The organism is Bacillus sp. AFS040349 (assembly GCF_002577655.1).
Classification (GTDB): domain Bacteria; phylum Bacillota; class Bacilli; order Bacillales; family Bacillaceae; genus Metabacillus.
In genome coordinates this window covers 1-57,671 of sequence record NZ_NUMC01000049.1, presented here as the reverse complement: position 1 = coordinate 57,671, position 57,671 = coordinate 1, and the positions used below count along the sequence as shown (strand labels likewise).

At 36.8% G+C, this 57,671-nt stretch carries 62 protein-coding genes (1 of these 62 running past the window's edge); 14 read left to right on the top strand and 48 right to left on the bottom strand.

What is annotated here, in order from left to right:
- Positions 1 to 426, top strand: the final stretch of a protein-coding gene (locus COD11_RS11960; protein WP_483296291.1) for a methyl-accepting chemotaxis protein. 1,254 nt of this gene lie to the left of the window's left edge; 426 of the gene's 1,680 nt are visible here — the last part of the coding sequence; the start codon falls outside the window, past its left edge; it ends in the stop codon at positions 424 to 426.
- 58 nt (positions 427 to 484) lie between these two features.
- Here the strand turns inward: COD11_RS11960 and COD11_RS11955 are convergent, their stop codons facing one another.
- From COD11_RS11955 to COD11_RS11905, 11 genes are all read right to left on the bottom strand, one after another.
- Positions 485 to 697, bottom strand: a complete 213-nt coding sequence (locus tag COD11_RS11955; RefSeq protein WP_098797148.1) for a hypothetical protein — start codon at positions 695 to 697, stop codon at positions 485 to 487.
- 170 nt (positions 698 to 867) lie between these two features.
- The gene (locus COD11_RS11950; RefSeq protein ID WP_098797147.1) at positions 868 to 1,350 is read right to left on the bottom strand and encodes a carbonic anhydrase; all 483 of its coding nucleotides are present in this window, start codon (positions 1,348 to 1,350) and stop codon (positions 868 to 870) included.
- Positions 1,351 to 1,362: 12 nt separating this feature from the next.
- On the bottom strand, positions 1,363 to 2,373 hold the full coding sequence (locus COD11_RS11945; RefSeq protein WP_098797146.1) for a sodium-dependent bicarbonate transport family permease: 1,011 nt from the start codon (positions 2,371 to 2,373) through the stop codon (positions 1,363 to 1,365).
- Between the two features lie 133 nt (positions 2,374 to 2,506).
- Entirely contained in the window at positions 2,507 to 2,872 is a 366-nt protein-coding gene (locus COD11_RS11940; protein ID WP_098797145.1) for a Na-translocating system protein MpsC family protein, read from the bottom strand.
- 302 nt (positions 2,873 to 3,174) lie between these two features.
- Positions 3,175 to 3,345, bottom strand: a complete 171-nt coding sequence (locus tag COD11_RS11935) for a YezD family protein (RefSeq protein ID WP_098797144.1) — start codon at positions 3,343 to 3,345, stop codon at positions 3,175 to 3,177.
- 406 nt (positions 3,346 to 3,751) lie between these two features.
- Complete coding sequence (locus COD11_RS11930; protein WP_098797143.1) at positions 3,752 to 4,642, bottom strand: sulfite exporter TauE/SafE family protein; 891 nt, start codon at positions 4,640 to 4,642, stop codon at positions 3,752 to 3,754.
- A 517-nt stretch (positions 4,643 to 5,159) separates the two neighbouring features.
- Positions 5,160 to 6,029, bottom strand: coding sequence for a cation diffusion facilitator family transporter (locus COD11_RS11925; RefSeq protein WP_098797142.1), 870 nt, complete (start codon positions 6,027 to 6,029; stop codon positions 5,160 to 5,162).
- 277 nt (positions 6,030 to 6,306) lie between these two features.
- Positions 6,307 to 6,846: a magnesium transporter CorA family protein gene (locus COD11_RS11920; protein ID WP_098797141.1), complete on the bottom strand. Its 540-nt coding sequence runs from the start codon at positions 6,844 to 6,846 to the stop codon at positions 6,307 to 6,309.
- Complete coding sequence (locus COD11_RS11915; protein WP_098797140.1) at positions 6,846 to 7,397, bottom strand: GNAT family N-acetyltransferase; 552 nt, start codon at positions 7,395 to 7,397, stop codon at positions 6,846 to 6,848. Before COD11_RS11915 ends, COD11_RS11920 begins: the two co-directional genes overlap by 1 nt.
- 234 nt (positions 7,398 to 7,631) lie before the next feature.
- Entirely contained in the window at positions 7,632 to 7,985 is a 354-nt protein-coding gene (locus COD11_RS11910; RefSeq protein WP_098797139.1) for a hypothetical protein, read from the bottom strand.
- Between the two features lie 42 nt (positions 7,986 to 8,027).
- A complete protein-coding gene (locus COD11_RS11905) occupies positions 8,028 to 8,573 on the bottom strand; it encodes a cupin domain-containing protein (RefSeq protein WP_098797138.1) in 546 nt (181 codons plus the stop codon).
- A 142-nt stretch (positions 8,574 to 8,715) separates the two neighbouring features.
- Between COD11_RS11905 and COD11_RS11900 the strand changes: the two genes are divergently transcribed.
- Complete coding sequence (locus tag COD11_RS11900) at positions 8,716 to 9,333, top strand: LysE family translocator (RefSeq protein ID WP_098797137.1); 618 nt, start codon at positions 8,716 to 8,718, stop codon at positions 9,331 to 9,333.
- 99 nt (positions 9,334 to 9,432) lie between these two features.
- On the opposite strand, the gene COD11_RS11895 is transcribed toward COD11_RS11900, so the two are convergent.
- From COD11_RS11895 to COD11_RS11870, 6 genes are all read right to left on the bottom strand, one after another.
- A complete protein-coding gene (locus tag COD11_RS11895) occupies positions 9,433 to 10,086 on the bottom strand; it encodes a FusB/FusC family EF-G-binding protein (protein WP_098797136.1) in 654 nt (217 codons plus the stop codon).
- 33 nt (positions 10,087 to 10,119) lie between these two features.
- Complete coding sequence (locus COD11_RS11890; RefSeq protein WP_098797135.1) at positions 10,120 to 10,719, bottom strand: short chain dehydrogenase; 600 nt, start codon at positions 10,717 to 10,719, stop codon at positions 10,120 to 10,122.
- A 29-nt stretch (positions 10,720 to 10,748) separates the two neighbouring features.
- Complete coding sequence (locus COD11_RS11885; RefSeq protein ID WP_098797134.1) at positions 10,749 to 11,024, bottom strand: glutaredoxin family protein; 276 nt, start codon at positions 11,022 to 11,024, stop codon at positions 10,749 to 10,751.
- A gap of 12 nt (positions 11,025 to 11,036) precedes the next feature.
- Positions 11,037 to 12,359 carry an MFS transporter gene (locus tag COD11_RS11880; RefSeq protein ID WP_098797133.1) on the bottom strand — a complete coding sequence of 441 codons (1,323 nt, stop codon included), beginning with the start codon at positions 12,357 to 12,359 and terminating at the stop codon, positions 11,037 to 11,039.
- Between the two features lie 154 nt (positions 12,360 to 12,513).
- Entirely contained in the window at positions 12,514 to 13,497 is a 984-nt protein-coding gene (locus COD11_RS11875; RefSeq protein WP_098797132.1) for an alpha/beta fold hydrolase, read from the bottom strand.
- A 250-nt stretch (positions 13,498 to 13,747) separates the two neighbouring features.
- On the bottom strand, positions 13,748 to 14,473 hold the full coding sequence (locus COD11_RS11870; protein WP_176551058.1) for a YwmB family TATA-box binding protein: 726 nt from the start codon (positions 14,471 to 14,473) through the stop codon (positions 13,748 to 13,750).
- A 146-nt stretch (positions 14,474 to 14,619) separates the two neighbouring features.
- Here COD11_RS11870 and COD11_RS11865 point away from each other — a divergent pair, with 146 nt between their 5' ends.
- The 3 genes from COD11_RS11865 (at position 14,620) to COD11_RS27500 (ending at position 15,626) form a co-directional block, all read left to right on the top strand.
- Positions 14,620 to 14,829: a hypothetical protein gene (locus COD11_RS11865; RefSeq protein WP_098797130.1), complete on the top strand. Its 210-nt coding sequence runs from the start codon at positions 14,620 to 14,622 to the stop codon at positions 14,827 to 14,829.
- 45 nt (positions 14,830 to 14,874) lie between these two features.
- Positions 14,875 to 15,108 (top strand): hypothetical protein, encoded by a 234-nt coding sequence (locus tag COD11_RS11860; protein WP_098797129.1) that lies wholly within the window; start codon positions 14,875 to 14,877, stop codon positions 15,106 to 15,108.
- A gap of 392 nt (positions 15,109 to 15,500) precedes the next feature.
- Complete coding sequence (locus COD11_RS27500) at positions 15,501 to 15,626, top strand: hypothetical protein (protein WP_255301611.1); 126 nt, start codon at positions 15,501 to 15,503, stop codon at positions 15,624 to 15,626.
- A gap of 73 nt (positions 15,627 to 15,699) precedes the next feature.
- On the opposite strand, the gene COD11_RS11855 is transcribed toward COD11_RS27500, so the two are convergent.
- The 8 genes from COD11_RS11855 to COD11_RS11820 form a co-directional block, all read right to left on the bottom strand.
- The gene (locus tag COD11_RS11855; RefSeq protein ID WP_098797128.1) at positions 15,700 to 16,533 is read right to left on the bottom strand and encodes a sugar phosphate isomerase/epimerase family protein; all 834 of its coding nucleotides are present in this window, start codon (positions 16,531 to 16,533) and stop codon (positions 15,700 to 15,702) included.
- On the bottom strand, positions 16,530 to 17,513 hold the full coding sequence (locus tag COD11_RS11850) for a DUF6005 family protein (protein ID WP_098797127.1): 984 nt from the start codon (positions 17,511 to 17,513) through the stop codon (positions 16,530 to 16,532). Before COD11_RS11850 ends, COD11_RS11855 begins: the two co-directional genes overlap by 4 nt.
- Positions 17,506 to 17,784, bottom strand: coding sequence for a petrobactin biosynthesis protein AsbD (asbD, locus tag COD11_RS11845; RefSeq protein WP_098797126.1), 279 nt, complete (start codon positions 17,782 to 17,784; stop codon positions 17,506 to 17,508). The genes COD11_RS11850 and asbD overlap by 8 nt, the downstream gene beginning before the upstream one ends.
- The gene (locus COD11_RS11840) at positions 17,781 to 19,013 is read right to left on the bottom strand and encodes an AMP-binding protein (RefSeq protein WP_098797125.1); all 1,233 of its coding nucleotides are present in this window, start codon (positions 19,011 to 19,013) and stop codon (positions 17,781 to 17,783) included. Before COD11_RS11840 ends, asbD begins: the two co-directional genes overlap by 4 nt.
- Entirely contained in the window at positions 19,010 to 20,704 is a 1,695-nt protein-coding gene (locus COD11_RS11835) for an IucA/IucC family protein (RefSeq protein ID WP_098797124.1), read from the bottom strand. Before COD11_RS11835 ends, COD11_RS11840 begins: the two co-directional genes overlap by 4 nt.
- On the bottom strand, positions 20,676 to 22,502 hold the full coding sequence (locus COD11_RS11830; protein WP_098797123.1) for an IucA/IucC family protein: 1,827 nt from the start codon (positions 22,500 to 22,502) through the stop codon (positions 20,676 to 20,678). Before COD11_RS11830 ends, COD11_RS11835 begins: the two co-directional genes overlap by 29 nt.
- 109 nt (positions 22,503 to 22,611) lie before the next feature.
- Positions 22,612 to 23,586 carry an ABC transporter substrate-binding protein gene (locus COD11_RS11825; protein WP_098797122.1) on the bottom strand — a complete coding sequence of 325 codons (975 nt, stop codon included), beginning with the start codon at positions 23,584 to 23,586 and terminating at the stop codon, positions 22,612 to 22,614.
- A gap of 113 nt (positions 23,587 to 23,699) precedes the next feature.
- The gene (locus COD11_RS11820) at positions 23,700 to 25,253 is read right to left on the bottom strand and encodes a helix-turn-helix domain-containing protein (protein ID WP_255301610.1); all 1,554 of its coding nucleotides are present in this window, start codon (positions 25,251 to 25,253) and stop codon (positions 23,700 to 23,702) included.
- Between the two features lie 127 nt (positions 25,254 to 25,380).
- Here COD11_RS11820 and COD11_RS11815 point away from each other — a divergent pair, with 127 nt between their 5' ends.
- The 3 genes from COD11_RS11815 to COD11_RS11805 all read left to right on the top strand — a co-directional run bounded on the left by COD11_RS11815 (position 25,381) and on the right by COD11_RS11805 (position 28,797).
- Complete coding sequence (locus COD11_RS11815) at positions 25,381 to 26,427, top strand: FecCD family ABC transporter permease (protein ID WP_255301609.1); 1,047 nt, start codon at positions 25,381 to 25,383, stop codon at positions 26,425 to 26,427.
- Entirely contained in the window at positions 26,427 to 27,458 is a 1,032-nt protein-coding gene (locus COD11_RS11810; protein ID WP_098797121.1) for a FecCD family ABC transporter permease, read from the top strand. The genes COD11_RS11815 and COD11_RS11810 overlap by 1 nt, the downstream gene beginning before the upstream one ends.
- A 127-nt stretch (positions 27,459 to 27,585) precedes the next feature.
- Complete coding sequence (locus tag COD11_RS11805) at positions 27,586 to 28,797, top strand: MFS transporter (protein ID WP_098797120.1); 1,212 nt, start codon at positions 27,586 to 27,588, stop codon at positions 28,795 to 28,797.
- A 130-nt stretch (positions 28,798 to 28,927) separates the two neighbouring features.
- Here the strand turns inward: COD11_RS11805 and COD11_RS11800 are convergent, their stop codons facing one another.
- The gene (locus COD11_RS11800) at positions 28,928 to 29,524 is read right to left on the bottom strand and encodes a class I SAM-dependent methyltransferase (RefSeq protein ID WP_098797119.1); all 597 of its coding nucleotides are present in this window, start codon (positions 29,522 to 29,524) and stop codon (positions 28,928 to 28,930) included.
- A 10-nt stretch (positions 29,525 to 29,534) separates the two neighbouring features.
- The gene (locus COD11_RS11795) at positions 29,535 to 29,945 is read right to left on the bottom strand and encodes an Lrp/AsnC family transcriptional regulator (protein ID WP_098797118.1); all 411 of its coding nucleotides are present in this window, start codon (positions 29,943 to 29,945) and stop codon (positions 29,535 to 29,537) included.
- A 130-nt stretch (positions 29,946 to 30,075) separates the two neighbouring features.
- On the opposite strand from COD11_RS11795, the gene COD11_RS11790 reads away from it, so the two are divergent.
- Positions 30,076 to 30,837, top strand: coding sequence for an MBL fold metallo-hydrolase (locus tag COD11_RS11790; protein ID WP_098797117.1), 762 nt, complete (start codon positions 30,076 to 30,078; stop codon positions 30,835 to 30,837).
- 473 nt (positions 30,838 to 31,310) lie between these two features.
- Here COD11_RS11790 and COD11_RS11785 read toward each other — a convergent pair whose 3' ends face one another.
- Positions 31,311 to 31,613 carry a hypothetical protein gene (locus COD11_RS11785; protein ID WP_231308329.1) on the bottom strand — a complete coding sequence of 101 codons (303 nt, stop codon included), beginning with the start codon at positions 31,611 to 31,613 and terminating at the stop codon, positions 31,311 to 31,313.
- Positions 31,614 to 31,874: 261 nt separating this feature from the next.
- Here COD11_RS11785 and COD11_RS11780 point away from each other — a divergent pair, with 261 nt between their 5' ends.
- From COD11_RS11780 to COD11_RS11770, 3 genes are all read left to right on the top strand, one after another.
- On the top strand, positions 31,875 to 32,183 hold the full coding sequence (locus tag COD11_RS11780; protein ID WP_098797116.1) for a PadR family transcriptional regulator: 309 nt from the start codon (positions 31,875 to 31,877) through the stop codon (positions 32,181 to 32,183).
- Between the two features lie 18 nt (positions 32,184 to 32,201).
- Positions 32,202 to 33,389 (top strand): chromate transporter, encoded by a 1,188-nt coding sequence (locus COD11_RS11775; RefSeq protein ID WP_098797115.1) that lies wholly within the window; start codon positions 32,202 to 32,204, stop codon positions 33,387 to 33,389.
- Between the two features lie 194 nt (positions 33,390 to 33,583).
- Positions 33,584 to 34,405, top strand: a complete 822-nt coding sequence (locus COD11_RS11770) for an STAS domain-containing protein (RefSeq protein ID WP_255301608.1) — start codon at positions 33,584 to 33,586, stop codon at positions 34,403 to 34,405.
- A 125-nt stretch (positions 34,406 to 34,530) separates the two neighbouring features.
- On the opposite strand, the gene COD11_RS11765 is transcribed toward COD11_RS11770, so the two are convergent.
- The 3 genes from COD11_RS11765 to COD11_RS11755 all read right to left on the bottom strand — a co-directional run bounded on the left by COD11_RS11765 (position 34,531) and on the right by COD11_RS11755 (position 36,912).
- Positions 34,531 to 34,869: a DUF1048 domain-containing protein gene (locus COD11_RS11765; protein WP_098797114.1), complete on the bottom strand. Its 339-nt coding sequence runs from the start codon at positions 34,867 to 34,869 to the stop codon at positions 34,531 to 34,533.
- Positions 34,870 to 34,882: 13 nt separating this feature from the next.
- On the bottom strand, positions 34,883 to 35,209 hold the full coding sequence (locus tag COD11_RS11760) for a PadR family transcriptional regulator (protein ID WP_098797113.1): 327 nt from the start codon (positions 35,207 to 35,209) through the stop codon (positions 34,883 to 34,885).
- Between the two features lie 233 nt (positions 35,210 to 35,442).
- Positions 35,443 to 36,912 (bottom strand): SulP family inorganic anion transporter, encoded by a 1,470-nt coding sequence (locus COD11_RS11755; RefSeq protein ID WP_483296290.1) that lies wholly within the window; start codon positions 36,910 to 36,912, stop codon positions 35,443 to 35,445.
- Positions 36,913 to 37,166: 254 nt separating this feature from the next.
- Between COD11_RS11755 and COD11_RS11750 the strand changes: the two genes are divergently transcribed.
- On the top strand, positions 37,167 to 37,586 hold the full coding sequence (locus COD11_RS11750; RefSeq protein WP_098797111.1) for a universal stress protein: 420 nt from the start codon (positions 37,167 to 37,169) through the stop codon (positions 37,584 to 37,586).
- 124 nt (positions 37,587 to 37,710) lie between these two features.
- Positions 37,711 to 38,187: a hypothetical protein gene (locus COD11_RS11745; RefSeq protein WP_098797110.1), complete on the top strand. Its 477-nt coding sequence runs from the start codon at positions 37,711 to 37,713 to the stop codon at positions 38,185 to 38,187.
- A 150-nt stretch (positions 38,188 to 38,337) separates the two neighbouring features.
- Here the strand turns inward: COD11_RS11745 and COD11_RS11740 are convergent, their stop codons facing one another.
- From COD11_RS11740 to COD11_RS11660, 17 genes are all read right to left on the bottom strand, one after another.
- Positions 38,338 to 39,549, bottom strand: coding sequence for a PDZ domain-containing protein (locus COD11_RS11740; protein ID WP_483296289.1), 1,212 nt, complete (start codon positions 39,547 to 39,549; stop codon positions 38,338 to 38,340).
- Positions 39,550 to 39,581: 32 nt separating this feature from the next.
- Positions 39,582 to 39,929: a swarming motility protein SwrAA gene (locus COD11_RS11735; protein ID WP_098797108.1), complete on the bottom strand. Its 348-nt coding sequence runs from the start codon at positions 39,927 to 39,929 to the stop codon at positions 39,582 to 39,584.
- A gap of 139 nt (positions 39,930 to 40,068) precedes the next feature.
- On the bottom strand, positions 40,069 to 41,529 hold the full coding sequence (locus COD11_RS11730; RefSeq protein ID WP_098797107.1) for a S41 family peptidase: 1,461 nt from the start codon (positions 41,527 to 41,529) through the stop codon (positions 40,069 to 40,071).
- Positions 41,530 to 41,714: 185 nt separating this feature from the next.
- Positions 41,715 to 43,001, bottom strand: a complete 1,287-nt coding sequence (locus tag COD11_RS11725; protein WP_098797106.1) for a murein hydrolase activator EnvC family protein — start codon at positions 42,999 to 43,001, stop codon at positions 41,715 to 41,717.
- A 60-nt stretch (positions 43,002 to 43,061) separates the two neighbouring features.
- Positions 43,062 to 43,952, bottom strand: coding sequence for a permease-like cell division protein FtsX (gene ftsX / locus COD11_RS11720; protein ID WP_098797161.1), 891 nt, complete (start codon positions 43,950 to 43,952; stop codon positions 43,062 to 43,064).
- A complete protein-coding gene (gene ftsE, locus COD11_RS11715) occupies positions 43,945 to 44,631 on the bottom strand; it encodes a cell division ATP-binding protein FtsE (RefSeq protein WP_098797105.1) in 687 nt (228 codons plus the stop codon). The genes ftsX and ftsE overlap by 8 nt, the downstream gene beginning before the upstream one ends.
- 268 nt (positions 44,632 to 44,899) lie before the next feature.
- Positions 44,900 to 45,238 carry a cytochrome c551 gene (gene cccB / locus COD11_RS11710; protein ID WP_098797104.1) on the bottom strand — a complete coding sequence of 113 codons (339 nt, stop codon included), beginning with the start codon at positions 45,236 to 45,238 and terminating at the stop codon, positions 44,900 to 44,902.
- Positions 45,239 to 45,305: 67 nt separating this feature from the next.
- Positions 45,306 to 46,166, bottom strand: a complete 861-nt coding sequence (locus COD11_RS11705) for a YitT family protein (RefSeq protein WP_098797160.1) — start codon at positions 46,164 to 46,166, stop codon at positions 45,306 to 45,308.
- A 936-nt stretch (positions 46,167 to 47,102) separates the two neighbouring features.
- Positions 47,103 to 48,204, bottom strand: a protein-coding gene (gene prfB, locus COD11_RS11700; protein ID WP_098797103.1) for a peptide chain release factor 2 whose coding sequence is annotated in 2 segments (ribosomal slippage) — positions 47,103 to 48,131 and positions 48,133 to 48,204 — 1,101 coding nt in all. Because the reading frame shifts where the segments join, the coding sequence is not laid out codon by codon here.
- 129 nt (positions 48,205 to 48,333) lie between these two features.
- Entirely contained in the window at positions 48,334 to 50,844 is a 2,511-nt protein-coding gene (gene secA, locus COD11_RS11695; RefSeq protein ID WP_098797102.1) for a preprotein translocase subunit SecA, read from the bottom strand.
- A gap of 352 nt (positions 50,845 to 51,196) precedes the next feature.
- Positions 51,197 to 51,481, bottom strand: coding sequence for a hypothetical protein (locus tag COD11_RS11690; RefSeq protein WP_098797101.1), 285 nt, complete (start codon positions 51,479 to 51,481; stop codon positions 51,197 to 51,199).
- Positions 51,482 to 51,692: 211 nt separating this feature from the next.
- Positions 51,693 to 52,631, bottom strand: coding sequence for a ribose ABC transporter substrate-binding protein RbsB (gene rbsB / locus COD11_RS11685; protein WP_435367763.1), 939 nt, complete (start codon positions 52,629 to 52,631; stop codon positions 51,693 to 51,695).
- 31 nt (positions 52,632 to 52,662) lie between these two features.
- The gene (locus COD11_RS11680) at positions 52,663 to 53,604 is read right to left on the bottom strand and encodes an ABC transporter permease subunit (protein WP_098797100.1); all 942 of its coding nucleotides are present in this window, start codon (positions 53,602 to 53,604) and stop codon (positions 52,663 to 52,665) included.
- On the bottom strand, positions 53,601 to 55,103 hold the full coding sequence (locus tag COD11_RS11675) for a sugar ABC transporter ATP-binding protein (RefSeq protein ID WP_098797099.1): 1,503 nt from the start codon (positions 55,101 to 55,103) through the stop codon (positions 53,601 to 53,603). The genes COD11_RS11680 and COD11_RS11675 overlap by 4 nt, the downstream gene beginning before the upstream one ends.
- Positions 55,100 to 55,501 carry a D-ribose pyranase gene (gene rbsD, locus COD11_RS11670; RefSeq protein WP_098797098.1) on the bottom strand — a complete coding sequence of 134 codons (402 nt, stop codon included), beginning with the start codon at positions 55,499 to 55,501 and terminating at the stop codon, positions 55,100 to 55,102. The genes COD11_RS11675 and rbsD overlap by 4 nt, the downstream gene beginning before the upstream one ends.
- Positions 55,498 to 56,406, bottom strand: a complete 909-nt coding sequence (gene rbsK / locus COD11_RS11665; RefSeq protein ID WP_098797097.1) for a ribokinase — start codon at positions 56,404 to 56,406, stop codon at positions 55,498 to 55,500. The genes rbsD and rbsK overlap by 4 nt, the downstream gene beginning before the upstream one ends.
- A gap of 10 nt (positions 56,407 to 56,416) precedes the next feature.
- Positions 56,417 to 57,397, bottom strand: coding sequence for a LacI family DNA-binding transcriptional regulator (locus tag COD11_RS11660; RefSeq protein WP_098797096.1), 981 nt, complete (start codon positions 57,395 to 57,397; stop codon positions 56,417 to 56,419).
- Positions 57,398 to 57,671 lie beyond the last annotated feature (274 nt).

The following is a 57,671-nucleotide window of genomic DNA, read 5'->3' as shown; positions in this document are numbered from 1 at the left end:
AAGTTGGCTGTGCAATCCGCAGATGCAGCAGGTCAAATTCGTCAACTCATAGAAGAAATACAAGAAGAATCCGAAAAAGCGGTAAGATCTATGAATAATGGAACAGATGTTGTAAATGAAGGGTTAAAGCTAGTAAGTCAAACCGGTGACTCATTCAAAAACATTCTTGGAGCGATCCAACAGGTAGCAGCTGAATCACATGAAGTGGCTGCTATTGTAAATCAAATTCACTCAAATACACAAATAGTTACAGAAGGAATGAAAGAAGCCAGAGATATAGTCGAACAATCCTCAGTAAGTATCCAAAACGTTGCTGCCTCTACTGAGGAACAAAACGCCACAATGGAAGAAGTCTCTTCATCAGCTGAAGGATTAAGTGAAATGGCACAAAATTTAAATAAAGTGATTAAGAAGTTTAAAGCATAAATATTAAAGAGATCATCTCTCTACTGACGATGATCTCTTTTTACTCTTAAAATTCGTATTACAACACTTTTTGCTTCTTCTTAATCTCTTTATGATTCATGCCGCGGTTTTTCATTTCCCATTTCACTAAAGATAGGAATTTTTTAATTTCAATCACTCTATTCAGATCATAAAAAGATCCTCTACTCTTATGTACTTTTAATTGTTTTTTATATTTTAAATAAATACAAGATAATTCGTTATTATTAATTGAACTTAGTTCTGGTCCCATCCACTTCACCCTATAGAAAAAATTCCTTTCTCATTATGAGCGAAGAATGGTGTTAATTCAAGAGATTTATTTTTTATTTTAAAACCTTTATGAAATGAGCTTTTATGAGTAATGAAAAGGTAAAGGGCAATGACCTCGCAACGGTTTATCACCCTTTACCTTTTCCTAGTCTAAGAAACCATTTCAATATGATTTGTCTTCGTATCCACAACAATGCCATGAACTGCGATTGATTTTGGAATAAGGGGATGCATTTGAACCAGATTCATATTTTTCTTAATGATCGTTTCCATATTGTTCTCCCCTGTTAACCACTTTATAACATTCCCGCCCCCAACTTGAAGATAATTTAGAGTAGAAAGAATGTTTGTATTCACTCCTTTTTCCCTCATTCGAGCTAGAAGCTCTTCTTCATTAAGAAGTAGATCATTGTTGCTTCTTTCTCCAATGAAATAAATTTCATCTATCTGCTCGGATAAAACCAGCATGATGATTGATCGAATCATGCAGCTATATGTTTGAGATAATTCAGCGTTATAACTAGAAAGTACAATCATATCTTCTTGTTCTCTCTTTGTAATGCTTTGATAGATAGCATGCAACGAACTGTTAAACCCAGTTATAATTAACACCTTTTCCTTCTTGTTCATCATCATGAAAACCTCCTAAATTTGTATCATCTGTGATAATTGATAATAAAACGGAATACCAACTATTAAATTTAATGGAAACGTTACACCTAAAGATAAGCCTAAATAAATAGAAGGATTCGCTTCCGGAACTGATGCTTTCAATGCCGCAGGTGCTGCAATATAAGAGGCACTTCCCGCTAAAACTCCCATTAAGGTTGTTCCGCCTAACGAAAGTCCTATCATGCTACCAAGCAAAACACCTAACATTCCAAAACATAATGGAGTGATTAATCCGAAAAGCAATAACTTAATGCCATGTTTTTTTACTTCTGGTAATCGCTGACCTGCAACTATTCCCATATTTAATAGGAAAAGTACAAGAACACTGTTATATAAATCCATAAATAATGGCTTAACAGCTGGAACTGCCTGTTCACCAAGTACTACACCGATGCCCAAGCTTCCAATTAAAAGAAAGATACTTTTCCCAAAAATACTTTCTCTTATCACTTCCTTATCGATCATTCTGACAGATAGAGGCACAATCCCAATTCCCTGTGACGATAAGCTCGGTAATGAGTTATTTTTCTCTATCATTTTTAATAGGAAAATTGACACTAAGATTGCCGGACTTTCCATAATCACTACCATTGCATTCATAAATCCCTCATAAGACGTTCCATTTTTCTCAAGAAAAGAAATGGCAGCCCCATATGTCACAATACTAATTGACCCATATGTAGCAGCTAACCCTATTGTGTTTTTTAAGTCTAATTTCATAAGCCTACCAATCATCATCGTGATAATTGGAATTAGGATACCTAGAAATAAGGTTGCCATAATCGGTTTAATAACCGACCCAATCGGATAATGAGATAATTCAATTCCTCCCTTTATTCCAATGGCAATTAATAAATAAATATTCAACCCTTCACTTAATCCACTCGGAAATTTCAAATCTGATTTTACGATCGCTGCTAAAATTCCCAGTACAAAAAATAGCACAACCGGTGAAAGTAAATTTTGTATGATAATATCTATCATCTTCTTCCCCCTCTTTTCGTCATTCCAATAAAAAAACCGACAACTTAAGAAGTAATGGTATGACCCATTTCATCTTAAATTTGCCGGTTTACTTTCAACTAAGCTACAAGCTTTTTTGGTTGTCTCCCTCTATTTATTTCTCAAACGTTTCCTCAAGATTGCGATTTAGCTTAAACAGCATCACTCGTTCACCTGTTACTGTGCTAATATCTGTGTGGAAGCTTCTTATTTTTTCTCCAGTAATAGTAAAAATGATTTCTCCTAATGTTTCAATTCCTGACTCCACTAAATCGGAACGGGTTCTCTTAATCGATTGCATTCCTTCCTTTGTTTTACAAAGGATGAGCTCGGCCGGTGCCAACACTCCTCTTAAATTCACAATAATCATGTCCCGTAAGATATCTGTTTTCACAGAAACGGAACCACGTCCTAGAAAATCCTTTTCCCACTGTGTTAACGCCTTACTTATTTCAGACTCGATTATTCCCTTTGACTTCATGTTCCCACCTTCTCCCTAATAAAAAAATCGGTATACTTCCTAACATCGTCATCTTGTTAAGAAATATACCGATTTATCTTCACCTCGTATCTAAATTAATTATCTTCGTCTTTTTCAGATTATCAATAAAACGTATTAATAATGTGCTAAAAACTATTTATCATTTAGATCAAGTAAAATCTATCGGTTATTAAATTTAATCTAAATTTACCGATTCTTATTTGGAATGTCAACATTTATTTTAAAAACTGATTTTAAATTAATACTCCACTAACGATTACATGCTTAGCCTCCTTTTATTTTCAGTCCTTTTCTTCATTTTTTTTTAAAGCAAATCTGTATTTTTCCCCTTTTTCAATTTGAGTCACTTGAGAGTCATGTACTGTAATTTGAACAGTACCATATTCCATACTTTCCAAGAAGCTGACAATTTTATCGATTACCTCTTTATCAATTTTATTTTTTGTAGACAACAAGATCCTCTCCATTCAGTAAACTAAATCCACCCACCAAAAACCTAGTAATTCGATGTGTTTTATCTATTTTTTTTATAATATATTATGTTTCTTTCATTAAATCAACTACATTTTTGGAAGGATTTTCACTAAATTTTTTCACACTTTCTAAGAATAAGTTTTATTATAAGACGAGTCCGTTTTTAATCATACCGAACTATTTTGAAAAAGATTTAGCTTACTCCACCTCAACTAAAACTACTTTTTCTTAAAAAGGAAAAGGCTTCCAAATCTTAATAATCAAAGGATGAATATTAAGAATAGAAGCCTTTGTTAACGAGTCATCATCAAAACATCTATAGCTAGAAAAACTTTTTTCTCTGAAATTACTGTTTCGAGAGCCTACAGTTTACTAGTCAGCTTTTTATGAATTGATTTCTGCTTGATTGACATTTTTATAAATTCTTATTTTAGAAATTGTATAGAAAATAGCTACCACCCAGACAAGGGCAATCCCAACATAGATATAAGGATAAAAACCTGTATTTTCAACCCAGGAATTTAGTAGTGTTCTGGAGTTCACAAGAATAATAAATCCGCCAACTAAAACGCCCATTAATTGTGCATGAACTTTTTGGACTAACCATGCCGCAATCGGAGCAGCGATAATACCACCAATCATTAGAGCACCTACCCATAGCCAGTTAACCTCTTCCCACCCAAGAGAAATTAGAAATCCTAGTGTAGCAGATACTGCAATTGCAAACTCACTTGTATCAACCGTTCCCACAACTTTACGTGGACTCATTCCTTTTTTTGATAATAAGACAGGCGTCGCAATAGGACCCCAGCCACCTCCACCCGTTGCGTCGGCAAAACCTGCGATTAAGCCTAAAGGAATGGATTGTTTTCGACTAAGCTCAATACCCTTTTTCTCTTCTGTTTGACGAAACTTAAATAGAAATCGGATAAGAACATAAACCCCTAACAAAAGAAGAAATAAAGAGATATAAGGTTTTGCTAGATCACCAGGTAAATTACTTAAGAAGGTAGCACCTAAAAAAGCGCCAATCGAACCTGGAATAATCAGTCGATACACCGTCTGCTTATCCACATTACCAAACTTGATATGTGATGCCCCGGAGGCTGCTGTTGTCACAACTTCAGCCAGATGAACAGATGCTGAAGCAACTGCTGGTGCAATCCCGAATGTTAGTAAAAGCGTTGTGGATGTGACACCATAGGCCATTCCTAAGGCACCATCAATCAATTGTGCAAGAAAACCAATAATTGCGAAAACAAGTAACTTTTTCATCAATAAACACCTCTTTCATGATAAAAAATGATAATAAAAAAGGCATAACTCCTCTACATGAAACAGCAGAATAAGAGTTATGCCTTCGGTGGTCCGATCGGCTTTTTTATTTCATTTTTTGATTAAGCTGATTATAATTCATATTATTCCTACCCGTCAACTAGTAATTAAAATCTTTTTGTCATTTTTTTATCTCAAACAAATATGCTGCTGTAACTATAGCACCGCTATTTGTTCATATGTCATAAGAAGATGAAAGGAGCTTTTGAGAGAACATGTAGTGCAGATGTTATTCGTACTATCATTTGGTGAAAGTGCTATGCTGACAGTCTTCATCGCAGCATGTAAACAATCGAGCGAGTGTATCCAAATACACTCCTTTTTATGTTCAATTAAGGTTTATTTACTCATTTCATTTGATCATTTCCATCTTATATTTGACGATTCCAAATATTTATCCGCTAAATCCCAACTTACATAAAAAAAGCCACTCTTCCACTCGAAGAACAGCTTCCCATTAATTCGGTTCAACATGTATATGAACATCATGCACACCATATTCAATAGTCATCATTTTTTCAACCATTGTCGCAATATCATGAGCCTTTGTGATATTTAATGAAGAATTTACAAGAATCACAACATCAATCACTTCATTGTTTCCGTAATTTCTCCCCTTAATTTGCTTAATACCCTTAACACCATCTACCTTTAAAATAACTTCCTGATACAAGCGTAATTTATCTTGATCAAATCCGTCTGAAAGTTCATGTGAAGATTGCCTGAAAATGTCCCAGGCTGTTTTACATATTATTATGCCAACAATAATGGCAGTGACTGTGTCTAACCACGGCATATTGAGTTGAGAACCAATGATTCCAATGGCCGCCCCGATACTAACCCAGGCATCTGATAAATTGTCCTTTGCTGCAGCCATCACAGCACTACTCTTAATGTTTTCAGCTAATTTTTTGTTATAACGATACACAAAATACATCACGAGTGCAGAAAACACCCCTACATATGCAGCAATAATATCTGGTGATTCTTTTTCCCCATCAAATATTGATACAATTCCATCAAACAATACTTGCAATCCTACTGCCATCATAATAAAGGAAGCCAGCAGCGATGCAATTGTCTCACTTTTCCAGTGCCCATAACCATGATCCTCATCAGGAGGTCGTTGTGAAAGCTTTAGACCAATGAGTACAGCAATGGATGCAATTACATCCGTTGAATTGTTTAATCCATCTGCTTTCAGTGCATCCGAGTTACTTATGTAGCCAACAACAAGCTTTAAAAGTGATAAACATATATATGCAACGATGCTAATAATAGCACCACGTTCGCCAAGTTTTAGGTTCCGATACTTTTCTTCTTCCATCACAAACCTCCTTATCGCCTTTCATATCATAGCAACAACAAGTCGGGTGGGTCTAGAGCAACCTTTTTGCATGCTTTTATATAAATATGAAGGGTGAAAGAATGTTGAGTGGAGGAAATTTAGGTGGATTGAGAAAACACTATTTTAAGGTTGAATGAAGGTTCGTCTATCATATTAAATCTTGTAAATCAAAAATTTTAAAATAAAAATTAGCAAGGTACTTATTAGAGTGTATACCTAATAAGTACCTTGCTAAGAATTACATAGCTAATCTTAGTCATTTATTTCTTTTATCTTGTGATGGCCGCTTCCCCCACCATCCCTTACTCCTAAAAAATAAAGCAATACTAATGCCTATCCCAAACATAACAACAAGGGCTAATCCATAACCAAAATTCCATGTTAATTCAGGCATATTTTCAAAATTCATTCCATATAAACCAGCAATGAATGTCATGGGAATAAAAATAACACTAACTAATGTTAGAGTTTTCATAATAGAATTCATATGATCGGATTTAAGAGACATTTGCAAATCAAAGATACCTGTTAGAGTTTCAATAAACGTATCAAATGCACTAACCACTCGCTCAAAGTTTTTGCCTAGAGTCTTTAAGTATATGGATGAATCTTCATTAATAAATTTGGAATCAGATTCTCCAATATCGTTAATAACTGCTTCTTGAGCTTCAACAATTTGTCTTAAAGAATGAATTTTCCCTTTCCAATTATACACTTGATGACCAATTTCATTAGCAAACGGATTTTTTACAGAAACTTGTATTATATTCTTAGCTGAAGTTGGTTCTTTCTCCATTAAATTAAATGGCTCTCCCACTCATTCCTTAAAATTCCCATCACTAAAACGTCGTATCTTTTACCATCTCTATAAACAGCCGATCTTTTTCTTCCTTCTAATTGAAACCCTACTCGTTCATAAGCTTTTAATCCACCAATATTATATTCAATTACCTCAAGACCAACACGATCTAAATTGGCTTCATGAAAAGCATAGCGAAGAATTAATCGTAGTGCCTCTGTTCCATATCCTTGCCCTCTATTAGTTGAGTCTCCGATGCCTATTGCTAAAAGTCCGGTTCTGTTATTCCATTCAATTGAGTGAATACAAATCAACCCTATTAATTTATTATCTTGAATCGTTTTTAAAGTGAAGAATATTTCAGTGTGGCTCGATTTTCCTTCTTCTGCTAACTGCTCCTTATTTTTAGGAAGTGCGATTTCAGTATCAACATTGCGAAGATACTCAGCATCTTCTCCCCACTTCTCCATTGTTTCAAAGTCTTCTTCTAATGGCAGAGCCAGCTTTAGTTTTTCTCCACGAAACAGGTTTAATTTTATTGTATTCATTCTATTAATCTCCTTTTTTTTATTGGTACTTACTTACAAGGGCTGCTTGAATCAGTTTATCTTCGATTTTAGGCAGTTTATCTTCGATTCTCAGTATTTTATCTTCGATTTTAGGCATCTTATCTTCGATTCTCAGTATTTCATCTTCGATTTTAGGCATCTTATCTTCGATTCTACAAAACTCTACAATTTTCTCACCGCTAACAAGTAGTAAATCTCCTCATAGAATTAAAATTAGTAGTCTTTCAAAAATTCGAGCATACTTTGCTTATCCTTTGCCATATATAAAGGAGTTGAATAATCCAACTTGCCACTTCTATAATCGTAAACAAAGAAGCAAGGAAACTCTGTTAGATAATATAAGGGAATTCCTTCTTCAAGAGCAATGTCTCTTGAGAACGCTTGAGACTCTCCGACATTGTTGAACTGCCATAAATCATCTTCATACTCATAATGCTTGTTTAACGCGTCATGATCTTCATCATCAAACTCTCTGTAAACCGTGACTAACGTTAAATCTTCCTTAGCATCACTTTTAGGTGTTGATTTAGCTTCTTCTATACCAAATAACTTTTTAAACAATCCCATGTTCTTCCTCCTCTTTGTTCACTGTTCTTTTTTATATAAAAATTAAAAAGCCGGTGGTGTTAATGAAAATAGAATAACAGCTTTTTCAGTAAAGCTATTTTCCCATTTATGCTTCATATATGCTGGAATTTTGACGCTATCACCAGTTGCTAATCTGTATTCTTCACGATCTAAAAACACTTTTATTTTCCCTTCTATTACAATAGCCACTTCTTCTCCTTTATGCTCTAAAAGCTTTTCAGACGAAGAGGTGTTAGGCGGGACTGTCATAATGGCCGTTGCCAATGTGCCTGTAAAATCAGGTGACACTAGCTCATACGATAGGTTTTCAACAACCATTTTTTTACGTGAATGGGATCTTACAACTAAATCCTCTGTTTTTGTTTCTTCAAGTAAAAAGCTAAATGTCGGAACATCAAGAGCCTTTGCTAACACCTTTAATGTCTGGATTGATGGATTAGCTAATCCTCTTTCAATTTGACTTAACATGGAGGGTGTTATTTCAGCTATTTTTGCTAACTCTCTGCTGCTAAACCCTTTTGCTTTTCTAAACTTCTCAACTTTTTTTCCAATATCTATATTTTCCATCATCATCCCCCTTAGCAAAATAATTAAATATAATTTAACTATTTTAAATCAAATTGAATATATTGTGTTAAACTGAATTGAACAATTGTTAAATTCTATTTTACATTACTGAATTTTACAGGTCGAGTTAGGAGTGGAGAAAATGAGTGATTTCTTAACGTTTTTGGTTCTTTCTTTATTTGTTGTAATGAGTCCAGGTATTGACACAGCCCTTATTACAAAAAGAACGATTTCAGACGGTAGAAAAGATGGATTTAGCATGGCTTTAGGAATTACAACTGGATCTTTCGTTCACACATTTGCAGCTGCCTTTGGTCTTTCAGCTATTTTGCTTCAGTCTGCTGTTGCCTTTGAAATTGTAAAATATGTGGGTGCCTTTTACCTGATATATCTCGGGATTTCTTCTTTTATTTCAAGAAAGAAAAAAGATCCTGCTGCTGAACAACAAAATGCACAAATGAAAAAGTCCGCTTTTAAGCAAGGCCTCATATCAAATGTAATCAATCCTAAGGTTGCTATGTTTTTTCTAACATTTTTACCACAATTTATTCAAACAGGTGAAAACGCCACACAGCAACTAATCATTATGGGTGTTATTTATACACTGCTATCCATTTCTTGGTTTTTCATTTATGTATTTTTCATTAACTATATACGTGAATGGCTGTTGTCTCCGAAAGTACAAATAATCATGGATAGGGCTACAGGTCTTGTTTTAATCGGATTTGGTTTAAAGCTTGCGTTGGATAAAAATCACTAAAAGGGCCTTACAAATACGTAAGCCCCTCAAAATTTAAGGATTAGATTGATCTTTTTCCCCTTAGGTATTACACGAACTAACTGTTTCTTTTGATGATGTTTAAAATTTCACGAGAGTCATAGTGGTTTTTTTCTCATCAGTGTGTGAAGTGATTATTCTGTGAAGTGAATCTAAAGAAGTCAAATTTTGATTACATTTCATGTTATCTTGGCACATATAATGACTTTGCTTAGTTAACGTATCTGTTTCAATTGTAAAAACACCTATTTGTTCATAACGATTGCAAACTTCACAAATTCCTTTATTCGCCCATGTAAATATTCCTTTTATACCTACTAACTCATTATCCATTGTAGCAATGATAAATTGCTTGTTTACAGCAGGATCTTGCCACTTAAAATAACTAATGTCTCTCAAATCTATTGTTTCTATGGAAGGAAGTTTGACACTTTTTTCGTTATCAAACAACGTGCTAAATAATTGCTCAGAAATCTTCCCAAATGGAATAACATAAATCTTTAATCTAAGCAAATAAACCAATGCCTCCTTTTTATCATTAAGATAAAAAATTGGATCAAATAAAGCTTTCTTATTTTGTTCTAAGTTAGGAAATAAACGATAAATTCTTTCCCTCATCATTTGCTTAATACTATCTAAAACATCCATGCTGCAACCAGATTCATGAACATTAACTAACCCTATTACATCTGACTTAATAACATTATATTGGTAGCTTTTTATAAAAGGCTTCATTTAATCCTCCACACCTTTTTTTGACTAGTACAATTAGTAAACCCGATACGTTTTTCCGGTTTGTGCTCCTTCAACACTTTTTACATAGGCTTTTGCGACTTTACTTCCTGGAACAGGATCAAATCCCTGAAAATATGGGCCATACTTATCCATTGACTCCACTAACACATTGGGACTAACATTATTAATTCTAATTCCCCTTGGTAATTCGATTGCAGCTGACTCTACGAAACTTTTTATAGCTCCCCCAACCATTGCGGCCGAAGTACCTCCAATAATAGGATCTTCCATGATAATTCCAGTGGTTAACGTAAAGCTACCACCATCCTTAATAAAATGCTGTCCTATTAGAACGAGATTCACTTGACCTTTTAATTTACTATTAATAGATAAATCATTGGTCTGTGGTGTTAATTCCTTAAAGGGGCCAAAATAGGTTTCACCCGTGGCACTAATAACTGCGTCAACCTCCCCTACAGATAGATACATGTCCCTTATACTATCTGGAGAAGTGATATCCACAAAGATATCTGATTCTCTTCTTCCTGCTATCACTACTTCATGACGTTGTTCTAACTCTTGCCGGACTGCACGACCAATTGTTCCATTGGCACCAATTAATACTATTTTCATAGGGTTACCTCCTAAAGCATTTTTAGTCATTAGTCTAAATAGGTATAAATCTCTTGTTTATTCATCTCAAATCCAATGATATTTTTAACCAACTTTTTAGATCCTAGAAATCCCTTCTTATAGAAAGCAAAAGACGGTACAATCCTTGTTCCCGATAATTGTATAAGCTCTTTTTCCAAACTAGAATTCTTACTTACATCTTTATCGATATAGGGTATTTCATTTTCTTGAAGATACTTCTTCGCTTCTTGGCAGTCAGAGCAGGTTGGTCGAGTATACAGCTCAAGAATGTATCGTTGTTTCAATGTAAACACCCCTCACTTTTTTAAATTTATAAACAACAGCAATGCTATGCTTGAAACAATCATCAACACAGCAAATACATAGGAGAAGCCGCTAGCAATTGATGACAAAATGATCCCTGCAATTGTTGGTCCAACTGTTGAGCCTAATGATCTAAATAAACTTAACAATCCAACTGCTGAACCTGCTTCTTGCATTGATGTGCCCTGTATAATAAGAATATTTAATGGTGCACCAATAATAATTCCAATTCCAAACCCTGCTATAGCAGCAGACATAAGGAGTAAGAGATAATTAACAGGAAAGATAAAAGAAAGTGAGCCGATTAATGTAATCGCAAATCCTAAAAACAATACATTTTTAGCCCCCCATTTTGAAACCAAATACCCGCCTATCAGTGAGGCAATCATAGAAGCTACAGCAAGTGGAGCCACCCCATAGGATGATTGTGCCTTCGTTACCTCAAAGTTTGTTTCTATATATAGTGGTAATAAATTCATTGTTGATGCCATGATGAAGCCGGACATTAGTGATAAGAATAAAACCACTAACACATATCTTGATTTGAAATAACCTAGTTTAATAATAGGATCCTGTGATTGCTTTTCTGTTTTAATGAACAATGGAACGATTAGTAATCCGATCATTAGCATTGTGATATTTTTTAATGTAATCCCCAGCATAAGGGAAAGAATCATACCTGTTAGTAAGATAATACCTAGATAATCAATTGGTTTTTTACTAATTGTTTGCGGTAATTTCATCGTACTCATTAATAAAATTACTAGAATAGAAATTGGAACATTGATGAAGAAAATCCATTGCCATGCGAAATGTTGAATAATATATCCTCCAACAATAGGACCCATAATACTGCCAAAACCAAATACTACCCCAATCCATCCCATTGCTTTTGCACGCTCTTCTGCTGGATAACTTACAGTAATGTAAGCAGCAGTGATTGGAAAGATACCCCCTGTACCTATCGCCTGAATACTCCTTCCTATTAAAAAGGTTAAGAAGTTAGGAGCAACGGCTGAAAATAAAGAACCTAATCCAAATAACAAAATACCAGTCATGAAAACTTGCTTTCTGCCGAATCGGTCCGAAAATTTACCCATTAGGGGTATACTAACAGCAAACAGTAAAGTATAAATGGTGAAACTCCATACCCCCCATGAAGTATTAATACCAAAAGTACGAACAATTGAGCTTAACGCGGGTCCGACAATTCCATGATCTAAAGCCCCCATAAAGATACCTGTAAGAAAAATACTTAACACAAGAGATTTTTGTTTACTTTGTGTTTGTAATTTGTTTTCCAATAATGCTTCCATAACTTTTAACCTCCAATATCTAACAAGGAAATAATTTCTATATTTATTTTATACCATACCCCCCTACTGTATGTAAAGTAACGATTTACTATTTTTTCTAATTTTATTATTTCACTTAATGAAACCCTAACTAAGAACGGTTTTTGAACAACCTCTATTCACCTTCCAATTGACTCTCAATAAACTCATTAATTTGTTTACTCATTTCCTGAGATTTTGTCCAATGCAAATAATGATGTCCATCTAAGGTGATAAGTTCACTTGTACTTTGATTTTGCAATTGATCTTGATAAAAGGTCACATTTGATTTTCCTTCTTCATTCACCTTGTCTTCTTTCGTCGTGAACATCATAATAGGCATATTTGGAGGAAATACCAAATTCTTTGTTTTCTTAATATTATTGCTTAACTCTTGTGCTTCTTCGATCACATTCGAATTGTAAGCCTTCCAAGCAGAAAGCTTCTTCGTCATCATTAAATTCTGTTCAGAATAAGTTCCTTCATCTGCGATAGGTAGAAAGTTATTTGAAATCACATTTACAGCAGCTCTTGCGATTCCCGTCGGAGCAACAAATTTCAGATATCCTGGCAAATCTGGTGTAGATTCTTGAAAGTATTCTGTTGCCATTGGTAAGGTGCTATCAATACCAATAATGGCTTCCACTTCATCTGGATATTGATTAACGTAATACATACTATAAATTCCTGAAACAGAATGAGGCATGAAGATATAAGGTCCATCAATATTGCTTTCCTTAAGAGCTGTTCTCATTTCCTCTGTTATGTTCTCTACTGTTCGTTCCTTCTTTGTAAACTCACTCCAGCCATAACCAAAGGGCTCAATGACAACAACTTTATGATGTTTTGCTAATTCATTCATCAACGGTTCGAAATCTAAGGCAGGGGCTGTCGTACCTAACCCACTTAAAAGAACAACAGTATGTTCACCTTTTCCCTTTGAATATACATGCATTTTCTTTCCATCTACCTCAACGTATTGCCCAATTGCAGGGTATTTTTTTTGCTCAAATTTCGTCATAGTTTGATGATATGCAATCCATATCAAAAAGAATGATAGTAAGACGATCAAAATATTTCTCGTTCTTTTCCAAAATGTAGACTTTTTCTTCACTTTCATAGCTTCACATCTCCTAGTAATCTAGTTCCACACATTTCTTTATAATAACGAGTCATTTACCTAATTAAGCAATTCAAAGTAAGTTTAACAACAACTAACGAACGTTAGTACATTGATTATTATAATACTTCTTTTGTAAAAATCAACAAAAATATTCCAGTAACTAGAAAAACCACAATAATGTCTAGACCTGTAAAAAAGGCCAAGCAGCTTAGTCAGATACAAACTAAGTGCTTGGCCTTTTTCACTATTAATATTCCGTAATAATAATCGGTGTCCCAATTGTCACATTTGTCCGCTCTTGATCGGGGCTATAGCGTAATCCCATTTGCAAATTCACTTTCTTGTTATTCTTGGCTGGGATGCTTTCTTCCCATTTTGACGTGAAACCGGATATTGATTGAAACCCTTCTTCTTTAACACCCTCAATATAATCTGCTCCAAAACCATCCATAAGGTTTGTTGTTATTTTCTCCAAGTCGGGTTTCCCCTCAAGATATCCATTAATTGTATAATACTCTTTGTCCATCTTCAGATTCATATTATCCAAGAGTTGATGAAGTTCCTCACCATCTAAAGATTTATCTTTGAATTGTAATGTTAAAAACATTTGAAAACCTTCATTGCTTTCAGTGATATAAATTTGTATTTTATAAAGTTGGCTAGTTACCTGTTTATCTATTTTTGCCTCAACAGTAACATGATGGTTTTCCGGTTCATGTGTAATCCATTCGTGTATAAAAGGAAACTTGGCTTTTGTATTTCTCACTATTTTATTTACTTCTTTATCGCTATTCGCAGTACCTAGATCTGCTTTCAAGTATCCTTGCCATGAAGTGATGCTTATCTGATTTTTTTCTGCGATTTCGATCATTTCTTCTAATTTATATTCTCTATTACTTCCTTCTACAGAATGAATAGAATAAAAAATAATAGTAATAAGACAACTTAATATTAGTCCAATTTGTTTGATCATTGCTCTCTCTCCCCTCATGAGAAAGCATTGACCCTTTTTTATAGATATATACCTATTAAAATACTAATTGAGGAAAAATAAAAAAGGCTGGAACTAAATATCACGATGGTCATACCATATAAAAAAGCTTAATAAGGGGATGTTGAGTGTCAATGCTGCTAAAAAACCTAATACCGATCTTTGTCATTTTTTTGCTTTCAGCTGGAGCATGGTTAATCCCATCTGAGCAACTTCACTCCGAAATTCCAGCATTAGAGGTCTTTGGTAAGATTGGCACCACAATATCAGTTGTGATGATTATGTCTTTTCTACTTCTGTATGTAATCTATCGATTAATAAGAAAAAGGTCGTGTTAAAGGAAACAATAGATTACTAATATGTATAAATAGGGTGAATATTAAATGTTTGTAACACTATTACTACCGGCTGTCATTCCCTACGGCAACCCGGTCACATTTTTTAATCCAACAGCAGGCTATCATCGTAAAAGAGAATTTTTTAATTGGGTTCATATGGTTCAAATAAAATATAGTCCATATCAGTCTGTACCTTTATTACAAACCGATACAAACGATACAATGATTGAAGGAGAATTAAGTCCTCAAACAAATTTTGTCCCAAATAATCCTTCATAGAAGGAGTTGCCCCAGTAGGCAGCTTCTTCTTTCTTTTTCACTTCTTTTCCACAGCCTGTCCACCATACTCATTTCTTAACGCAGCAACAACCTTCCCAATGACCGATTAGTAGTGAAAGAACAATCACAGGGGTGTAATGCTTCGGATTGTCGAAATCTAGCGAATCGAAGATAAGTAGGGCAAAATCGAAGATAAATTTAAATAATCGAAGATAAACAAATCCTACCAGCTAATTTGTAAGCACATTTAGCTAAAAACATATGATCATCTCCTCTAATAATGAGTCTTTCTTAGTAAAAATCATTTTCCTCCTACTACTTAAGCTCTATATTTAGTAAATCTGGAACTTTTCTCCCCCAAAAAAATCTTATTATTAGAAGTCGATAAACAAATGGCCATGCTTCAACGCTTAAAGGCAAGAACCCAGGAAAAAAATCAGTCCGGCTTTTATGAAGCTGTACCTGCAGTTGAAAAGGAATTAAGGAAGTATGAACAAACACTACAAGCAGCTGAATAAAGTAAAGAAAAAAATAGCCAATCAATTCATGTCAATTGATTGGCTATTTTCTTTGCAACCTTATTCAAAATAACTACTCTTTCCTCACCTTCATAGACTCCATCATCTCACTAATCTGCTTCCCATCATTCTCAAGCACTTTCTTCACATTTGGACCAAACCATTCTAACGAAGCATATACGTCCATTGTTGGAATCAATTCTTCAAGAAAATCCTGATAATTAACAGCCCCTTCAAATAATGGAACCATTCCTTTCCTGGAGCCAGCTGCTGCATAAACATTATTAGGAGAGAAAACATCTAATTGTGAACGCGAGGCAATATTTTTAAAGTGAAAATGAGACACATACGGTCCAAGCTGATTCATCGCTTCAATTGGATTTATACCAGATTCCCATACATGTAACACATCAAAGTTTATTCGAAGAGCTGGGTGATTTGTTTCTTCTAGTAGCTGAATCGTTGAAGCAAGGTTATCTGCTAATGTATTCGGATGTGTTTCAACAAGGACAGACTGACCTTCTGCGTATAGAAATTCACAAATTAAATGAAGTTTTTCAACCAACTCATCTCGTTCCCTTTTAGTTGTCTGCGCACTACCTTTTTTCCCGACAAATGTACGAATCTTCTTTGTTCCCCAATGCTTTGCTAATTGAGAAAGCTTCTTCGTCTCTGTGAGAAGATCACATTCACTCACTTCTAACGGTAGATAATCGCTAAGCATACTTGTTTCTAAACCATAAGCATTCAGCCAATCAGCTCCATAATGAGGTTCATCTGCTAAGTTTTTTGCATGAATTCCCCAAAGCTCAATTCCTTGAAAAGAATGGGCTTGAGCCCAGTGTGCAATTTGATCTAGGGAATGGAGATGATGTCGAAAAGAGATTGTACAGATCGAGAGTTTCATTTAAGCATCACCTTCTTTGTCTTGTTGGTTTGTTCTTTTGACCACTGCTCGAAGCATTGCAATAATCCCCTTTTAATCTTACATTCTCGTTCATTTTGTTCGGATAATTTTGAATTAATATCATTAACGAGTGATATGTCCTTTGTTAGCGCAAGCTTCATCGCCCGGTATTGTATTGTTGTATATCCCTTTACAAGAAGCTCGATTTCATCACACCAACTTTCAAAGCCTTCCTCCTCCAGCTCAAGAAGCTCCCAAAAATAAGCAAAGGCATGCTCATACGCATATTTTCGTATGGCTAGTACGGGTAATTGTTTTAATGCTGAAGAAAGCTGCGACAGGTTTTCCTTCTGTTCTCCAATCGTATAGACTTTAACAATGTCGGATATCGCCTCAGTAATAGGATTAATATCAAGCTTAAGGCAAGTATGAAAATAAGCTTGAATGGTCTCAGCACTTGGTGGCTGAATTCTTTCCGCTTGAAAAACATACCCTCCTTCTACTGCTGGTTCCGCGATGGCGTTCAAAATTCTATGCTTCGGCAATACGCCCTCCCACCTAAAATCAGGATCATACATAAACCATTCATCCTCATTTTCTGTTTTTTCAAGCATCACATAATGAGGAAATGGCTTTGAATGAAATTTATTTTCTCGTTCTGGAAGCAGTGATAAATCGAGCATAACCATTACATATTGATGCTGATCTTTGGCTTCCAAAAATCTTAACATCTTTTCGATATTTTCCTGCTTTGATTTTGATTCGTCATACCATTTTTGCAGCTTAATACCGTAAAGCAGTTCATACCATTTTTGAAAAAATTCATGGTCAATTCTGTCTGAATGGTAGGTTAATGTTCCATCTTCAAGAACATCAAAATCTGCATCCCATACACCAAAATAGTAAGGCCTGTGGTCAACCCCACTTGTTTTTTTTATCACTTCACAAACACAGCTAACAAAGCAATGAACTTTAATCATGAGTTTCCACCACCACCCCTTGCACATGTTGACGCTCTAAGAAGGCAGCCAAGTGGCCTACTGTTTTGAAATCATTTGGAGAAAGTGCCTCATCTGGCATTTTGATACCTAAATCTAACTCAATAAATAAAATCAGCTCTAAAATCATGACTGAATCCATATAAAGATCTTCGTTTAATTGTGCTTCTTCATGAAAAGAAGAAATCGTCGGAAGCTCTATTTTATTTTTCAATATGTGATAGATTGCTTGAATAATTTCTTCTCTTGTCATATGTACGTCTCCGCTAATTTTTTTCGACTTACCTTGCCATTTGGTAATTTTTCAATATGAGAAACACGTTCGAACTCGATCGGTATTTGATGTGGAGCCAGATATTTACTGCACCATTCTCTAAGCTCTATTTCTTCAATAGTTTCCTCTGAAACATATTGAGCACATACCCGTTCTCCTGTGAAATTGTTTTGCTTTCGAAATACAATTGCTTCGATAACTCTAGGTTCATTCATAAAAACATTTTCCACTTCTTGAGGGTAAACATTTAACCCAGCAACATTAATTGTGTCATCCATCCTTGCTAAAAACGAAAGAATTCCATCTTTAACATAACCTAAATCCTTTGTAGAAACAGAGTTTGTTTTTGTGTGTACAATAATTTCACTCGGAGCATCCATTTCACCAGCTTCCACTCTTAAATGAGGTAGAGGATATCCCATTTCCCAAGCTTGTTGCAAGTTTGTGTGAACGGCAACACATCCAGCTTCAGAGCATCCATACTGCTGAAACACTTTTGTTGAAATGCTTTTTAATGACTCTAACCAAATAGCTGGGATCACTGTTCCTGAAGTCATCACATAGTGAAACCGGTGATTCGCGCCCATTAACCTGCTCAATGTATGTAAAAGTGTTGGTGCTGCATAAAAGATATGATTGCGATGCTCATTAAGCTTTTTTAATAGATAGCTTGGATTCATTTTTGTAATGATAACAGGCTCTGCCCCTCTTTTTAAGCAAGAAAGCACGCCGCTAATTAATCCATAAGAATGAGAAACAGGACACGCGACAATTGAGGTGGTGAAACGATCAAGAGATAGTGTGGAAACATAGCTAGTCAGCTCTTCTTCAATTGAACTCCATGATCGTTCAATGCATTTTGGGGTACCTGTTGTGCCTGAACTCATTTGGATAAGACCACCTTCACCTTCCCATTCATTACTTGATAATTCAGTCATAGAATGTAATGATTGATAAAATAGAAAATGGCAAGAAGCAGCTGTTGCCATTCGTAGCGCTCCTTGTTGTGGTGTTGAAGGATGGATTGGAAACACCATCCCGCCTTTTTGACGAATATATAAGCATAGTGTGATCCACTGAAACATATCAGATAAACAAACAGCTAATCTTTTATTTTGACATTCTCTAATCTGCTCTATTGAATCAAAGAACTCATATTGTTTTTCCACATCATGCAATGTATAGTAATGGTCATCCACATAAATCATCGCGAATTCTCCTTTTGTCCTAACGTATTTTTCACAAGGTGACGAAATTCACCTTCACTCTTTTTGCTAAGCTTTTTCTTTAAAAGAGATTCAGCATATATAAACGGTTTATTTATTTCTACCTGTTTGTGTCGATGAATCAACTCGGGGAATTTATCCAGGTAGAGTGAGAGAGCTGTATCCACTGCATGCCAAAATTTTTCCTCTTTGTAGCCATATTGTTTTTCAAGTAGTGCTGATAGCTCTGTTAAATGGAAGACAAATAAGGTATCCATAACAAGCTCTCTTAAAGCCTCCACAGATGACATCCAATAATATTGATTAGGGGGTGCATCTTTAAAAGTAGGATGTATGTTTTCGAAATTCGGTACAAAATCTTTATTTAGTAAAAACTCCTCAACATACTCCAAGCTATCATGGAAATCTCGTAAAACCACTTTTGTTGGCCAGCCATTTCTGTGTAAAAGAATCATATTTTGCGCATGAGCTTCAATCGCAATTCCGTGTGCGATGAAAAGATGCCAAACAGGCACAACACTTACTTGGATGAATTGGTTTAGCCAGGTTTCAATTCCATATTGAGTAAGCCAATCATCTATAAAAGTTCGACCATCCTGCTCGATCATGGCTAGAGCAGTAAACGGTACAGCCTCCTCTCCATTTCTCGTATATAACCTTATGCTTTCTCTCCAAATGGCTCCTAACTGTCCTTCTAACTCCTGCTCTGGTGATTCAAAAGTGATACCAGCATATTCCTTTAATATAACGAGAGCTGCCTCATTTTTTAGATAGAAGTCTTTTTGAATGACGTTTTCAAGCCAATCTGAAATATAAGCTGCTGCACAAACAGCATGAGGCTGTAACGTTCTTTTAGAAGACGTGTTGACCATATTCATAGATAGCTTCATATTTGCTTTTTCAGGATTAAATTCGTTCCATAAGGTGCGAACAGATTGTGTTGCTCTGTAATAATCTCCTTTCACCCTTAATAAAAGAATCTCTTTGGCATTAATAAGTTTTTCTAGATGTTCTTGCATCGACTTCCATTGGTAAGGATGAATCGGTAAAAACGTATACGTATCAAAGTTCTCTCCCATTGAATGAAGCTGCTGTAACATGTATTCCCACATTAATGTGCCAAGCTCTTTTCTCCAAAATGCTTCTTCGTCTCCGGGAATCGATATTCTTACTTTGTTTCTTTTTACCGCCGTCCAAATTAATGGGAACGATCGTTTAGCTTCTGGACCATACTGTTCATGGTCTTGAATTGAAAACCCCATACGCGACTTAAAACATGGATGATACGGATGGCCTTCACTGATTTCTGATTCTAATTCTTCGTAGCTGGAGTCCCTCCTCGACATCGGATGGAAAAGATGAGCTTCATTCCACTCACATAGGGTGATCGTTTGAGTTAGCTCAGCAACTAATCTACGTTTTGCCTCACCATCTGCTATACATGCTTCTACTAGCTCTTCTAAAGTTGCCTCGATCCTTTCTTCGTCTAGTCGCACCCTATCAAAGGCCATTCTTTTTCCTCTAAAACGATAGGTATGTGATTTTCCGAGTTGATGAAAGGTACCCTTGTCTTCTTCAAATGGAATTAGATTTTCATAAAGCAATGCTTCAACTAATTGTTTTTTCACTCGGTTTTCTGCTGTTTTAGTAGGTATAAGAGATAACTTTTGCACATTGTTCCTCCTTTTGAAGGTTTAAGAAAGGATTGTTTACTTTTGTGTAAATCGCCTGCTCTAGCTTTGCTGTTAGTTCATCTACATCATGAAGACGGGTTAATAAATTCGCTTTGTATGATAGTTCGTCTTCATGTAATAAGGAGTGAACAAGTTGTTTGCCTTGTCCTTTTAGCTCTTTTTCTAACGAGTATAATTTATCTGTTGACCATTGAAGTAGAGTATCTTCTGAGATCAGCCCATCAGCTCCAAATCGATAGATTACTGAGAAAAGCTGATTCATCATAAGATAATAGGTAAATCTTTCTTGTATTAACGAATCATTATAAAATAGCTCTGGTGTTTCGAGTAATGAAGGCTCCATATGACAGAGATACTGTTTATGATTTTCCGATAAATAATAGCCTTGATTATCTCGGTAAAAATACGTTTTTGGATAGCCCTCTGATACATCTAAAACACTGTTTTGTTGATGAGCTTCTAACGCAATTCCATGCTCATCATATAAACGGATAAGTGGGTCAATTGCACAATCCCAATACTTTTCAAACCACTTCAAACTCACATCTTCTATTGAACGATGATCTCGCTTTGCCACCTTCATGATGAGTTGGTTAAGCCTTGATTGTTGATTTGGCAAGGGATCTTGTGCAATTGCTGCTATTGAGCTGATTCCTTTATCTCTTCCTTTAGGAAAGGGGTTTGACCGAATAATCACTTCAAACCCTGACTTTTGTTGATGTGGAAAATCAACCGTTATATATCCAGGATCATCAATGATTTGAAAAGCTGGATATGTTTCAATAAACGATAATTTCCTCCATAATCTTGCCATTACAACTCCTGCTTTTAGTTCATGCTGTTGATTAACTCGTAATGAATTAGTAACTTTCACGGGAATCGAAAATTTAAGCATATACTCCTCATCAGCTCTATAAACCGTTCGTAGTGATGACGTGGCGGTATAATTTTTCCCTAATGTACCTAAATTTTTAATTAATCCTCTATTTATTGCATCTTTCACATGATCTTGATGTAAAAGCCATTGTGCTTGAAGCGGATGCATCGGTACGATACAAGCTTCTTTTGAAATGTGTAGAGTAGGAGATGATTTTATTAAGGCTTTTTTCAGCAGCTCACTAGCACTCTCAGTTAAAATGGATTCTTCTTTTATCATGCTGGAATCAATTTGAAAGTAATGAAGCTGAAAACTTCCTCCTAATTCAGGTGCAAAGCTTTTGTGCTGCCAATATGACATTCCTTGCCTGCTTTTTGGTGTAGGGTGAAACCAATGACCAAAGAGTAGAGATTGCTCTGTTTCTATAAATGAACTGTTTGCTGAATAGAGAGTATGTGAATTCTCCAATCTTGCTTCAATATATCTTTGCATTGTTTGATAGCTTCCAATTAATCTGAAAATTAGTTCATCATAATGTGAAGCAAGATCATGATCACGATTTGAAGTTGCCATTAAGTGAAGCTCTTGAACTAACGTCATCATCAGCGTGATCTTTTCTTCTCTATACCACTGCTTTCCTTTTTGACAGTACTTAAGTGGTGTGCCTAAAACATGTCTCCCAACCTTTGAGCGATAGTTCACTTCAATTGCTAATATGATTTCTTGCTGAGGAAGTTCAAGCTCTAGTATGTATGGACCATTAAGGAGGATCGAAGACCTATTTTCTATGATCCAGTCCTCCGTCCTTATACATTGTCCAATGTCTACTTCTCGAATAAAGCTATTAAAAAAGGCCTGAAACGTTGCGTTTTCAGCAATTTGTTTAGCTGAATAGTTCATATTTCCACCCTTTCACAGAGTCTATAGTCCTACTAATTGAAAATCATTCTCAATAGGTGAGGGAAAAATAGTCTTCTTTTTCAGAAGACTAAATTTTTATACTACATGATTATTCACCTAATAATAATGTCTCAATTTCTTTCAAGCCTTTTTGACGTTCAATTGGATCCCAAAAGCCCCAAGTTGTTGTAAGGGTATGTACTTTATCATTTTGTACCGCTCTTAGGTTTTTCCACACTTCTCCTTGAGTAACAGAGTCATAATATTCACCACTATTAAAGTATGTTACATCGATAATGTGATCAGGATCATATTTTACTAGACCTTCAATTGAGATATTTTCACCAAAATCTTCAGGCAGGTTTTCAGTTGGTTTTAATTTCAGATCATCAAATAATAATGAGTTCGTTGCATGATTTGTTGTTCCATATACACGAATGTCCTTTTTATTGATACCAACTGCCATGAAGGTTTCTTCCCCAACCTTCTCACGAATACGATTTCCGATATCTTCTGCTTCTTTTTCCAAGTCTTCAATAACCTTTTTACCTTCTTCTAATTTACCAGCTGCTTCAGCTACTTTTAGGTGATCTTCCTTCCAATCTCCCCCTACCTCTACAACAACAGTAGGAATTGTCTCAGCTAACGCATCATACAGTGGCTTGTATCGATCACTGATAATCAGTAAGTCAGGATTAAGCTTTACAATTTCTTCCGTATTTATTTCATCTGCATATGGAAGTGCAGTGACACCGGCTAATTCTTCTGTTAAATGTGGTGGGAATTCATTGTCATATGCCATAACAGCATGTGGTTTAACGCCAACAGATACGAGTGAACCTTCCCATGAAACATGTGATAGTAGCACAATTTTCTCCGGGTTCATCGGTACTTCTGCTTCACCGTATAAGTGCTTAACCATTCTTGTCTCCTCTTCTTTCTCCGTCTCGACTTCCTCTGTTGCTTGTTCTTCCTCTTTGTTTTCTTCTGCATTAGAAGCTGTTTTTTCTCCACTACCGCATGCTGTTAATACAAGTAAAAGCAGCATTAACATCATGCTCCATGAAGCGAATTTCTTTGCCATGAGCCTTCCTCCTAATTGATAATGAATTTCATTTACGATGATAACAATTATCAATTAAAGCGAACATGGACAATTCATCCTTTTTACATGGACAAAATATACACCTTATGAAACTATGACATTACTCTTGAATTTTTAAAGCTTGAGCTAAATTGTAAGAGCATATGCTTTCTGCCTATTGGTCCCCAAGGATCCCATTCATGGCTTTTGGGATAGTAGATTTCTCTATTTTTAACAGCTTTTATGTTTTTCCATTCTTTTGATGTAACCACTTTCCATACATCTTTTTCATGACTCCAAAGGATGAGCAGTTTGTCAATATTGAACGCGGCAAGCTCTTCTACTGTGAGTACTCGGTATCCACTCGTTGGCAAATCAGGATGAGGCTCAAAGCCCAGCTTTTGATAAAGTAGATCAAAGCAAGCATGGTCACTGTGACCATAAAGACGAATTTCATTTTGTCTAATCCATATAACCGCCCAGTTCCCTTTTCTCGTCAAAGGACAGAGTTCATCCTTCACTTTTGACTCTAAGCAACAAATCTCTTGTTCGATCTTATCAACCATATTCTCTTTTCCAAGTAAGCTTGCAATCTCGCGAAAGTAGTCATTCCATTCTGTTTTCAATGAAATATGCTGTACTTTTTGTTGATGTGATAGCAACACAGCTTGTACTTCTCCATTATGTAAAGGAGTTTTAAAAATTCGATCTGGCTGTGATTGAAGAATTTCTTCTGGTTTAAACATCTTTTCTGCGTTTAGCAGACGTGTTCCGTGTAAATGATGTTCTAAATGACTCGGTAGCCCGTTACTTGACGGATAAACAGATGGATAGAACGGGGCCGCTACAGGCTGTATGCCTAATGCTAATAAATGATCTTGTAAAAACATTTGACTCACAACCGCAATTCTTTCTTTTGATTTTTTCATAAAAACTGTTGGAGCCTCTCCTACTTTTTGTTTAAAAAGACGACTAAAATAAAATTCATCCTGTAACCCAATCTTCATCGCAACATCTTTTGTTGTAATGCCCTTATTTTGAAGCATAAGCGCCTTGGCTGTTTGGATTCTTTCCTCAATTAAAAACTCTTTTGGCGACATTCCTACTCGCTTTTTAAACGCACGCGCAAAAGAATTTGGAGTCATATTTACTTTTTCAGCTAATGTTGCAACCGAATATGGACTTGCTACATTCTTTCGAATCAATTCCATCGTTTCCTCGATCTGATCCACTTCTGCATAATCAGTTAAAAAAGATAAAATATTCCAAATCGCTGATTGAAACCTACATTGTGCCGACAACGACTCCCCTTTTTGTAAATGAATGGCTTCATCCCACAATGAAACCATCTTTGCTGGCAATTGGTCAGCTAGGCCAATCGACAATATATTAGCAAGATCTTTTACTTCCTTATCCCATGACAGCTTATAAACAGTTAAAAGCTCCGGGGCCGTGGATAGGAAATGACAGTCTTCTGTTAAGAAATAACTTTTCCCTTCTCTAAGAGGTTCCTGCTCTCCATTTCTCACGATAAACCCGTGACCTGAAGCAATATAAATAAGGCTAATATGCCCGTTCATGACGTGGATGAATTCCATACCTCCATCACGGATTTTCATCATATCTAACTTAAAATGATGAAGCTTAGTAAAAAGTAAATGTGTCATAAAAGCACCTTCCTTATTTTTGAAAAAGAATTGACAAACTGAATGTAACAATAGTAGATTAATAGACAATTACGACAGTAAATGAAAATGATAATCATTTACACGAAAAATAAAAGGAATGATTACGATGAAAAACCATTCAATGACGGAGTTACCATGTGATTCACCATCTCAATTTGTGAAGAAAAATAACGCAACAGCACTGAGTTTATTTGGTTTGCTTTTCATTTTTATTAGCTTAATTATATCCATTGGTCTTGGAGCAGTTCTGATAAAACCTTCTGTTATCATTGATTCTTTTTTTTCGTTTCAAAATGGAAATATTGAGCATCAGCTTATCCGAGAAATACGCATTCCACGTGCTTTAACAGCCGCTTTAATTGGGGCAACACTTGCAGTTGCAGGAACAATCATGCAAGGACTTACACGAAATCCCCTTGCAGATCCATCAATTATTGGCATTACACATGGTTCAGGATTAGCAATCGCAATTTCTCTTGCGTTTGTTGGATCTGGATCTTATTGGGTTCTTCTTCTTTGGTCATTTGCAGGTTCAGCAATTGGTGCATTCTGTGTTTTAGCTTTTTCAATGATATCAAGAGATCGAATCTCTCCTGTAACACTTACTTTAGCAGGAGCTGCCTTGAGTACACTTTTTAGTGCCTTATCAACTGGTATTGCGCTTTATTTTCAAGTATCCCAAGACCTTAGCTTTTGGTTTGCAGGTGGGTTATCAGGAACAAAATGGCTTCATGTTTTTATTCTCCTTCCCACCGTAATCATTGGCTTAACACTTGCTTTATGGATAAGTCGTTCGCTAACGATTTTAGCTATGGGAGAAGAAGTCGCTACAGGACTCGGACAATCTTATCAAAAAGTTCGTTGGATCGGATTGATTAGTGTTATTTTACTGTCAGGTGCTGCTGTTTCAATTGCAGGTAGTATCGGCTTTATCGGACTTGTGATTCCACATGTAATTCGTTTGCTTGTTGGTCCCGATTATCGTTTATTGCTGCCGCTTAGCGCGATTGCCGGGGCCTTTCTTCTTGTTGTCGCAGACATCGGCGCCCGAATGATCAACCCACCATTTGAAACACCTGTTAGTGCGGTTACTGCCCTTGTCGGGGTACCATTTTTCCTTTATCTATCACGTCAGAAAAGGGGGTATATGTAATGGATTGGAAAGAAGCATTTCTTCAATCAAGATTATGGTTATTCCTACTTATATTCTTGATTTTTAGTGTTTTTATTATCAGTCTCTCAACTGGAGTTTTACCCATATCACTCAGAGAAATTTTTGCAACTATTTTAGGAAATGGAACTCCTCAGCAAGAGCTTGTTTTGTATCAATTAAGATTACCGCGAATGATTATTGCTTTGTTAATTGGAGCAGGGCTAGCACTATCAGGAGCGATTCTTCAAGGCTTATCACGAAATTCATTAGCTGATCCTGGAATACTTGGAATAAATGCAGGAGCAGGATTAGCTGTAGTGTGTTGTATTTTCATATTTGGGCAATCAAAAAGCAGTATTCTTTCTTCTACTTTTTTTCTACCTGTTTTCGCGTTTGTAGGCGCTTTAATCATTGCACTCTTAATCTATAGCTTTTCATGGAAAAACGGAATTGACCCTGGACGTCTCCTTCTTATGGGACTTGGCTTTAATGCCCTATGTGGGGCACTACTAATTATTTTTCAACTGAAAATGGACCCTAAAGATTTTCAAGCTGCAACTATATGGCTAACAGGAAGCATTTGGGGAGCACAGTGGCCGTATGTATGGGCTTTGCTACCATGGATTCTGATTTTAATTCCGATCTCTTTTTTAAAAGCAAGATCAATGAATCTGCTTCAGTTTAGTGAAGCTGTTCCACATGTTCTTGGTCTAAAGGTTGAGTCTGAGCGCAGGTTTTTATTAATTCTTTCAGCAGCTTTAGCTGGAGCATGCGTAGCTGTTGGTGGTGGCATAGCATTTATTGGACTATTGGCTCCTCACCTTGCCCATCGACTATGTGGAGCAAATTATTTCAGCCTTTTACCTTTATCTGCTTTAATCGGTGCCCTTCTTTTACTTGTTGCTGATATGATTGGGAAAAATCTCTTAGCACCGGCTGATATTCCAGTCGGTATTGTGATCTCTGTTATCGGAGCTCCCTATTTAATTTATATGTTACTTACTAGAAAGGGAACTGGCTTGAAAAGCTAACTAAATGACTTACCTTCTCTGCTATTATAAATAATAATGATAATCAATTTCAATAAGACTGTGGATGAATATTCAAATATGTACATATCTAATCCGAAATAATACGAGAATGTGAGGCTGCTTACTTATGAGAAAAAATAGAAATGTGTGGATTCTGCTAACAGGTGAATTTGTAGCAGGATTTGGATTATGGCTGGGGATTATCGGTGATCTTGAGTTTATGCAGGATAAGGTATCTTCTGATTTCTTAAAATCTCTTATTCTTATAGCTGGTATTTTTGCAGGAATGATCGCTGGCCCACTTGCGGGAAAGATTACAGACCAATATAACAAGAAGACGATCATGCTCTACTCTGGTGTAGCACGACTTATCAGTGTAGCTTTTATGTTTATCGCGATCGAAACAGGCTCTGTTTGGTGGATGATTGCTTTTCTCGTTTCGATTAATCTTTCGGCAGCCTTCTATTTCCCAGCATTGCAAGCAACTCTCCCTCTTGTTGTGGAGAAAAAAGATTTATTGCAGCTTAACGGAATACATACAAATGTTTCTACCCTATCCCGCATTCTTGGTACAGCCGCTGCTGGGATTTTCTTAAGCGTAATGTCACTTTGGACGCTATATTTGTTGGCGTTTATCTCGTATGTTGTTCTTATTATTCTTACATGCTTCTTAAAAGTAGATGAACAAAAGGGTAAAGCTCAAAGCATTAAAGAAGATGCTGCTTCAAAGGGACAAGGATTTAAAGAGGTGTTTCCTCTTATAAAAGGTCAGCCTCTTGTCCTCATGACACTTGTTTTAACGGTCGTACCGATTCTGTTTATTGGGGGCTTTAATCTAATCATTATTGCGATAAGTGAAATCCAAAACAATCCCTCAGTAAAAGCCTGGCTATATGCTGCAGAGGGAATTTCCTTTATGCTCGGTGCGTTTTTCGTTAAAAGATATGGTAACAAGTCTCCATATGCTACGTTATTGTTCTTCTCTACTATAATCGGGATTTCTCAACTAGTCCTTTATTTTACAAACATGCCGATTATTACAGTTGTAGCGTTTATTTTATTCGGCTTTTCAGTAGGCACTTTCTTTCCAACTGCAGCGACGATCTTTCAGACAAATGTTCCGAGTGATTTTCATGGTCGATTTTTCTCTTTCAGGGGAATGTTTGACGATTTCACCTATCAAATCGTTTTAGTCGCAACAGGACTTTTATTAGATATCATCGGATTTCAACAGATGACTGTGATCTTTGGTGTGTTGTCACTCCTAATTACGGGTTGTTTTTATATGAAGTTTAGGAATGGGAATAGAGAGAATTCTTTGTTTGAAGAAGCTGGGTGATGTAGATTGATTTATGGAACATGAATGTTATTAATATTGCATAAGCATAGCAGGCTGTCCCATTAAATGAGATACCCTGCTATCCATATTTTCAGCCTTAACAGAACTTTAGTGTTAAGCTGTAAAAATATTACTTAACACTACTACATATAAACATCGAAGCATCTTGATTCATAAAAATACGCTGTCCATGATGAAAAGTCTTCATTTCAGCCGATTTAAATCCAACTTCGGATAATGTCTTTTTCAGTTCTTCATGCGAAAAGCCATTATGAACTTTTTGATGATGAATTTTATTGTTTTTGTCAAAATCAACAATGATTAGCTCGCCACCATTATTTAAGATGTTGAACAATTCTTGTAGTATTTTTTTCGTATCCGGAATATGAAGAAGAACTAGTGACATAAAGACGATGTCTGCCTTAAGCTCGGGCGTTTCTTGAGTAAAATCTGAATAAAGTACGTTTGCGTTAGTGATACCCTTGAGAGCAATTTTGGCTTTCGCAACCTCCAGCATTTCCTTTGATGAATCAACCAACAAAACAGAATCTACTAAATCAGATAATTCTAAACTAACGAGACCAGTACCACTTCCATAGTCTATTAATGATTTTGCTTGGCTATTTTGTAACTTTGATCTTACTTCCTTAACAATCACATTAGCTAATTCCATTCTTTCTTGTGTATCATATCTTTTTGCCATCTCTTCAAAAACGTTATGTTCCATAATTCGCTCCCTATTTATTAATAACAATCGTTAGTTTGTAGTTTGCATGCTCATTTAACTTCTCCAAAAATTGATTCATTTGTTCATTGGACGGAAATTTGCATTCGAGAAGATAACAGCCTTCCCCACTAATCTTATAATTATTTAGGATGTATTCATCATAAAATCCAATAAAAGATAGATACGGCTGGTGATTCATGCTTTGGGTAAAGATTGTAATAAAAGCATATATATTATAACCTAATTTACCTTGATTCACTTTAATCGTATACCCTTCAATCACTCCACTATCTTCTAGCTTCTCCACTCTTGCTGAAGTAGCCGGTCCTGTTAAATGGACTTTCTCGCCCAGTTCTTTCATTGTAATCCGGCTATTCTTAGAAAGCTCATTTAGGATTTTCATATCCGTGTTATCTAACATTTTCTTTAACTCCTTTCATTAATAAAGTAAAAAGGCCAAAAGAGTTTATTTATTCTATGTATTCATCGTTTGCTCATATTTTAAAATATACATTGTGCAAAGGAATTTTTAAAGAAAAGGAGTTTTTCACATGAAGATAAATACAATACGAAATGCGACGATCGTAGTTGAATATGCAGATAAAAAGTTTTTAATAGATCCAATGTTAGCACCAAAGGGAGCTGACCCGCCATTCCCAAATTCACCAAGACAAGACCAACACAACCCTTTAGTTAGCTTACCAACATCCATCGAAGAAATTATTAACGTAGATGCGGTGATTGTCACTCATCTACACTATGATCATTGGGATGAAGCGGCAAAAGACGCATTGCCAAAAGATATGAAAATTTTTGCCCAAAATGAAGAAGATGCCATAGAAATTCAAAGTGCTGGTTTCCAAAACGTAGAGGTTTTACAAGAGGATACAGTCTTTGATGATATCAAACTAATTAAAACAAAAGGTCAACATGGAAGAGGCGAAATCTTAAAGCTCACTGGTTTAGTATGTGGTGTTGTCTTCAAACATCAGACTGAGAAAACATTATATGTTGCCGGAGATACTGTGTGGTATGAAGACGTTCAAGAAGTGATCGATACACACAAACCGGAAATCATTGTAGTAAATGCTGGTGATAATCAATTCTTTGAAGGCGGTTCTCTAGTTATGGGGAAAGATGATGTTTTTGAAGTGTATAAAGCAGCTCCTGCCTCCAAGATTATTGCGGTCCACATGGAGGCTGTAAATCACTGGGGTTTATCTAGAGAAGAATTAAAACAATTTAGTAAGGATAAAGAAATGTCTCCTAATCTTTTAGTAACAGATGACGGTAATTGTTATACATTTAAATAGGACAGAAAGGCTTAATAAAACTTTTAAAGATTGGAGCATCTGTATAGCTTATTAAGAGTCTGTTAACATAATGGGGTGTTGAACTTTGTGTAACACTCCATTGTGTTTGTTTTTCTCTGTTATTTTATAGAAAGTTTATGTAGGAAATCAGCTACATGACATAAAGCCCCGTACATTACCTTAAATTTCATTCTAAACGAAGCAAAAAATACTGCCTTAACCTTAAAAAGGTGATTTATCTTCGATTTTGGAGTGTTTATCTTCGATTACTAGAATTTATCAGCGATTTTCTCTATTTTATCTGCGATTCTGCATATTCCTACTTATTTCGCCACCTTTGAAAACACATAAAAAGAAATTATCGTAGGTATTAATCTATTTACTATTTTTCAGTTGTTTTAAATGCCACGGTAAAAAATAAACAAATACAAAGATGAACAAAGGGATTGAGTACCATGTTTTCCATCCTTTGCTTACCATGTACCCCGATGCAACTCACCCCATTCAAGAAGATATGCAACAACTACCCATAGCCATCTATATAATACTGATTGGTACTTGTTTAAGAAATTAAGATAAACTAAGCCAATTGATAAAGGCACAAATGAGATAAAAATGTAGTCAATTAAATAAGTATCATGAGAAGGACCAATTTGAAAAGCTTTAAAAACATCACCAACTAATGCATCACCAAGCCAAGCTCCAAACCCCAGAATTCCCGAACTAAAGTAGATTTCTCTTAAGGTAAGCTTCTTTGGCATTAACAATAAAATCACCAAGAAAGCCCCAATAATTGCATAGGCATACCACATAGTGACTCACGGTCCTTCCGATAAACTTACCACTAATTTTCCCTATTTTTCTTTTTATATTCTTTACTCGAAGCTTCCTTGTTATGGGATCTATTAGAATAGTATCAACGTTAAGAATTTGTAAATATATCTACAAAGTATTGCAAATGTTAATCTCATGTTGTAGACTCTCGTTATCGAAAACCGATATTGTGTATTGATATTGAACTTTTCAGAGGTGATGATTTGGAAGACAAAGTTTTACGCAAACTATTTCTCGGTTTTATCCACATTCACATTTTACATCATGCCAAAGACCACCCTATATATGGAGTTTGGATGGTCGAAGAATTAAGAGAGCATGGCTATAATATTAGTTCTGGTACTCTTTACCCCATTCTACATTCTATGGAAACTGATGGATTACTAGAAAAAGAAGAAAAAAATGTTGCGGGGAAAATTAGAAAATATTACACAACGACCGAAAGAGGAAATGAAGTCCTAGTAGAGGCTAGAAAGAAAGCTTACGAGTTATTCAAAGAAATAAAAGATTAATAAAAGAAGGTGAGTTTGATGAAGAAAAAAAACCTAAGTTTTAAGGCACTTTTGGAAATACTTTTTATTTCTACAAGGCTTGGTTTAACGTCATTTGGAGGTCCTGTAGCTCATTTAGGATATTTCCACAATGAGTATATTCGAAAAAGAAAATGGTTGGATGAAAAAAGCTATGCTGATTTAGTTGCCCTGTGTCAGTTCTTACCAGGTCCAGCAAGTAGCCAAGTGGGGATTGGAATTGGCGTTATGAGAGCTGGAGTCTTAGGAGGAATTGTCTCATTTATTGGTTTTACATTGCCATCTGTTATTGCTCTTATTGTTTTTGCATTGATTCTTCAAGGTGTAGATGTAGCAGATGCAGGCTGGATACATGGGTTAAAAATTGTAGCTGTTGCTGTTGTTGCACATGCTATTTTGGGAATGGCACAAAAGCTTACTCCTGATTTAAAGAGAAAAACACTCGCTTTATTAGCATTAGTGATTACCCTTTTATGGCAAACAGCCTTCACGCAAGTTGGTGTGATTCTTCTTGCTGCTTTTATCGGTTTTCTATTGTATAAAGAAAATAATGATCGTGATGATGCTGATTTACAAGTACCTATTTCAAAACGTTTTGCACTAGTGTGTTTGTCATTGTTTTTTGGGCTTCTTGTCCTTTTGCCATTCCTAAGAGAAACAACAGCTTTAAATTGGATTGCAATGTTCGATAGCTTTTATCGTTCAGGTTCTTTAGTATTTGGTGGCGGCCATGTTGTTTTACCATTATTAGAACGTGAATTTGTGCCAACAGGATGGATGACAGAAGAAGCTTTCTTAGCTGGATACGGTGCTGCACAAGCAGTTCCTGGACCCCTATTTACATTTGCTGCCTATTTAGGAGCAGTGATGAATGGCTGGCAAGGAGGCCTTTTAGCCACAATCGCGATCTTCTTACCAGCATTTCTATTAATTTTTGGTACACTTCCATTTTGGGACGCTTTACGTCGAAATTCCAAAATCAAAGGAGCCTTATTGGGAGTAAATGCTGCAGTAGTTGGAATTTTAATTTCTGCTTTTTATCAACCAATCTGGACGAGTTCCATCTTAAATCCAATTGATTTTGCCTTTGCTGCGATTCTTTTTACTATGTTGGTGTATTACAAGCTATCACCTTGGATCATTGTAATTGTAGGGGCAATTGGCGGATCATTACTAACACTAATATAAACAGAAGAGGACCTCACCTTTGTGGGGTTCTTTTTCCTTTTATAACAACGAGCAGCTGTTCATTTACGTCAATAGGACCACTGCCTTTCTGTTGTAATTTAGGTCAAAGAATCGTTTATTTTTCTCAAACACTATAATAAAATGAATATAGGGAGTGGAATTCAAAAAATTCAAAACATATTGGGGGGAGTGCAGTGGAATTCTTCTACCATGAATCATATCAGCTAAAAGATTTTTTTGAGAAAAACCTTCAAAACTTTGAAGAATTGCTTCTTTCTGAAGCTGTTAATGTAAAAGGTATGATTGATGATATTTTACATATTGGAAATATCGATTTAGTTAATAATGCTAAGAATCTTGTTTTCTTTATAATTGACCAAAAAGAAAAAGAACTTCGACAGTTTGCCAAACATGAAGGTATTGCTTGGGCCACGCATTCAATTGATTTATCATTTAAATTAGAGTGGATACAAGCCATTCGTCGCACAGTCTGGTTCCTAATTAAAGAATATAACAAGTTAACAAATGAAAAAGTTGTTAAAAACTTTTTTACTCTTGAAAAAGAAGTAAATGATCAAATCGATGATTTTTTAAATGCTTTCTTTATTAGTTACTCTACATATAAGGATTCTTTAATTAAGGCACATAGAGAGCTGGTCGAAAACCTATCTGTACCAATAATCCCAATCAATTCCTCCGTTTGTATATTACCACTAATTGGTGCCATCGATGAATTTCGCACTAATATCTTAGAAGAAAAAGTACTAACTGAAATTGGAGTGCTACGCATTCAAACGTTAATTATTGATTTATCTGGAATTACCGATATGGAGATTGATGTGATCGAACATTTATTAAAGATAATAGATGGTGCGAGTATGATGGGATGTAAATCAGTTATTACTGGTTTACGAGTAGAAGTAGTTAGAAAAATGATCCACCTTGGTATCTCATTTGAACAGAAAACAAAAACATTGGGAACACTGCAACAAGCTTTAAGTGAATATTTAAGTTAATTAAACTTATGGGAGGAGGATTTTATCATCCTCCTCTTCTATTAGTATAACTTTCTAAAGTTAGCACAGATGAATCTTCTTTTGGGTTCTAAACTAATAATAAGTCTGATGGCCAGGCAAAACCCTTACCCACGACCAATCGTATCGTTCAACTTCGTGCGATACTTATCCGACCACGTTTTTGTATCCTTCACGAGTTCATCGCAGAAAGAAGCCACGTCCTCACCTGTGAGGTCAGTAACTTTCTTGCCTTCCGCTGCACCTTCCTCAAAAAGGTCGATTATTCCATTAAAGATACGGCTGCATTCCTTCCAATCAGTAGGACCACCAGTAGTCCACATATACTTTTGAATGGCTTTATAAGCATGATGGTACTCACTCGGAAGAGCCTTCGCACGTGCCTCCATCGCTCTCCATTCTCGCTTGTCTTCCAGACTTCCGATCATTTTTTCAATAATATTCATATGAAATCTCCTTTTATTTTATTTTTGTTTTGAGTTCATTAATTTTACTTGAGACAAATTCCCATTTTCTCCAAAAGGTTTCCAGATGCTCTTGACCTGCTGCATTGAGTGTATAAAATTTTCTCGGCGGTCCCATATTGGATGGCTTTTTCTCAATATCCACCAGATTGTTTTTCTCAAGCCGCATAGTAATCGTATAAACTGTGCCCTCTACCACATCAGTGAAGCCAAGTTCTCGCAGCTGTTGTGTGATTTCATAGCCATAAGTTTCTCCACGACTGATGATTTCAAGCACACAGCCCTCAAGCACTCCTTTCAGCATTTCCGTTATATTTTCCAAAGCATTCCCTCACTTGTGTTTCGATTTCAACTTCTTTTTTCCACAGGTACCTTGTGATACCGATATTTAGTATTACTTACTACCGGTATATAGTAACGCAGAATAGCTTCACTTGTCAAGGGTTGAACTTCAAGCAATAAAGCCTGTTATTAAAGGTTTTCATAGGCGTTGTTTTAACAGATTTTCACGTCAAATAAAAAAACATCAAATCATTCGATTTGATGTTTTTTTGATTAATGGTTGGCTACTTTGGTTAAACCGCCTGGCTTATTATGAACAGAGATTTTCTCCATTAATTTGTTACTCTCTGTATTCACACCAATCAAGTTAACCTTCACTCCATTTTGTTGATATTTAATGATGACTTTATCAATAGCACCCACTGCCGAATCATCCCAAAGGTGAGCATTTGTTAAGTCTAAATCAATTTCTTTTACATTTTCTCTATAATCAAAGCTTTCAACAAACTCACTAACAGATGCAAAAAATAATTGACCAGACACACGATAGATTTTCTTGCTAGATTGACCTGAGGCTAAACTTGTTATCTTGACCTTAGATATTTTAGAGGCAAAGAAAATCGCACTTAAAATAATCCCAACAAGAACACCTTTTGACAAGTCATGTGTCAAAAGAACTGTAATCACTGTTACAACCATAACAATCGTATCTGTTAATGGTACCTTATGAAGGGTTTTTAATGATGACCAATCAAATGTTCCGATTGAGACCATAAACATAACTCCTACAAGAGCAGCCATTGGGATTTGTACTAACAAATCATTGAGTAGTAGAATTAGTACCATTAAAAATACTCCAGCAACAAAAGCTGATAAACGACCTCTACCACCTGACTTTACATTAATGACAGATTGCCCAATCATCGCACAACCAGCCATTCCACCGAAAAATCCTGAAACAATGTTTGCAATACCTTGCCCACGTGCTTCTTTATTTTTGTCACTGCCTGTATCTGTCATATCATCTACGATTTGAGCTGTTAATAATGACTCAACTAAACCTACAATAGCAATTGATAAAGAATATGGAAAAATGATTTGTAATGTTTCAAAAGTAAAAGGAATGTCAGGTAGTAAGAACATTGGTAATGTTTGAGATAACTCACCCATATCTCCTACCGTTCCTACATTACTTCCAGTCATTACAGCAATAATTGAAATCACAACAATTGCTACTAAAGGCGATGGCAAAACCTTTGTAAAACGAGGTAAAATGTAAATAATTGCAAGAGCACCTGCAACCATTGCATACATTGACCATGATTCACCTACAAAATGAGGCAATTGTGCAGTGAAGATAAGGATAGCCAACGCATTAACGAAGCCTGTCATAACCGAACGAGGCACAAATTTCATCAGTCTGCCTAATTTCAAAATCCCCATAATGATTTGAATAATACCAGTTAAAATGGTTGCTGCAAGTAAATACTGCAATCCATAGTCAGCAACTAATGTCGTCATAAGCAAAGCCGTCGCACCAGTTGCAGCTGAAATCATTCCGGGACGTCCGCCAACAAACGCTATTGTGACTGCAATACAAAATGAGGCATACAAACCAATCATAGGATCAACACCGGCAATAATTGAGAATGCGATAGCCTCAGGAATTAAAGCTAGTGCTACAACAATACCTGATAAGATGTCTCCTCTGATATTTCCAAACCAAGAATATTTAATTGTCATATTCTCCAAAAAAAATCCTCTCCCTTTTCGCTTTTATTTTTTAATGACTTTCAACTCTCATGAAAGTCGGGTCCGTTGTTAACAAAAAGCATTATAAATGATTTTTAAAGTATTGTGAAATAGGTAGTAAGCGTATACATTTACCATATACTCTTTATTTCTCTATTTTTCTACTCCATGCAACTTAATATCAATATTTGTGTCGGTAAATTTTTACTTATCATATAATAACCTAATAGTAGGAGGTATATAGAATGTATAAAAGAATAGTTATAGCATCCGATGGCTCGGAACATTCTAAACGTGCAGCCGAAAATGCCATTCATATTGCTCAATATACTAAAGGGTCCAAAATTGATATTGTGTACGTTGTTGACCCTGATCGAGCTAAATCAGATGTTCTTAGCAACTGGAACTCAATAGATATTAACGATTATCGTAAAAAACGGATGAAGGAGGTTGAAAAAAAAGCACTGCAAGCCGGAATATCATACGAAATGAAGATCCTGCACGGTGAACCAGGACCAACAATTGTTAAATATGTAAACGATAACAATATTGATCTTGTTGTGATCGGGAGTCGAGGGTTAAATAGACTTCAGGAGTTTGTATTAGGAAGTGTCAGTCATAAAGTAGCCAAAAGAGCAAATTGTCCTGTGTTGATTGTGAAGTGAAAAGGAAATCCGCTCCCCTTAAAAAGCTATTTAAGATTAGATGTTATTGAATTGAAAATTTTTATGAATGATTTTCATCTCTCTTATACAAACTACCTTTATCAGCTATAAGGATGGATAAGAGATGAAAAATGTAGGGAAGTTAGAATCAGTTATGTGGAATATAGCATTGCCTGGGTTCAGCCAATTACTAACAGGCCACTATGTTAAAGGCATTTTTTTTATACTTTCAGAAGTAATCATTAACCTTAACAGTCATTTTAATCTTGCCATTATGTTTAGCTTTTTAGGAGAATTCGAACAGGCATACTCTGTTACAAATTATCAATGGTTATTATTTTATTCATGTTTATACTTTTTTGCGATGTGGGATGGCTACAGAACCGCAATGCCTCCAGGAGAACAGTTTTCATTTCTTCCCTTCGTTTTTTCAGCTTATTTAGTTACAGTGGGGTTATTTTATTGTGGTGAATTGAGAATATTTGGTCATTTAATTGGGCCAGTATTTATGCCGATGCTCTTTGTAATTCCTGGCTTAATTCTCGGATTCACTTTTAGGTATATTATTTTAAAAATAGCGAAAAGAGGAGGTATCGTTTAATCTCTTACCTTTTCTGTTTAAAATAGATATCAAACAGAACAAACTACTCGATATAAAAATAGAGAAACGACATAATCGTTTCTCTAAAAATTACACAGTTACATATTATCTTCATATGATTTTTCATTAGATAGTATTAGGAACTTACTATTAAACAGCCTCATTCTCCCACTTCTTCTTAGCTTCCTGCACAAACAAAATCCCTAGTTCATGATGCTCACCATCATACAGTGCCCTTTGTGCATAACGAATTTCGCCGTTAAAATTGACTATTTCGAGCTTACAAAATGCTCGGTTTTTCTGGAGAGCTTGATAGAACTCGTCCACTGTTTTAACAGCATGCCCATTGACCTTTGTTACCATTTCCCCAACTTGGAGGGTCATTTTTTCTGCTGGTGAATGTGGAAGGATGCCTAGTATCATCAAGCCATGATCTCGTTTTGAAAAATAGAAGGCAGCGGAATCATCGTTCAGTCGCTGGCGGATTGTGATGAATTCACGTCCTACCATCGCAACAAACACAGCGATAAACGCGACCGGTGTAAACCAAATACTTGCCACCGCTAAGCATAGGGTTAACACACCTAGCCAAATGACCCGTTCTCCTGTTACCTTCATGCTTTCTTTTGGCAGTGAACCTTGAACACGCTGATGGAATCCAAGGAAAATTGGAATAAACAGCAGTAAAAACGGCTCTCCATTAATCGATACCACTGGCCACCAAGGTAGTGTTGAGGTTAACGTACCACCCGGAACAAGTAACAGCAATGGAAGCATCCACGTTCGTTTCGCTTGATGATTTCCAATTGGCAAACCTCTTGTACTCGTTTTTAAAAACGGAGACGTTTGGATATGTGCTGTACGGAAAATAAGAATTCCTTCCGCTATGACTAATAAGCCAGCTAGAATGCTGAGTGAAGCAAAGCTAGTCTCAGATAATCCAACAAAAAAAGAACCATCTGGAATAAAAGTTGCTGCTAGCAATGTTAATCCCACTGTAAAAGCAGCTGACAGCCATCGCAGCTGAAATGTAAGACCAATAAGCGCTGTAACAATCGCCATAAGGACAACGGTTCCAAATGGCAGACTTAAGCCTAATGCAAAAGAAAAGACAGAGACAATCAGTCCCAAGACAATTCCTTTTGTATACGTAAACTTCATTTCATTATAAATATCAAACACACGAATATGAAAAGAATTTCTTTCTTGCTTAACACGAAGATAGCCATAGGCAAATGTTAAAAGGAAAAAAAGATAAAAGAGCGGATGGATAAAGAAGCGACCGGCTGCCCATAGCAACTCTAGTAACCAATCATCGATCAAAACAGAATCCCACCTTACTGTTTCTATTAGGTTAATCATATTTTAACATCTCGGTGGAAGATTTAGTATGCTTATTTTAAGTTGTTCCAAATACACGTGTTAGAAAGTGAAAAATCACTAAAGCATTCATCTTCCTCAATATCCAAAATAAGCACAATTGTTTTAATCGATTTTTTTATATCTGAAAGAGAAAGCGACAGTCGCTTATGATTTTTTAGTAAATAAGAAAAAAATGCTTTCACACATTCTTGATCGATCTGCTGTATTTTTTTGATGCTTGTATAATTGGCAATATACATACTAAATAACCGAACAGGCTTACTAGGGCTAGTGTGAAACTTATGTTCAGAACTGCTTTCCATCAGCTCATTTAAAAACTCCTGATACACCTGCTCCTTTTGTAAACTGGAATTTCTCATGGTTAACCTCCTAAGTTTCACCGATATATTATAAAGGTTCGAACATAGAGGCTTTTTTTCGTCCTTAGCTTGGCTTGTTGTCAGGCATTAATTCAAAAAATCAGGGCTAACATGATGTTAGCCCTGATTCATTAAACGTTTATTTAAATAACGATTTTATCGCCATTTTCAACTGAACATCGTTGTCTTCTTTTCCTCGAAGCTCTACTACCTTTTGATTTAAAGTGTCTGCTGTTTGCAAATCAATTTTCCCGCTGATTGGAAGCTCATTTGTTTGCTGGAATGCTTTTACGGCATTTTCTGTTGCTTTACTAAAGTAGCCGTCCTCTCTTCCAGGTTCAAAGCCTAAGCCTTTTAACGCAAGCTGTGCGGTTTTAATTTGGTCATTATTCATATCAAACGTTAACGCCTTTTCAATTTGTAAAGGGCTTGCTTGATATAGTGCCGGCTGCTCTACTTTAATTGTCGGCTCCACACCTTTTTTGTGTATCCAATTGCCTTCAGGCGTTAACCATTTGTACAGCGTTAACTTGATATTGCTTCCATCTCCCATCGGAACAGCCTGCTGTACCGTTCCTTTACCAAACGAAGATACACCAACAATATCATATCCTGATGCTTCTTTTAATGCACCTGCTAAAATTTCTGAAGCAGAAGCACTTCCTTTATCAATTAACACAGACACAGGATAGTCTTTTTTCTCAGAAAGCTTAGAGAAATAACGCTTTTTATCTCCATTGCGTTCTTGAATTTGGATATAAGGGTGATCCTTCGTCACAAACTCTTTTAAAATTTCTTCAACACTTTGTAAGTAGCCGCCAGGATTTCCGCGAACATCTAACACAAGTCCTTCAATATTGTCTTTTTCTAATTTTGTTAAGGTTTCTTTAAAGTCTTGTGCTGTGTTTTCAGAGAACGAGGTAATTTGGATGTAACCCACCTTTTTCCCTTGATAATCCTTTGTTGAACCGAACACTGTTTCTAATGGAATTTCATCACGAACAACATCAAATGTTAATTTTTCTCTTGTGTTCGGACGAACAACCTCAATCGCGACTTTTGTTCCTTTTTTCCCGCGAATTTTTAACACAGTTTCGTGTAAATCAAGCCCTTCAACGTTTTCTCCATCAATGCTCACGATTTGGTCATTTGGCTGAAGACCTGCTTTTTCAGCAGGAGAGCCTTTAAATGGAGAAACAATCGTTACTCTGCCTTCCTGCATGCCAACCTCAGCGCCAATTCCTTCAAAGGAGGAATCAAGTGATTGTGAAAACTGTGCTGCTGTTTCTTTGTCCATATATACAGAGTATGGATCTTCAAGCGTTGAAAGCATACCCTGAATTGCGCCTTCTAATAGTTCCTCTTCATTAACATCCTCAACATATTTCGTTGAGATTAATTCAAGAGCTTGTTTAAACTTATCAAACCCTTCAATTTCAGATGCTTGTTCTTCTTCAGATTGAAACACATTCCCAAACGTTGGGATCGCTTCAGCTTCCTTAGGTGCTGGATCTTCCGTAAGCTCTAATCCTACAAACATTCCACCTGCGCCAACGAGTACGCCAAGTGCTAGTAATAATGCTGTGATTTTCTGATTCATCCTTTACCTCCTCATGCCAATATAGCCAGGTTTATGTAATTCATTTTGTAAGTAGACTTTTCCTATTATATGTAAAGCTTGGTCATATCATGTAAATAAAAAAACAAAACCTAACGGAAGGTACGAAGTTAAACGAAAAGCCCCTAAAACATACGATGTTTTAGAGGCTTTCTATGTGGGTAATATTATGGTAAATAGTCCAATGGATTAACAGAGCTTGAAGATCCGTTCCATGGTCCTTTATGAATTTCAAAGTGTAAATGCTGTCCTGTTGAACGCCCTGTATTTCCCATGATGCCAATTTGCTGACCTTTTGAAACAGATTGTCCTGATTTAACATAGAATTGTTCCATGTGAGCATAAACAGTTGTGTAAACTTGTCCATTAATTTTATGAGAAATGTATACTACATTTCCGTAACTGCTTGAGTAGTTGGCACGTATTACTGTACCTCCTGCTGAAGCCACAATTGGAACATCAGCACTGTTGGCAATATCAATACCAGAGTGCAGCTTCTTACCACCTGTTACAGGGTGAATACGGTAGCCATATCCTGATGTAAATGAACCGGACGCAGGCCACATAAAGCTTCCACTTGTCACAGCAGGTGTTTGTGAAGATGAACTGTTGCTTGAGCTTGAAGAATTTGAGTTAGATTTATTAGCTGCTGCCTGTGCTTTTCGTTTAGCTTCCGCAGCTGCTGCTTCACGCTGACGCTTTTCTTCAGCTTCGATTGCTGTTTTTTGCTCTTCTAAAAATGCTGCTTCATCTTCTAACTCATGCATTTCATGAATGGCTTCATCATGCTGTACTTGAACTTGGGCCATTAGCTCTTCTTTTTTCTTCTTTTGACCAGCTAACTGCTGTTTAAGAGTTTCTAATTGTGTTAGAGCATTTTCAAGTTCTACTAATTTCTTATTTAGATCTGCCTCTGCTTGCTCTAACGTTTGCTTGTCAGCTTCATGCGCTTTAATGATTTCACGGTCAGCTTCCACAATTGTTGTGACCGCATTAACACGACCAACAAAGTCTCCAAAGCTTTGAGCACCTAGAAGCACATCTAAATAACTAATCACACCGCCAGATTCTTGTAGCGTACGAGCACGATCTTCTAAAAGCTTATTACGCTCAGCAATACGAGCTTTCACTTCTTCAATTTCTACTTTTAATTCTTCAATTTGCTTTCTTGACTCTTCAATACTAGCTTCTTGTTCACGAATTTTCCCGTTCGTTTCAGCAAATTGCGTATCGATTTTTTTAATTTCTTCATCTAATTTCACTTCTTGATCTTTAAGCTCAGAGATTTCATTTTCCTTTTGATCAAGATCCGTTGATACATCAGATTGTTTTTTCTCTATTTCTTGCTTCTTTTCCTGTAACGTTTGAGCGAAGCCAAGGTGGTGATTAGGTAGTAATAAAGTGCTTGTCCCTAAAACAGCAGCCAAGCTAAACGTCATTAGTTTTCGATTCATCTTGTTTCCTCCCCAACGTTATGTAAAAACTAGTAAACTAGCAATAAAAATATTGCTAGTTTACACTTTTAAAAACTTACGAACAGACATTAAACTTCCCCAAATTCCAATTAACGCACCGATGAACAATAGAAGTGCTGATATTTGGAAAAGGAATGGACTTGACGGTAATAACTCAACAAATGATCCTTGAAGCTTAGGAATCGCCCATGTGTACAGAGATTTATAAACAACGCCAATTAAAATAATCGGAATCACTGCACCAAACACACCTAAGAATAAACCTTCCAGAAAGAACGGCCAACGAATAAATCCGTTTGTTGCCCCTACAAGTCTCATAATCTCAATTTCATGTCGACGAGCAACGATTGTAATTTTAATCGTATTAGAAATTAAGAACATGGCAGTAAAGATTAGTCCGATGATTAAGCCAATTCCAATATTACGAGAGATCGAAATGACATCAAATAATTTTTCAACCTGGTCTTGTCCGTATCTTACCTTAGAGGCATTAGCCAATTTCGTGATCTTCTCGGCTAAAGCACTCGTATCATTTGGATCCTTTGCTTTTACAATAAACACGTCATTTAACGGGTTATTTTGTTCAAAAAGCTGGAATGACTTTCCTTCTTCTCCTAAGCTTTCAACAAGATTTTCTAGCTCTTTTTCTTTAGGAGAGAAAACAACGGTATCAACTTGTTCTATTTTTTCTATTTCACTCTTAAGAGCATTTTGCGCTGCTTCATCTGCTGTTACATCGATCAATACACGAATCTCAACATCATTTTCAAGATTAGATGCAACATGGTTAAGATTCATCATGATGACTAGGAATGTTCCGACTAAGATCAGCGTAACAGTCACCGCACTGATCGATGCAAATGTCATCCATGTATTTCTTGCTAAACTCTTTAAGCTTTCACGAATATGACGGCCAAGAGAATTAGTCATAAATACCATACTCCCCTCTTGCTTCGTCACGCACAATCTTTCCATCCTCGATTGCGATGACACGCTTTTTTAACGTGTTCACAATTTCTTTGTTATGTGTTGCCATCACAATCGTTGTTCCACGATCATTGATTTCTTCAAACAAATGCATGATTTCCCATGATGTATCAGGGTCAAGGTTACCCGTCGGCTCATCGGCAATCATTACTGCTGGGTTGTTCACAATGGAACGCGCAATCGATACACGCTGCTGCTCCCCACCTGATAATTCATTTGGGAAAAATCTCGCTTTGTGTTTCAGTTGAACTAAGTCTAGTACATCTAGTACTCTCTTTTTAATATTTTTAGGGTTTTCACCAATAACTTCTAATGCAAATGCAACATTTTCAAAGACTGTTAGCTTCGGTAAAAGTTTAAAGTCCTGGAAAACGACGCCGATATTACGTCTTAATAAAGGGACCTTGTTTTCCTTAAGCTTAGATAAATCCATTCCGTTGATAATGATTTTTCCGCTTGAAGGCTTCTCCTCACGGTACATCATTTTAATAAACGTTGATTTACCCGCACCACTTGGTCCAACAACATACACAAACTCACCTTGGTTGATCATTATATCGATTCCGTTAACGGCTAACACACCATTTGGATACGTTTTATATACTTCGGACATTTCTATCATAATAAACCACCTAAAGTTGTTTTTTGATCCTATGTCACTTTTTGTCGTTAATTGTCGATAAAGTAGACATAGTGATTCCTTGTTTCTAAAACTACAAATTTTATTATAACATCAATTTTCGTCAATAATAGACTAAAATATATTACATTTTCATTTCATGTCTGTTAATAAGTGTCGAAACGTTGTAATATAAGGAGATTTTTTAGGAGGGGTTGGAATAAAGTAACATGAAAAAAGGATAACCATCAGGCTATCCTATCATCTTATATTATTTCTTTTCAGCTAACCAAGCTGCCACAACTTCAGCATCCGCTTCATTTAAAATTCCCTTAGGCATACCACCTTGACCGTTGATGATAATGCTCGCAATTTCATCCTGGCTGTATTTTGCTCCGACTTCAGTTAATTTCGGACCTGCTCCACCTTCAAGTTCACGACCATGACAGCCGATACAGCTTTTTTGAAAAATTTCTTCTGCATCTCCGCTCGCTGTTTCTGTTGTGCCCTCTGTTGTATCTGCCGCTTCATCAGCAGGCGCCTCTTCTCCACCACATGCTGATAAAACAAACACAGCTCCTAATAATAAGGCAAATAATTTCGTCTTCAAAGGTACTCCTCCTTGCATCAATTTCAATTATGTAAAAAGAGTCAATTCAAGGATTATTATAACCTAACTACACTCTTTTGAAACCTTCACCCAGCACCTCAGAAGCATCCGTAACTGTCACAAATGCGTGCGGATCGATACTTCGCACCACTTGTTTCAATTTTGTGAATTCCGTTTGATCAACAACACACATGAGAACTGGCCTTTCATTGTTTGTGAACCCGCCGTGTGCAGCTAGTCTAGTAACACCACGGTCGATTTCGGTTAGTATCGCATCCTGTACCTCGGTTTGCTTGTTTGTAATAATCATCGTCATCTTTGAACGACCGAGGCCAATTTGCACAATATCAATCGTTTTGCTCGTTACATACAAACCAACTAAAGCATAAAGCCCTCTTTCAATATCAAAAACAAATGCAGCTGATAGAACGATAAGACCATCAATGAGTGCGACACAAGTTCCAAGTGAAAGACCTGTATATTTGTGAATGATCTGCGCAGCTAGATCGGTCCCGCCTGTTGAAGCTTTACCGCGGAACACAATGCCAAGACCAAGTCCTATACAAATTCCACCGAAAAGAGACCCAAGTAGAGGGTCCATTGTTGCTGGTTCCCAATCTCTTGTTAGGTAAACGATGAACGGAACAAAAATCGTTCCAATAAGTGTTTTGATCCCAAATTGCTTTCCTAGTAAAATAACTCCGGCGATAAATAGTGGTATATTAAATGCCCACTGAACATACGCTGGCTCAAAACCAAACGTCGCATCAAGAATCGTACTAATTCCACTCACCCCACCTGACGCAACCCGGTTTGGTAGTAAAAATAAATTAAAACCAATTGCAACAAACGATGAGCCAACTAATATGTAGACGTACTCAAGCACTTTTTCTAATGTAGGATTATATGTATCATTTCGTTTTCGCATATTCATCGCTTTGTTACCTCCTTTTTTAAACAATGCTATTCTTGCCCTAGATGAGTATAGCACCCGTGATTTTATCTGTGAATAACACCTAAATAACGTGGTAACGAGGTAAAGAAATCAAGTGTTGGTGGGGAGTTTTTGTTAGTGTTTGCTATTGAGGGGGAAATTATGGGGGGAGTGGCTGGTTTTTGTGTTGGGGGCTGATAGTGATACTTCTACGCATGAAGTACATGTTGTTTGCTCGGACACCTGGTTTTGGTCCTCATCTCCTCTATGAAGTACATTTTGCTTGCTCAGATTGCTGATTTTGGTCTTCATCTCCTTTATGAAGTACATTTCACTTGCTCGGGCAACTGATTTTGGTCTTCATCCCCCTTATGAAGTACATTTCGCTTGCTCGGACAGCTTGTTTTGGTTTTCATCTCCTTTATGAAGTACGTTTCGCTTTCTCCGGATGCTGATTTTGGTCTTCATCTCACTTATGAAGTACATTTCGCTTGCTCCGGATGCTGCTTTTGGTCTTCATCCCCCTTATGAAGTACATTTCGCTTGCTCGGACAGCTGATTTTGGTCTTCATCCCCCTTATGAAGTACATTTCGCTTGCTCGGACAGCTTGTTTTGGTCTTCATCTCCTTTATGAAGTACGTTTCGCTTGCTTGGACCACTGGTTTTGGTCTTCATCTCCTTTATGAAGTACATTTTGCTTATTCCGGATGCTCGTTTTGGTTTTCATAAATCTGCACATAAGCTTTCAATTTCCACGATTCTTTTTTAGTTAGTCACTTTTAAAGTTAACTTTCTTTCTGCTTCTATATCTAGCATCACTCATTCAAATAAATGTAATCCAACAAATTTGACAAAGAAAAAACGCCCAGAGCTGACTGTCCTCTTTGTAAAAAGGAACAGTCAAACTCTGAGCGATTTTTATCACTATATTATTGAATCTTCGAACGCAAATACGCGTCAATAAACGGATCAAGCTCGCCATCCATCACAGCATGAACGTTCCCGATCTCTGTGTTTGTGCGGTGGTCTTTAACCATTGAATATGGGTGGAAAACATAAGAACGAATTTGGCTTCCCCAACCGATATCTTTTTGCTCACCACGGATTTCAGCAAGCTCTGCTTCTTGCTCTTCAATACGCTTTTGATAAAGCTTAGCTTGAAGCATTTTCATGGCGCGTTCACGGTTTTTAATTTGCGAACGTTCCGTTTGACATGTTACAACAATGTTAGTTGGAGTGTGGGTAATACGAACAGCTGAGTCTGTTGTATTGATATGCTGTCCACCGGCACCACTTGCACGGTACGTATCAATTTTCAAATCTTCTGTACGGATTTCGATGTCGATTTCTTCATTGAATTCAGGCATAACTTCACAAGAAACGAACGAAGTATGACGACGACCTGATGAGTCGAATGGAGAAATACGAACAAGGCGGTGCACACCTTTTTCAGCTTTTAAATAACCGTATGCGTTATGGCCCTTGATTAAAAGTGTAACACTTTTAATCCCCGCTTCATCACCAGGTAAGTAATCAAGTGTTTCAACCTTGAAGCCTTTTTTCTCTGCCCAGCGTGTGTACATACGAAGTAGCATTGAGCCCCAGTCCTGAGACTCTGTACCACCTGCGCCTGGGTGAAGCTCAAGGATTGCGTTGTTTTTGTCGTGTTGTTCACTAAGTAAAAGCTGAAGTTCAAAGTCATTTAGCTTTGAAACTAAATCTTTTATTTCAGTGACTAGTTCTTCACGTAAATCTTCATCGTCTTCCTCTTTAACGAGTTCATATGTTAATTGAAGATTTTCATAAGATTCGTTTAGTTCGTGGAATTGATCAACCATTTCTTTTAGCGCATTTGTTTCATTAATAACAGCTTGTGCAGCGTTTTGATTATCCCAGAAATCTGGTGCTGTCATTTGTGCTTCAAGCTGTTGAATACGTGCTTCTTTGATATCGAGGTCAAAGAGACCCCCTAAAGTCCGCTAAACGTTTAGCTGTTTTTTCGAGCTCTTGACGAATTTCTACTAGTTCCATGAAAGTCACTCCATTTATATATTTATATTGAAAAAGTGCTAATCTTTATTCGCAACAAGAGAGAGGTGGGTGCACCTCTCTCTTTGATAATGTTCTATTATATACGTTTCAGTAGGTAAACGCTAGTGATTATTGACCGCAGCAGTTTTTGTATTTCTTTCCGCTGCCGCAAATACATGCATCATTACGGCCGATTTCCACAACTTTACGAGTTGGTTTTTTCTTAACTGGCTCATCGCCTTCTTTCGCGTGAACAGCAGTTTGACCTTTTGCAACCTCTTGACGCTCAAGGTTGTTGCGGATTTGTGCCTTCATGATGTACTTCGCTACATCTTCTTCGATTGAAGCGATCATGTTTTCAAACATGGCGAAGCCTTCCATTTGGTATTCGCGTAACGGATCGTTTTGTCCGTAAGCACGTAAATGAATACCTTGACGAAGCTGATCCATCGCATCGATGTGATCCATCCACTTTGTATCAACTGCACGAAGAAGGATAACTTTTTCGAATTCACGCATTTGCTCTTCACCAAAGTCTGCTTCCTTCGCATCATAGTGTGCAAGTGCTTTTTTGTAGATCAACTCAGCCATTTCCTCAGGATCTTTACGGCGAAGATCTGATACAGTAAGCTCATCTTCTGTAAGAATGTTTGCATTCATATAGTCGATGATGCCTTCTAAGTTCCAATCTTCTTCAACTTCCTCTTTAGGAGTATACATTCCTACCGCACGTTCGATCGTTGATTTTAGCATTTTCTCAACAATTTCACGAAGGTTGTCAGAATCAAGAACCTCGAAACGTTGCTTGTAAATAACTTCACGCTGCTGACGAAGAACATCGTCATATTGTAAAAGCTGCTTACGCGCATCAAAGTTATTTCCTTCAACACGTTTTTGCGCAGATTCAACGGCGCGTGAAACGATTTTACTTTGAATTGGTTGCGTATCATCCATACCTAGACGATCCATCATATTCATCATGTTTTCAGAACCGAAACGGCGCATCAATTCATCTTCCATTGAAAGATAGAATTGAGTAATACCAGGGTCTCCTTGACGACCAGAACGTCCGCGAAGCTGGTTATCAATACGACGAGATTCGTGACGTTCTGTACCGATTACAGCTAACCCGCCAACCTCACGAACACCTTCGCCAAGCTTAATATCCGTACCACGACCAGCCATGTTTGTCGCGATCGTGACAGCACCACGTTGACCGGCATTTTCAATAATTTCTGCTTCTTTTTCATGATTTTTCGCATTCAAGACATGATGTGGAACACCTTTTTTCTTAAGAAGCTGAGAAATTAATTCAGAGGTTTCAACGGCAACTGTACCAACAAGTACAGGCTGACCTAAGTCGTAACGCTGTTTAACTTCCTCAACAACCGCACGGAATTTCCCTTCCATTGAACGGTAAACTAAATCGGCTCTGTCATCACGAGCAATCGGTTTGTTCGTTGGAATCGCAACAACCTGCATGTTGTAAATATTACGGAACTCTTCTTCTTCCGTTTTCGCTGTACCAGTCATACCAGACAGCTTTTTGTACATACGGAAGTAGTTTTGGAACGTAATTGTAGCAAGTGTCATGCTTTCGTTTTGAATTTCAAGACCTTCTTTTGCTTCAATCGCTTGGTGAAGACCGTCACTGTAACGGCGTCCCTTCATTAAACGACCCGTGAATGAGTCAACGATGACAACTTGTCCTTCGTCTACCACGTAATCAACATCATTTTGCATAACAAACTGTGCTTTTAATGCTTGGTTAATGTGGTGAAGTAATGCCACATGTGAAATATCGAAAAGATTTTCAATGCCAAACGCTTTTTCCGCCTTTGTCATACCATCTTCTGTTAATTGAACAGCCTTTGTTTTCACATCATATGTGAAATCGTCCTCTTGTTTAAGCTGACGAACAAAGCCGTTTGCTTGGATGTAAAGCTTAGTAGATTTAGCCGCTTGTCCCGAAATAATTAAGGGAGTTCTCGCTTCATCGACTAAGATCGAGTCAACCTCATCGATTACGGCAAAGTTAAGCGGACGCTGCACCATTTGTTCACGATAAAGAACCATGTTATCACGTAAATAATCAAAACCTAGTTCATTGTTTGTTGAATAGGTAATGTCTGCTGCATACGCTTCACGCTTTTCATCTTTATCTAAAGAATTTAAATTAAGACCTACTGTTAAGCCTAAGAATTCGTAAAGTTGACCCATTTCATTCGCATCACGACTTGCTAAGTATTCATTGACCGTGACAACATGCACACCTTCACCAGAAAGCGCATTTAAATAAACAGGCATTGTGGAAGTTAATGTTTTACCTTCCCCTGTTTTCATCTCAGAAATATTTCCTTCATGTAAGGAAATACCCCCCATTAACTGAACCTTGTACGGGTATAGCCCCAACACACGCTTCGCTGCCTCGCGAACAACAGCAAATGCTTCTATTAAAAGATTATCTAGCGATTCACCATTCGCTACACGACCTTTAAACTCTTCTGTTTTAGCCTTTAATTGCTCATCAGATAAGCCACCCATCTGACCGCTAAGCGCATCAATCTGATCAGCCATCTTCTCATAACGATTTAACGCACGCTTATTAAAATCAAACACCTTATTCAAAATTCCAAGCATCTAATACGCTCCTCTGTGTTTAGAGTGAAATTGCTTTTATGTAAGTTTCGTCTATTCCCTATTTTAGCACTAGTTGGGGTGGTGGGGCAACAGGCGGGTGACATGGTTTGGAGTTGGGGGTGGGAGGGGGTTTTGGAGTGCCTGTCACTTCCCGAGTTTTGTCGGAAGAACTTCGGGGGGTGACAGGCACGACCCGAAGTTTGTCGATTAAAAAAGCACTCTTTTCACATAAAAAAACTTACCAAGAATAACCTTAGTAAGTTTAGAATAATTTATGATAGTTTATTCGCTAGATGGTATTGATAGTTGGAGTAATAGGAGCTAAAAACGAGGATCTAGTAGCAATAGTCATTTACGATTGATTTAATTCACGTAGCTTCTTTTCATGTTGTAATGTTTTAACAGAAATAAAGTCAACCGTTTCTTGCGTTTCCGTTAATTCCACACGAAAGCCATCCATTTTTTTCTCTATTCTATCTAATCGTCCTTCAATGCTGTCGAATCTTTCATCAACTCGTTCGAATCTTTCATCGATTTTCTCGAATCTTTCATCTACTTTCTTAAACTTTTGATCCATTTTATCTGAGTGTAATTTTAGTGCGTTGAGGATCTCTTTCAACATTGTCTCCTGTTCCATGGGTTTCACCTCCTTCTCTATCAACACTCCCATTATAACGGAATATACGTATTACCTCTATATGATTAAGTAGATTTACGATATCTTTACATAGCGGTGCCTGTCACGCCCCGAAGTTTGTTGGAAGAACACCGGGAAGTGACAGGCAAAGCCCGAAGTTTGTCGAACGCAAAAGAGGACCCAATCCGGATCCTCTTCCAGCAATCTCACGTTATTTTACTAATTCAAGTTCAACAGGAATAAACTCTTCTACTGTTTCTCCGCTCGCTACTTGAATAGCTGTGTCGATTCCTTTTTGACCGATGACAGCTGGTTTTTGGGCTACTGTTGCTGCTAAGCGACCGTCTTCAACAGCTTTTACTGCATCTTCTGTTGCGTCAAAGCCTACAACAACGATATCTGATAATCCTGCTGCTTCGATTGCTTGAAGTGCGCCTAGTGCCATTTCATCGTTATGAGCGAATACCGCTTGAATATCTTTGTTTCCTTGAAGGATATTTTCCATAACTGTTAACCCCTTCGCACGGTCAAAGTCTGCTGTTTGCTTTGCAGCTACTTCAATTGTATCTACTGCATCAATAGATTGGTGGAAGCCTTCTCCTCTTTCACGTGCTGCTGATGAACCAGGAATTCCTTCGATTTCGACTACTTTTCCTTCACTACCAAGCTGTTCTAAAATGAAGTCTCCAGCCATTTTTCCACCTGCAACGTTGTCAGATGCAATATGAGCAACAACTTCTCCACCTTCTGCACTTCGATCTAATGTAATAACAGGTACATCTGCACTGTTTGCTGATTCAATTGCAGCAGATACAGCTGCTGAGTCCGTTGGGTTTACTAGTAATACATCAACACCTTGTTGAATTAAATCCTCGATATCACTTACTTGTTTTGCTGAATCATTTTGTGCGTCAACAACAACGATTTCAATTCCTTTAGCTTTTGCTTGTTCTTCAGCACCTTCTTTTAATGTAACAAAGAATGGGTTATTTAGTGTAGAAATCGATAATCCAACCTTCACTGAACCATCATCGCTAGCGCCCTCATCAGATGAACTCTCTGAAGATGCACCAGGTGCTTCAGTTGAACATCCTACTAATAAAATCATAGCAAATGCGAAAAATAAAATACTTTTAAACATGTTTTTCATTGTAAAAATCCCCCTTATTTCGGTTTATAATTTAAGCAGCTTTCTTACGATCAAGCAGTACAGCTAGTAAAATAACACCTCCTTTAACGACTTGTTGGTAAAAGGAGCTCACATTCATAATATTTAAACCATTGTTTAGAACACCGATAATCAGTGCACCAACCAATGTTCCAAAAATCCAACCACGACCACCAGAAAGACTTGTTCCTCCAAGAACAACCGCAGCAATTGCATCAAGCTCATATGAAGCACCAGCTGTTGGTTGTGCAGAATTTAATCGTGATGAAAGAATAATTCCAGCTAACGCTGACAGTAAACCTGTAATGGAGTAAATCCAAATCTTTACACGATCGGTTCGAATACCAGATAAAATAGCTGCTTCCTCATTACCGCCAATCGCATAAACTCTGCGGCCAAAAGTAGTTTTCTTTAAGATAAAATATAAAATCGCATATGTTATTAACATCCAAATAACCGGCACTGGAACCCAGCCTACATACCCTTTTCCCATTAACACGAACAACTCACTGCTAGACAAACCTGTAATTGGTCGGCCATCTGTATAAACAAGAGTTAATCCACGAAACACCGTCATTGTTGCAAGAGTTGCGATAAACGGTGCAACCTTACCTTTTGTAATAATAAATCCATTAATGGCACCCATGATCGCACCAGCTAATAACCCTACTAAAATAGCTAAAATCGGATCCATGCCGCTAGCTAGCATACTCGCTGTTACTGCTGATGCTAACGCTAAAATGGAACCAACTGATAAATCAATTCCACCAGTCAAAATGACAAAGGTCATACCAAAAGCAATAAGTGCATTAATCGAAACTTGACGTAAAACATTTAAAATATTATCTACTGTCATAAAGTTTGGACTCACAATGGAAAGAATGATTGTGATAATAAGTAAACCAACAAGTGGTCCTAACTTTTGCAGTTTTGATGTAATAGATTTTGAGTTCATGATTCATTCCCCCCAGTAGCTGCTTGCATAATTTTTTCCTGATCTGCTTCTTCTCTTAAAAGTGTCGCCGATAACTTTCCTTCACGGATAACAAGGATTCGATCACTCATTCCAAGAATTTCTGGTAATTCCGAAGAGACCATAATAATCGCTACTCCTTGTTCTGTAAGCTGATTCATTAGTTGATAGATTTCTTTTTTCGCCCCAACATCAACACCTCTTGTTGGCTCATCCAGAATCAAGATCTTCGGCTCTATCCCAATCCACTTGCCAATCACGATTTTCTGTTGATTTCCACCACTAAGAGATTTCACTGGGAGCTCACGACTAGCTGTTTTAACATGTAATTTTTGTATTAAGTCATCAACAAATGATTCTTCTGTCTTAGACGAAATCACACTTTTTTTAGAAATTCGTCCTAAATTGGTTAGTGAAAAATTTTCACGAACAGACAAGCCAAGCACTAAACCTTCACTTTTTCGATCCTCTGTTATAAAACCAATGCCTTGTTGAATCGCATCATAGGCTGATTTGATGGAGACTTCTTTCCCATCGATCAGCACTTTCCCACTTTGCTTTTGACGATAGCCAAAGATCGCTTCCATAATCTCTGTTCTACCAGCTCCCATTAAGCCAGCAACTCCAAGAATTTCTCCTTGTTTAACTGAGAAAGAAATATGTTCAAACTTTCCTTTACAAGTGAAGTTTTCAATGTTTAATCGCTCAGGACCAAGTGTTGTTTTTCTTTCTGGAAAACGATCACCTAGTTGACGGCCAACCATCATTTTGACAATTTCATCAAAGTTCGTTTTCGGTATTTCTTTTACACCAATGAACTGACCGTCCCGTAATACAGAAATGCGGTCACAGATTTGGAAGATTTCCTCCATTCGGTGTGAAATATAAACAATTCCAACCCCTTCATCCCTTAATGAACGAATAACCTTAAACAACGCTTCGATTTCTCGATCCGTTAATGCGGCTGTTGGTTCATCCATAATGAGAACATCCATATTAGCGGCAACAGCTCTAGCAATCTCGACCATTTGTTGTTGACCAACAGATAGCTCTCCTGCCTCTATGTCAGGATCAATATCAATTCCGAGTCGATTTAAATATTCCTTCGTTTTCTGCTTCATCTCTTTATGCTTTACAATGCCAAATTTGCTATATGTAAGTTCTTTTCCTAGAAACATATTGTCTGTAACGGATAGATACGGAATAATATTTAGCTCCTGATGAATAACGGCAATTCCTGCATTTTCAGCTTCCTTCGCATTTTTAAAATGCACTTCCTTACCATTCATATAAACAGTGCCTGCATCACGCTCATAAATTCCTGTTAAAATCTTCATCAGCGTTGATTTTCCTGCACCATTCTCACCCATCAAAGCGTGTACTTCACCTGGTAAAATTTCAAACTCAACACCTTCAAGTACGACGTTACCTGAGAAAGCCTTAGAAATTCCTTTCATCTGAGCTAAAGGAGTTTTGCTCATTTAAAAATCACTCCCGCATGTAAAATGATATTGGCGTAAGGCGTTACTTCCCCCGTTCGGATAATCGCTTTTGCACTTTTACACTTTTCTTTAAATTTCTCATGTGATACATACTCTTTATTAACCTCTTCATCTAGTAAACTTAGAGTTTGTTTTTCAACTTCAGGATTTTGCTCTGATATTTCTTCTGCTAAAGTAACCTTCTCAACCTCCATATCCTCTAAAATCACCGTTAATGTTTCAAGAAATGAAGGGTCCCCTTGCTTAAGAGATAAATCAATTCGAACTGTCTCATCAGGGATTGGCAGACCACAATCTGCAATCACAATCGTATCTGTATGACCTAGCCTTGAAAGTATTTCAGATATATGACTATTAAGAATTCCTTGCTTCTTCAACTTTTGTCATCCTCTCTTTGCTGTAAAAAACGTTCAACTTCTTCTTTTGTTGGCATCCCTGATTGCGCACCTAACTTCGTAACAGAAAGCGCACCAACCGCGTTTGCAAACCTACATGCTTCTTTAATGTCAATTCCTTCACTTAATGAAACGGCAAATGCACCATTAAAGGAATCTCCTGCACCAGTTGTATCTACTGCTTCTACCTTGAATCCTTTAATTTGACTTTCACCCTTATCGTAGATAAACACACCCTCAGGTCCTTTTGTCACAATACACTTTGACTTGATTTCCTCTAACTCATCAGGCGATAGACTACTTGCAGAAAGAAGCAATTCCTGCTCATGTTCATTAGGAGTCAAATAATCTACTAAGCTTAAAAGCTCTTTTGGTAAAGCCTGAATAGGTGCCGGGTTTAAGATCACCGTTTTATTGTGTTTTTTTGCTAGTTTTGCAGCCTCCATCACACTCTCTAGTGGAATTTCCAGCTGTAGAAGCACAACATCACTTTTCGCAATAACGCTTTCATTTTTCCTTACCATTTCTGGAGTTACCTCAAAATTTGCACCCGAAACAACGATAATGCTATTGTCTCCTTTAGATAAAGTAATTGTTGCTGTCCCAGTTGACACATGTGTAACCGGTTCCACATTATTCAAAATAATGCCTTCTTTTTCAAGATGTTCAAGTAGATCCTTTCCAAACATATCATCTCCAACACAACCTATTAAAGTTACCTCAGCTCCCAATCTCGCTGCAGCAACGGCTTGGTTCGCTCCTTTTCCACCAGGAATTGTGAAAAAGGATTCTCCCATAACCGTTTCTCCAACTTTAGGTATAACCTCTGTCTTCGTTACAAGATCCATATTGATGCTTCCTATTACCGTTACCTTCCGTTTCTCCATACGTTCCACCTCATCTTTTTGTAGACTGACCGATATTCAACGTAACATCCAATCGATGACTATACTCTTGTATTGGTTTACCTTCGATTAAATCTAATAAAATTTCTGCTGCTTTGTAGCCTATTTGATAAATCGGCTGAGCAATTGTCGTAAGCTCAGGGTTTGTTAATTTAGCAAGATTAATACCATCAAAGCCAATGACTGATAAGTCCTCTGGAATTCTTTTCCCCAATTCAAGAGCCGCCTTAATCACACCTAATGCCATATAGTCATTTCCAGCAAAAATTCCATCAATATCTCTGTTTTCCGTTAGTAACTTTTTTGTTTGTTCAGTTGCTAGCTTAATATTAAAGTTTCCATTTAAAACCAGATTTTCATCAAACCAAGCTTCATGTTGAACTTCTTTTAAATACCCCTGATACCTTTCTTCGGCTATCGGTAAATCTTCAGGACCACGAATATGAGCAATCCTTTGACATCCTATGGCCTTTAAGTGTTGAACCGCTTGCCTTGCACCCTTCATATTGTCTACCGACACATAAGGAATATCTTTATCGATAAAACGGTCAACAGCCACTATTGGAATTTTATTTTTCACGATATGCATCGGCTTTAAAGTACTTGTCACAATAATGACGCCATCCACATATTTTTGTCTTAACATATCAAAATACTTTTTCTCTTTTTCCTCTTGATCATCTGAATTACAAAGAATCAATGTGTAGTCCTTGCTATTCATCACATCCTCAATTGCACGCGCAACCTCAGGGAAAAAGGGATTCGTGATATTCGGAACAATCAAAGCAATCGTTCTTGATTGCTTCTTATATAAACTACGAGCCACCGCATTCGGCGTATACTCTAACTTTTTAATCGCATCTTCCACTTTCTTACGCGTTTCTTCATTCACATATCCATTATTGTTTAAAACTCTTGAAACAGTTGCAACGGAGACTTCTGCTTCTTTTGCCACATCTTTAATCGTAATCAACTGTTTCCACCTCATAAACAAATATCTGTAACCGGTTACAGGTAGGTCCAAAAAAATAACTTGTTATGTATGTAACCCGTTACACACATTGTAAACGGTACCAAGTTTAGGTGTCAACAATTTTTTGAAAAATAAAAACAGCACCCCATTAAAGGTGCTCAGGCTGTTTAGAAAGTACGTGTTTTTTTAAAAAACACGTACTTTCTTTTAGTTTTTATCGTTCTTCTAGTAAGAAAAGGTATGGATTTTAAATAAAAAAGATCATCATACACCT

What these genes read in the sequence shown, in the direction of transcription:
- COD11_RS11705 (WP_098797160.1), bottom strand. Translation starts at nt 46,166, where the DNA reads ATGCGAAAACGAAATGATACATATAATCCTACATTAGAAAAAGTGCTT.
- COD11_RS11775 (WP_098797115.1), top strand. Translation starts at nt 32,202, where the DNA reads ATGAAGAAAAAAAACCTAAGTTTTAAGGCACTTTTGGAAATACTTTTT.
- COD11_RS11930 (WP_098797143.1), bottom strand. Translation starts at nt 4,642, where the DNA reads ATGAAAAAGTTACTTGTTTTCGCAATTATTGGTTTTCTTGCACAATTG.
- COD11_RS11675 (WP_098797099.1), bottom strand. Translation starts at nt 55,103, where the DNA reads ATGAGCAAAACTCCTTTAGCTCAGATGAAAGGAATTTCTAAGGCTTTC.
- COD11_RS11870 (WP_176551058.1), bottom strand. Translation starts at nt 14,473, where the DNA reads ATGATCAAACAAATTGGACTAATATTAAGTTGTCTTATTACTATTATT.
- COD11_RS11955 (WP_098797148.1), bottom strand. Translation starts at nt 697, where the DNA reads ATGGGACCAGAACTAAGTTCAATTAATAATAACGAATTATCTTGTATT.
- COD11_RS11735 (WP_098797108.1), bottom strand. Translation starts at nt 39,929, where the DNA reads ATGAGAAATTCCAGTTTACAAAAGGAGCAGGTGTATCAGGAGTTTTTA.
- COD11_RS11850 (WP_098797127.1), bottom strand. Translation starts at nt 17,513, where the DNA reads ATGATTAAAGTTCATTGCTTTGTTAGCTGTGTTTGTGAAGTGATAAAA.
- COD11_RS11765 (WP_098797114.1), bottom strand. Translation starts at nt 34,869, where the DNA reads ATGAATATTATTGAAAAAATGATCGGAAGTCTGGAAGACAAGCGAGAA.
- COD11_RS27500 (WP_255301611.1), top strand. Translation starts at nt 15,501, where the DNA reads ATGGCCATGCTTCAACGCTTAAAGGCAAGAACCCAGGAAAAAAATCAG.
- COD11_RS11890 (WP_098797135.1), bottom strand. Translation starts at nt 10,719, where the DNA reads ATGAAAATAGTATTAATTGGTGCCAATGGAACAATTGGTCGTGCAGTC.
- ftsX (WP_098797161.1), bottom strand. Translation starts at nt 43,952, where the DNA reads ATGACTAATTCTCTTGGCCGTCATATTCGTGAAAGCTTAAAGAGTTTA.
- COD11_RS11840 (WP_098797125.1), bottom strand. Translation starts at nt 19,013, where the DNA reads ATGATTTATGTGGATGACCATTACTATACATTGCATGATGTGGAAAAA.
- COD11_RS11940 (WP_098797145.1), bottom strand. Translation starts at nt 2,872, where the DNA reads ATGAAGTCAAAGGGAATAATCGAGTCTGAAATAAGTAAGGCGTTAACA.
- COD11_RS11820 (WP_255301610.1), bottom strand. Translation starts at nt 25,253, where the DNA reads ATGACACATTTACTTTTTACTAAGCTTCATCATTTTAAGTTAGATATG.
- COD11_RS11860 (WP_098797129.1), top strand. Translation starts at nt 14,875, where the DNA reads ATGTTTGTAACACTATTACTACCGGCTGTCATTCCCTACGGCAACCCG.
- asbD (WP_098797126.1), bottom strand. Translation starts at nt 17,784, where the DNA reads ATGACAAGAGAAGAAATTATTCAAGCAATCTATCACATATTGAAAAAT.
- rbsK (WP_098797097.1), bottom strand. Translation starts at nt 56,406, where the DNA reads ATGGAGAAACGGAAGGTAACGGTAATAGGAAGCATCAATATGGATCTT.
- COD11_RS11910 (WP_098797139.1), bottom strand. Translation starts at nt 7,985, where the DNA reads ATGGGATTGTTTAAAAAGTTATTTGGTATAGAAGAAGCTAAATCAACA.
- COD11_RS11725 (WP_098797106.1), bottom strand. Translation starts at nt 43,001, where the DNA reads ATGAATCGAAAACTAATGACGTTTAGCTTGGCTGCTGTTTTAGGGACA.
- COD11_RS11825 (WP_098797122.1), bottom strand. Translation starts at nt 23,586, where the DNA reads ATGGCAAAGAAATTCGCTTCATGGAGCATGATGTTAATGCTGCTTTTA.
- COD11_RS11900 (WP_098797137.1), top strand. Translation starts at nt 8,716, where the DNA reads ATGAGTGATTTCTTAACGTTTTTGGTTCTTTCTTTATTTGTTGTAATG.
- COD11_RS11895 (WP_098797136.1), bottom strand. Translation starts at nt 10,086, where the DNA reads ATGAAGCCTTTTATAAAAAGCTACCAATATAATGTTATTAAGTCAGAT.
- COD11_RS11800 (WP_098797119.1), bottom strand. Translation starts at nt 29,524, where the DNA reads ATGGAACATAACGTTTTTGAAGAGATGGCAAAAAGATATGATACACAA.
- COD11_RS11745 (WP_098797110.1), top strand. Translation starts at nt 37,711, where the DNA reads ATGAAAAATGTAGGGAAGTTAGAATCAGTTATGTGGAATATAGCATTG.
- COD11_RS11730 (WP_098797107.1), bottom strand. Translation starts at nt 41,529, where the DNA reads ATGAATCAGAAAATCACAGCATTATTACTAGCACTTGGCGTACTCGTT.
- COD11_RS11855 (WP_098797128.1), bottom strand. Translation starts at nt 16,533, where the DNA reads ATGAAACTCTCGATCTGTACAATCTCTTTTCGACATCATCTCCATTCC.
- COD11_RS11920 (WP_098797141.1), bottom strand. Translation starts at nt 6,846, where the DNA reads ATGGAGAAAGAACCAACTTCAGCTAAGAATATAATACAAGTTTCTGTA.
- COD11_RS11680 (WP_098797100.1), bottom strand. Translation starts at nt 53,604, where the DNA reads ATGAACTCAAAATCTATTACATCAAAACTGCAAAAGTTAGGACCACTT.
- COD11_RS11690 (WP_098797101.1), bottom strand. Translation starts at nt 51,481, where the DNA reads ATGGAACAGGAGACAATGTTGAAAGAGATCCTCAACGCACTAAAATTA.
- COD11_RS11755 (WP_483296290.1), bottom strand. Translation starts at nt 36,912, where the DNA reads ATGACAATTAAATATTCTTGGTTTGGAAATATCAGAGGAGACATCTTA.
- COD11_RS11805 (WP_098797120.1), top strand. Translation starts at nt 27,586, where the DNA reads ATGAGAAAAAATAGAAATGTGTGGATTCTGCTAACAGGTGAATTTGTA.
- COD11_RS11925 (WP_098797142.1), bottom strand. Translation starts at nt 6,029, where the DNA reads ATGGAAGAAGAAAAGTATCGGAACCTAAAACTTGGCGAACGTGGTGCT.
- COD11_RS11810 (WP_098797121.1), top strand. Translation starts at nt 26,427, where the DNA reads ATGGATTGGAAAGAAGCATTTCTTCAATCAAGATTATGGTTATTCCTA.
- COD11_RS11945 (WP_098797146.1), bottom strand. Translation starts at nt 2,373, where the DNA reads ATGATAGATATTATCATACAAAATTTACTTTCACCGGTTGTGCTATTT.
- secA (WP_098797102.1), bottom strand. Translation starts at nt 50,844, where the DNA reads ATGCTTGGAATTTTGAATAAGGTGTTTGATTTTAATAAGCGTGCGTTA.
- COD11_RS11795 (WP_098797118.1), bottom strand. Translation starts at nt 29,945, where the DNA reads ATGTTAGATAACACGGATATGAAAATCCTAAATGAGCTTTCTAAGAAT.
- COD11_RS11790 (WP_098797117.1), top strand. Translation starts at nt 30,076, where the DNA reads ATGAAGATAAATACAATACGAAATGCGACGATCGTAGTTGAATATGCA.
- COD11_RS11880 (WP_098797133.1), bottom strand. Translation starts at nt 12,359, where the DNA reads ATGGAAGCATTATTGGAAAACAAATTACAAACACAAAGTAAACAAAAA.
- COD11_RS11950 (WP_098797147.1), bottom strand. Translation starts at nt 1,350, where the DNA reads ATGATGAACAAGAAGGAAAAGGTGTTAATTATAACTGGGTTTAACAGT.
- COD11_RS11905 (WP_098797138.1), bottom strand. Translation starts at nt 8,573, where the DNA reads ATGGAAAATATAGATATTGGAAAAAAAGTTGAGAAGTTTAGAAAAGCA.
- COD11_RS11815 (WP_255301609.1), top strand. Translation starts at nt 25,381, where the DNA reads ATGAAAAACCATTCAATGACGGAGTTACCATGTGATTCACCATCTCAA.
- ftsE (WP_098797105.1), bottom strand. Translation starts at nt 44,631, where the DNA reads ATGATAGAAATGTCCGAAGTATATAAAACGTATCCAAATGGTGTGTTA.
- COD11_RS11875 (WP_098797132.1), bottom strand. Translation starts at nt 13,497, where the DNA reads ATGAAAGTGAAGAAAAAGTCTACATTTTGGAAAAGAACGAGAAATATT.
- COD11_RS11740 (WP_483296289.1), bottom strand. Translation starts at nt 39,549, where the DNA reads ATGATTAACCTAATAGAAACAGTAAGGTGGGATTCTGTTTTGATCGAT.
- rbsB (WP_435367763.1), bottom strand. Translation starts at nt 52,631, where the DNA reads ATGAAAAACATGTTTAAAAGTATTTTATTTTTCGCATTTGCTATGATT.
- COD11_RS11830 (WP_098797123.1), bottom strand. Translation starts at nt 22,502, where the DNA reads ATGAACTATTCAGCTAAACAAATTGCTGAAAACGCAACGTTTCAGGCC.
- COD11_RS11915 (WP_098797140.1), bottom strand. Translation starts at nt 7,397, where the DNA reads ATGAATACAATAAAATTAAACCTGTTTCGTGGAGAAAAACTAAAGCTG.
- COD11_RS11750 (WP_098797111.1), top strand. Translation starts at nt 37,167, where the DNA reads ATGTATAAAAGAATAGTTATAGCATCCGATGGCTCGGAACATTCTAAA.